This window comes from Sarcina ventriculi, assembly GCF_900456775.1.
GTDB classification, from domain to species: domain Bacteria; phylum Bacillota; class Clostridia; order Clostridiales; family Clostridiaceae; genus Sarcina; species Sarcina ventriculi.
Genome location: NZ_UAUL01000011.1, coordinates 115,344 through 173,014, shown reverse-complemented (window position 1 = coordinate 173,014; position 57,671 = coordinate 115,344). Strand labels below are relative to the sequence as shown.

At 25.4% G+C, this 57,671-nt stretch carries 58 protein-coding genes (2 of these 58 cut by a window edge); 28 read left to right on the top strand and 30 right to left on the bottom strand.

Annotated features, from left to right (window positions below; genetic code table 11):
• The 5 genes from DR020_RS11140 to DR020_RS11120 form a co-directional block, all read left to right on the top strand.
• On the top strand, nt 1-63 hold the final stretch of the coding sequence (locus tag DR020_RS11140) for a hypothetical protein (protein ID WP_112365984.1). 372 nt of this gene lie to the left of the window's left edge; the window shows 63 of its 435 coding nt (coding positions 373-435); its start codon lies beyond the left edge, outside the window; the stop codon is at nt 61-63.
• A 255-nt stretch (nt 64-318) separates the two neighbouring features.
• Complete coding sequence (locus DR020_RS11135) at nt 319-1,659, top strand: AAA family ATPase (protein ID WP_112365983.1); 1,341 nt, start codon at nt 319-321, stop codon at nt 1,657-1,659.
• 7 nt (nt 1,660-1,666) lie between these two features.
• Nucleotides 1,667-3,043 (top strand): LlaJI family restriction endonuclease, encoded by a 1,377-nt coding sequence (locus DR020_RS11130; RefSeq protein WP_112365982.1) that lies wholly within the window; start codon nt 1,667-1,669, stop codon nt 3,041-3,043.
• 160 nt (nt 3,044-3,203) lie between these two features.
• Complete coding sequence (locus tag DR020_RS11125) at nt 3,204-5,024, top strand: AIPR family protein (RefSeq protein ID WP_112365981.1); 1,821 nt, start codon at nt 3,204-3,206, stop codon at nt 5,022-5,024.
• Nucleotides 5,025-5,670: 646 nt separating this feature from the next.
• Nucleotides 5,671-6,870, top strand: coding sequence for a macrolide family glycosyltransferase (locus DR020_RS11120; RefSeq protein WP_112365980.1), 1,200 nt, complete (start codon nt 5,671-5,673; stop codon nt 6,868-6,870).
• Nucleotides 6,871-6,952: 82 nt separating this feature from the next.
• Here the strand turns inward: DR020_RS11120 and DR020_RS11115 are convergent, their stop codons facing one another.
• Both DR020_RS11115 and DR020_RS11110 read right to left on the bottom strand, forming a co-directional pair.
• Complete coding sequence (locus DR020_RS11115) at nt 6,953-7,192, bottom strand: hypothetical protein (protein ID WP_112365979.1); 240 nt, start codon at nt 7,190-7,192, stop codon at nt 6,953-6,955.
• A gap of 73 nt (nt 7,193-7,265) precedes the next feature.
• Nucleotides 7,266-7,574 carry an ArsR/SmtB family transcription factor gene (locus tag DR020_RS11110; RefSeq protein ID WP_055257437.1) on the bottom strand — a complete coding sequence of 103 codons (309 nt, stop codon included), beginning with the start codon at nt 7,572-7,574 and terminating at the stop codon, nt 7,266-7,268.
• Between the two features lie 245 nt (nt 7,575-7,819).
• On the opposite strand from DR020_RS11110, the gene DR020_RS11105 reads away from it, so the two are divergent.
• From DR020_RS11105 to DR020_RS11080, 6 genes are all read left to right on the top strand, one after another.
• Nucleotides 7,820-8,704, top strand: coding sequence for a radical SAM protein (locus DR020_RS11105; RefSeq protein WP_112365978.1), 885 nt, complete (start codon nt 7,820-7,822; stop codon nt 8,702-8,704).
• A 59-nt stretch (nt 8,705-8,763) separates the two neighbouring features.
• Complete coding sequence (locus DR020_RS11100; RefSeq protein ID WP_055257439.1) at nt 8,764-9,306, top strand: flavodoxin family protein; 543 nt, start codon at nt 8,764-8,766, stop codon at nt 9,304-9,306.
• Nucleotides 9,307-9,534: 228 nt separating this feature from the next.
• On the top strand, nt 9,535-10,794 hold the full coding sequence (locus DR020_RS11095) for an NRAMP family divalent metal transporter (protein ID WP_055257440.1): 1,260 nt from the start codon (nt 9,535-9,537) through the stop codon (nt 10,792-10,794).
• 320 nt (nt 10,795-11,114) lie between these two features.
• Nucleotides 11,115-12,773, top strand: a complete 1,659-nt coding sequence (locus DR020_RS11090) for an alpha-keto acid decarboxylase family protein (protein ID WP_055257441.1) — start codon at nt 11,115-11,117, stop codon at nt 12,771-12,773.
• Between the two features lie 219 nt (nt 12,774-12,992).
• Nucleotides 12,993-15,332: a GumC domain-containing protein gene (locus DR020_RS11085; protein WP_112365977.1), complete on the top strand. Its 2,340-nt coding sequence runs from the start codon at nt 12,993-12,995 to the stop codon at nt 15,330-15,332.
• 28 nt (nt 15,333-15,360) lie between these two features.
• The gene (locus tag DR020_RS11080) at nt 15,361-16,221 is read left to right on the top strand and encodes an alpha/beta hydrolase fold domain-containing protein (protein ID WP_082663359.1); all 861 of its coding nucleotides are present in this window, start codon (nt 15,361-15,363) and stop codon (nt 16,219-16,221) included.
• 98 nt (nt 16,222-16,319) lie between these two features.
• Here the strand turns inward: DR020_RS11080 and DR020_RS11075 are convergent, their stop codons facing one another.
• Nucleotides 16,320-16,658: a phage holin family protein gene (locus DR020_RS11075; protein WP_055257444.1), complete on the bottom strand. Its 339-nt coding sequence runs from the start codon at nt 16,656-16,658 to the stop codon at nt 16,320-16,322.
• Nucleotides 16,659-16,846: 188 nt separating this feature from the next.
• Between DR020_RS11075 and DR020_RS11070 the strand changes: the two genes are divergently transcribed.
• On the top strand, nt 16,847-17,098 hold the full coding sequence (locus DR020_RS11070; protein ID WP_055257445.1) for a hypothetical protein: 252 nt from the start codon (nt 16,847-16,849) through the stop codon (nt 17,096-17,098).
• 113 nt (nt 17,099-17,211) lie between these two features.
• On the opposite strand, the gene DR020_RS11065 is transcribed toward DR020_RS11070, so the two are convergent.
• Nucleotides 17,212-18,972: a 1-deoxy-D-xylulose-5-phosphate synthase gene (locus DR020_RS11065; RefSeq protein ID WP_112365976.1), complete on the bottom strand. Its 1,761-nt coding sequence runs from the start codon at nt 18,970-18,972 to the stop codon at nt 17,212-17,214.
• Between the two features lie 286 nt (nt 18,973-19,258).
• Between DR020_RS11065 and DR020_RS11060 the strand changes: the two genes are divergently transcribed.
• On the top strand, nt 19,259-19,957 hold the full coding sequence (locus DR020_RS11060; protein WP_058991730.1) for a hypothetical protein: 699 nt from the start codon (nt 19,259-19,261) through the stop codon (nt 19,955-19,957).
• 63 nt (nt 19,958-20,020) lie between these two features.
• Here DR020_RS11060 and DR020_RS11055 read toward each other — a convergent pair whose 3' ends face one another.
• The 5 genes from DR020_RS11055 to DR020_RS11035 form a co-directional block, all read right to left on the bottom strand.
• On the bottom strand, nt 20,021-20,296 hold the full coding sequence (locus DR020_RS11055; RefSeq protein ID WP_055257448.1) for a hypothetical protein: 276 nt from the start codon (nt 20,294-20,296) through the stop codon (nt 20,021-20,023).
• A 66-nt stretch (nt 20,297-20,362) separates the two neighbouring features.
• Complete coding sequence (locus DR020_RS11050) at nt 20,363-21,223, bottom strand: hypothetical protein (protein WP_112365975.1); 861 nt, start codon at nt 21,221-21,223, stop codon at nt 20,363-20,365.
• A 1-nt stretch (nt 21,224) separates the two neighbouring features.
• Nucleotides 21,225-23,435 (bottom strand): heavy metal translocating P-type ATPase, encoded by a 2,211-nt coding sequence (locus DR020_RS11045; RefSeq protein ID WP_112365974.1) that lies wholly within the window; start codon nt 23,433-23,435, stop codon nt 21,225-21,227.
• 24 nt (nt 23,436-23,459) lie between these two features.
• Nucleotides 23,460-23,837, bottom strand: a complete 378-nt coding sequence (locus DR020_RS11040; RefSeq protein WP_055257451.1) for an HMA2 domain-containing protein — start codon at nt 23,835-23,837, stop codon at nt 23,460-23,462.
• A 15-nt stretch (nt 23,838-23,852) separates the two neighbouring features.
• Entirely contained in the window at nt 23,853-24,419 is a 567-nt protein-coding gene (locus DR020_RS11035; RefSeq protein WP_112365973.1) for an HMA2 domain-containing protein, read from the bottom strand.
• Nucleotides 24,420-24,784: 365 nt separating this feature from the next.
• Between DR020_RS11035 and DR020_RS11030 the strand changes: the two genes are divergently transcribed.
• Nucleotides 24,785-25,495, top strand: a complete 711-nt coding sequence (locus tag DR020_RS11030; RefSeq protein WP_112365972.1) for a carbonic anhydrase — start codon at nt 24,785-24,787, stop codon at nt 25,493-25,495.
• 81 nt (nt 25,496-25,576) lie between these two features.
• Here DR020_RS11030 and DR020_RS11025 read toward each other — a convergent pair whose 3' ends face one another.
• Together DR020_RS11025 and DR020_RS11020 are read right to left on the bottom strand one after the other, a co-directional pair.
• A complete protein-coding gene (locus DR020_RS11025; RefSeq protein WP_112365971.1) occupies nt 25,577-26,269 on the bottom strand; it encodes a Crp/Fnr family transcriptional regulator in 693 nt (230 codons plus the stop codon).
• 40 nt (nt 26,270-26,309) lie between these two features.
• Nucleotides 26,310-26,642, bottom strand: coding sequence for a hypothetical protein (locus DR020_RS11020; protein WP_058991722.1), 333 nt, complete (start codon nt 26,640-26,642; stop codon nt 26,310-26,312).
• 402 nt (nt 26,643-27,044) lie between these two features.
• On the opposite strand from DR020_RS11020, the gene DR020_RS12285 reads away from it, so the two are divergent.
• From DR020_RS12285 to gloA, 3 genes are all read left to right on the top strand, one after another.
• Complete coding sequence (locus DR020_RS12285; RefSeq protein ID WP_156304284.1) at nt 27,045-27,221, top strand: hypothetical protein; 177 nt, start codon at nt 27,045-27,047, stop codon at nt 27,219-27,221.
• 44 nt (nt 27,222-27,265) lie between these two features.
• On the top strand, nt 27,266-32,005 hold the full coding sequence (locus DR020_RS11015; RefSeq protein ID WP_112365970.1) for a hypothetical protein: 4,740 nt from the start codon (nt 27,266-27,268) through the stop codon (nt 32,003-32,005).
• Between the two features lie 112 nt (nt 32,006-32,117).
• Entirely contained in the window at nt 32,118-32,498 is a 381-nt protein-coding gene (gloA, locus tag DR020_RS11010; RefSeq protein WP_055257457.1) for a lactoylglutathione lyase, read from the top strand.
• Nucleotides 32,499-32,587: 89 nt separating this feature from the next.
• On the opposite strand, the gene DR020_RS11005 is transcribed toward gloA, so the two are convergent.
• Nucleotides 32,588-33,376, bottom strand: coding sequence for an HAD family hydrolase (locus tag DR020_RS11005; RefSeq protein ID WP_112365969.1), 789 nt, complete (start codon nt 33,374-33,376; stop codon nt 32,588-32,590).
• A 193-nt stretch (nt 33,377-33,569) separates the two neighbouring features.
• Here DR020_RS11005 and DR020_RS11000 point away from each other — a divergent pair, with 193 nt between their 5' ends.
• Nucleotides 33,570-34,661 carry an ATP-binding protein gene (locus tag DR020_RS11000; RefSeq protein ID WP_160110474.1) on the top strand — a complete coding sequence of 364 codons (1,092 nt, stop codon included), beginning with the start codon at nt 33,570-33,572 and terminating at the stop codon, nt 34,659-34,661.
• 65 nt (nt 34,662-34,726) lie between these two features.
• Here DR020_RS11000 and DR020_RS10995 read toward each other — a convergent pair whose 3' ends face one another.
• The gene (locus DR020_RS10995) at nt 34,727-35,707 is read right to left on the bottom strand and encodes a tyrosine recombinase XerC (protein ID WP_408069139.1); all 981 of its coding nucleotides are present in this window, start codon (nt 35,705-35,707) and stop codon (nt 34,727-34,729) included.
• 535 nt (nt 35,708-36,242) lie between these two features.
• Between DR020_RS10995 and DR020_RS10990 the strand changes: the two genes are divergently transcribed.
• Nucleotides 36,243-37,130 carry an alpha/beta hydrolase gene (locus DR020_RS10990; RefSeq protein WP_112365966.1) on the top strand — a complete coding sequence of 296 codons (888 nt, stop codon included), beginning with the start codon at nt 36,243-36,245 and terminating at the stop codon, nt 37,128-37,130.
• A 45-nt stretch (nt 37,131-37,175) separates the two neighbouring features.
• On the opposite strand, the gene DR020_RS10985 is transcribed toward DR020_RS10990, so the two are convergent.
• Nucleotides 37,176-37,718, bottom strand: coding sequence for a hypothetical protein (locus DR020_RS10985; RefSeq protein ID WP_055257461.1), 543 nt, complete (start codon nt 37,716-37,718; stop codon nt 37,176-37,178).
• A 166-nt stretch (nt 37,719-37,884) separates the two neighbouring features.
• On the opposite strand from DR020_RS10985, the gene DR020_RS10980 reads away from it, so the two are divergent.
• Nucleotides 37,885-38,085 (top strand): hypothetical protein, encoded by a 201-nt coding sequence (locus DR020_RS10980; RefSeq protein WP_112365965.1) that lies wholly within the window; start codon nt 37,885-37,887, stop codon nt 38,083-38,085.
• A gap of 214 nt (nt 38,086-38,299) precedes the next feature.
• Here DR020_RS10980 and DR020_RS10975 read toward each other — a convergent pair whose 3' ends face one another.
• A complete protein-coding gene (locus DR020_RS10975; RefSeq protein WP_112365964.1) occupies nt 38,300-38,860 on the bottom strand; it encodes a GNAT family N-acetyltransferase in 561 nt (186 codons plus the stop codon).
• 318 nt (nt 38,861-39,178) lie between these two features.
• On the opposite strand from DR020_RS10975, the gene DR020_RS10970 reads away from it, so the two are divergent.
• Nucleotides 39,179-40,606 carry a basic amino acid/polyamine antiporter gene (locus DR020_RS10970; RefSeq protein ID WP_112365963.1) on the top strand — a complete coding sequence of 476 codons (1,428 nt, stop codon included), beginning with the start codon at nt 39,179-39,181 and terminating at the stop codon, nt 40,604-40,606.
• A 69-nt stretch (nt 40,607-40,675) separates the two neighbouring features.
• Here DR020_RS10970 and DR020_RS12645 read toward each other — a convergent pair whose 3' ends face one another.
• The 4 genes from DR020_RS12645 to DR020_RS10955 form a co-directional block, all read right to left on the bottom strand.
• Nucleotides 40,676-40,798, bottom strand: coding sequence for a hypothetical protein (locus tag DR020_RS12645; RefSeq protein WP_265327479.1), 123 nt, complete (start codon nt 40,796-40,798; stop codon nt 40,676-40,678).
• Between the two features lie 80 nt (nt 40,799-40,878).
• Nucleotides 40,879-42,285 carry an aldehyde dehydrogenase gene (locus DR020_RS10965; RefSeq protein ID WP_112365962.1) on the bottom strand — a complete coding sequence of 469 codons (1,407 nt, stop codon included), beginning with the start codon at nt 42,283-42,285 and terminating at the stop codon, nt 40,879-40,881.
• Between the two features lie 160 nt (nt 42,286-42,445).
• Entirely contained in the window at nt 42,446-42,787 is a 342-nt protein-coding gene (locus DR020_RS10960; RefSeq protein ID WP_112365961.1) for a cupin domain-containing protein, read from the bottom strand.
• 4 nt (nt 42,788-42,791) lie between these two features.
• Nucleotides 42,792-43,130, bottom strand: coding sequence for a cupin domain-containing protein (locus tag DR020_RS10955; protein WP_055257472.1), 339 nt, complete (start codon nt 43,128-43,130; stop codon nt 42,792-42,794).
• A gap of 162 nt (nt 43,131-43,292) precedes the next feature.
• Between DR020_RS10955 and DR020_RS10950 the strand changes: the two genes are divergently transcribed.
• A complete protein-coding gene (locus DR020_RS10950; protein WP_112365960.1) occupies nt 43,293-43,973 on the top strand; it encodes a Crp/Fnr family transcriptional regulator in 681 nt (226 codons plus the stop codon).
• Nucleotides 43,974-44,030: 57 nt separating this feature from the next.
• Here DR020_RS10950 and DR020_RS10945 read toward each other — a convergent pair whose 3' ends face one another.
• Both DR020_RS10945 and DR020_RS10940 read right to left on the bottom strand, forming a co-directional pair.
• Entirely contained in the window at nt 44,031-44,627 is a 597-nt protein-coding gene (locus DR020_RS10945; RefSeq protein WP_112365959.1) for a sugar O-acetyltransferase, read from the bottom strand.
• A 136-nt stretch (nt 44,628-44,763) separates the two neighbouring features.
• On the bottom strand, nt 44,764-45,096 hold the full coding sequence (locus DR020_RS10940) for a hypothetical protein (protein ID WP_112365958.1): 333 nt from the start codon (nt 45,094-45,096) through the stop codon (nt 44,764-44,766).
• Between the two features lie 237 nt (nt 45,097-45,333).
• Between DR020_RS10940 and DR020_RS10935 the strand changes: the two genes are divergently transcribed.
• From DR020_RS10935 to DR020_RS10925, 3 genes are all read left to right on the top strand, one after another.
• The gene (locus tag DR020_RS10935) at nt 45,334-46,080 is read left to right on the top strand and encodes an alpha/beta family hydrolase (protein WP_055257477.1); all 747 of its coding nucleotides are present in this window, start codon (nt 45,334-45,336) and stop codon (nt 46,078-46,080) included.
• Nucleotides 46,081-46,164: 84 nt separating this feature from the next.
• Nucleotides 46,165-46,446 (top strand): ATP cone domain-containing protein, encoded by a 282-nt coding sequence (locus DR020_RS10930; protein WP_112365957.1) that lies wholly within the window; start codon nt 46,165-46,167, stop codon nt 46,444-46,446.
• Nucleotides 46,447-46,544: 98 nt separating this feature from the next.
• Nucleotides 46,545-47,030, top strand: coding sequence for an HD domain-containing protein (locus DR020_RS10925; RefSeq protein WP_055257481.1), 486 nt, complete (start codon nt 46,545-46,547; stop codon nt 47,028-47,030).
• Nucleotides 47,031-47,133: 103 nt separating this feature from the next.
• On the opposite strand, the gene DR020_RS10920 is transcribed toward DR020_RS10925, so the two are convergent.
• Nucleotides 47,134-49,194: a DUF262 domain-containing protein gene (locus DR020_RS10920; protein ID WP_058991698.1), complete on the bottom strand. Its 2,061-nt coding sequence runs from the start codon at nt 49,192-49,194 to the stop codon at nt 47,134-47,136.
• A 162-nt stretch (nt 49,195-49,356) separates the two neighbouring features.
• Here DR020_RS10920 and DR020_RS10915 point away from each other — a divergent pair, with 162 nt between their 5' ends.
• Nucleotides 49,357-50,109, top strand: coding sequence for an acyltransferase (locus tag DR020_RS10915; protein WP_112365956.1), 753 nt, complete (start codon nt 49,357-49,359; stop codon nt 50,107-50,109).
• Between the two features lie 49 nt (nt 50,110-50,158).
• Here the strand turns inward: DR020_RS10915 and DR020_RS10910 are convergent, their stop codons facing one another.
• Nucleotides 50,159-51,001, bottom strand: coding sequence for a hypothetical protein (locus DR020_RS10910; RefSeq protein ID WP_146739595.1), 843 nt, complete (start codon nt 50,999-51,001; stop codon nt 50,159-50,161).
• Nucleotides 51,002-51,031: 30 nt separating this feature from the next.
• Nucleotides 51,032-52,138 carry a YceG family protein gene (locus DR020_RS10905; protein WP_112365955.1) on the bottom strand — a complete coding sequence of 369 codons (1,107 nt, stop codon included), beginning with the start codon at nt 52,136-52,138 and terminating at the stop codon, nt 51,032-51,034.
• A gap of 208 nt (nt 52,139-52,346) precedes the next feature.
• Here DR020_RS10905 and DR020_RS10900 point away from each other — a divergent pair, with 208 nt between their 5' ends.
• Nucleotides 52,347-52,634: an ATP cone domain-containing protein gene (locus DR020_RS10900; protein ID WP_112365954.1), complete on the top strand. Its 288-nt coding sequence runs from the start codon at nt 52,347-52,349 to the stop codon at nt 52,632-52,634.
• 193 nt (nt 52,635-52,827) lie between these two features.
• Nucleotides 52,828-53,343: an SRPBCC family protein gene (locus tag DR020_RS10895; RefSeq protein ID WP_235865696.1), complete on the top strand. Its 516-nt coding sequence runs from the start codon at nt 52,828-52,830 to the stop codon at nt 53,341-53,343.
• 28 nt (nt 53,344-53,371) lie between these two features.
• Here the strand turns inward: DR020_RS10895 and DR020_RS10890 are convergent, their stop codons facing one another.
• The 6 genes from DR020_RS10890 to hfq form a co-directional block, all read right to left on the bottom strand.
• Complete coding sequence (locus tag DR020_RS10890; RefSeq protein WP_055257495.1) at nt 53,372-53,761, bottom strand: hypothetical protein; 390 nt, start codon at nt 53,759-53,761, stop codon at nt 53,372-53,374.
• A 20-nt stretch (nt 53,762-53,781) separates the two neighbouring features.
• Complete coding sequence (gene lexA / locus DR020_RS10885; RefSeq protein ID WP_235865695.1) at nt 53,782-54,408, bottom strand: transcriptional repressor LexA; 627 nt, start codon at nt 54,406-54,408, stop codon at nt 53,782-53,784.
• Nucleotides 54,409-54,466: 58 nt separating this feature from the next.
• Nucleotides 54,467-55,357 carry a hypothetical protein gene (locus DR020_RS10880; protein WP_112365952.1) on the bottom strand — a complete coding sequence of 297 codons (891 nt, stop codon included), beginning with the start codon at nt 55,355-55,357 and terminating at the stop codon, nt 54,467-54,469.
• Between the two features lie 168 nt (nt 55,358-55,525).
• Nucleotides 55,526-56,080, bottom strand: a complete 555-nt coding sequence (locus DR020_RS10875) for a nitroreductase family protein (RefSeq protein WP_055257500.1) — start codon at nt 56,078-56,080, stop codon at nt 55,526-55,528.
• 81 nt (nt 56,081-56,161) lie between these two features.
• On the bottom strand, nt 56,162-57,442 hold the full coding sequence (locus DR020_RS10870; protein ID WP_112365951.1) for a methionine gamma-lyase family protein: 1,281 nt from the start codon (nt 57,440-57,442) through the stop codon (nt 56,162-56,164).
• A gap of 103 nt (nt 57,443-57,545) precedes the next feature.
• Nucleotides 57,546-57,671, bottom strand: partial view of an RNA chaperone Hfq gene (hfq, locus tag DR020_RS10865; protein ID WP_055257504.1) — the 3' portion only. Its footprint extends 105 nt past the window's final position; only the last 126 of its 231 coding nucleotides appear in the window; the start codon falls outside the window, past its right edge; the stop codon is at nt 57,546-57,548.

Sequence of the window (57,671 nt, the reverse complement as noted above, 5' to 3'; positions counted from 1 at the left end):
AGTTATTCACATACTATTACATCTAGACGGAATAACGCTGGAGATCAACTTCAAATATCTTAAAAAAATAATGATGATATTAATTTTATAAAATTTAGAAAACTAATTCATGAAAATGACTTTTTAATTGTATTAAAAATAAAAGAAACATTTTATTACCAATTTTACGGAGTAAGGTTAAAAGATTCAACATGTAGTATCGGAGAATTATCGATATTAAATAATAAATTTAAAAAAATTGATAGTATTACTTTTTTAGATATTAAATCTATCTTACAGGTAGAAAAGTATGATAAATTTAAAGAGTATAAAATAAAAATGTTTAAAAAGTGGATGAAGGATAATGGGTTAAAAATAAAATCAATAAATAATTATATTAGTGCAATAAAAAATGCGTATAAAGACTTTAAAGTAGATATATTTGATCTTGATTATGGTAAGTTTGATCTTTTTTATAACCAAGTAAAAAATAATAGTGAGTATAATGATATTATTAAAAAGAATAATAACTATTTAAGTTCTGCATTAAAAAATTATTATAAATTTACTAAGTTATTGGATAATCACCAAAACATAAAACAACCTTATAATAGAATAATTTTTGGAGCACCAGGAACAGGTAAAAGTTATAAATTAAATAAAGATATTGAAGAAAATCAATTAAAGGATTCATTTGAGAGAGTAACATTTCATTCAAATTATACATTTTCTCAGTTTGTTGGTTCTTACAAACCTGTAAGTAGAATTAAAGAAGGTTCAGATGAAAAAGAGATAAGATACGAATTTGTTCCTGGGCCATTTCTTAGAGTTTTAGTTGATTCTTTAAATGATGAATCAAATGGAACACCACATGTTTTAATTATAGAAGAAATAAATAGAGCTAATCCTGCAGTGGTTTTTGGAGATGTATTTCAATTACTAGATAGAGATGAAACTGGAAAAAGTGTCTATAGTATAAATATTTCTGAAGAAATAAAGGAATACTTAGAAAGCCAACAAATAAGCATACAACAGTTATATATTCCGAGTAACATGTATATTTGGGCAACAATGAATAGTGCTGATCAAGGTGTTTATCCTATGGATTCAGCATTTAAAAGAAGATGGTCTTTTGAATATATAGATATTGATGAAAATCAAGAAAATATAGCAGACAAAAAAATAAAATTAAAAAGTTCAAAAGACGATTATAAAACTTATAGATGGAATGAATTACGAATAGAAATTAATAAAGTTTTAAAAAAAGCAAAAGTAAATGAGGACAAACTACTAGGACCATTTTTCTTAAGTAAAACGGAATTATCCAAAACAGGAGAAGAATTTGATAATATATTTAAAAGTAAAGTTTTGATGTACTTATATGAGGATATATTAAAGCATAAAAAAATAGATTTATTTGTAAAAGAAATTAAAGTATCAGATGAAGAGATATTACAAGTAAATACTCTATCTGATATAATGAAGGCTTATGATAATGGGAAAGTATTTAATTTTTCAATAAAGGAGATAGATAATACGACATTAAACACAAATAAAAATAATTTAATTAATTATAATAATAAAGAAGAAACTGTAATAAATAATGAATATGAATATGAAGAGGGAAAAGAAAATTTTGATAAAGTAGCAGAAGAACAGGCTTCTTTTAATTTGGAGTAATTAAGTTATGATAATATTAAAGGAATTGAAGTTCTACTCAAAGGAGCAATTGGCAATTGAATTTGATACTGACCCTAAAATTCTAGATAATATACTGCATGTATTAGTTCAAAGGGGTATCGTAAAATATAATACAAAAAGTAACATACAATTTTCCTATGTAGGGATAATTATCGTTGAAAATAAATCTATATTTTTTTTACCTAAATATTTTAATTCTTCAGATGAACTAGAGCACAAATTAGTTCTAAAAAATATATTAGTCTTATTGAATGAATTTACTCAAAGAGAAAAACTAGAATCAAATAATATAGAAGATCTAGACTTTGATATAGAAAATTTAAATAATAATATAATATCAATAATTACTTTTTTGTTAGATGATTATATAGAAAATGGTATATATCAAAATGAAATAGATTCTTATGAATTGAATGGTGCTGGTGATATAAATTGGTGTAAAACAATGGATGAGATAGATCCGATTGTAATAAATAATCAATGGTTTTATTCTGATTTAATAACTAATAAAAGTTTAATCGATAGTGATAGATTTATTACTATGTTACATGTAAAAGTAATAAATGAATGCTTAGATTTTCTCAATAAAACTGGTCTAAATGACTTTTTAGATTATAATGTAGATATTTTTGAGAATGCTCTTGATGATCTACAAGACATTTATAATATAGAAAATGAAATATATAAAGAATTAAGTATTCAATTTAATGATAGAAAAAGAAGAGTTTTATTTGCTATTAAATTTTATTTGGAAAAAAAATCAAGTAATGATGGTGAATATATTACATTATATGGAACTAGAAATTTTAAATGGATATGGGAAAAAATATGTGGATATGTATTTGATAATGAGTTTATCAATGTAGGAAATAAAAGCAAATATGAGTTTTATGGAATTGAAGCTCCTATTTGGAATATTGGAAATAATACTTGCTCAAATCGTAAAGTAAAAAATGAAATAGAATTGAAGAAAAATAGGCTTACTCCTGATATTTTAAAAGTGTTCTCTAAAGATAATAAAAAGTATTTGCTTATACTAGATGCTAAATATTATAATATGACATTCAAAAATGAAAAATTGCAAGGAAACCCTGGGATTGAAGATATAACTAAACAGTATTTATATCATTCAGCCTTAAAAAAATATATTAATAATAGAATAGACGAAGTTATAAATGCATTTCTTTTTCCTACTCAAGAAAATACTCATATACAAGGTGAGGTATATTTGGATTTTATGAAGTCTCAATATTCTAATGAAAATATCAAGTTAGTTCAACTTAATGTTAATAATATAATAGAAATGTATTGTAGTAATAAAAAATATAATATTAAAAAATTTATAGAAATGGTGAAAGGCTAAATAAAATATTTAAAGACCTAAATAAATTTTAATACTTTTTATATTAAAAAATACCTATTAAACCATTAAAAACATAATAAATGAATTTTATTGAATCTAATTCTAAGACTAGAGTATAATTATATAAATAAACAATATAATTAAAAATATTTAAAAGAGGGTGACTAAAATTAATTTACAAGAATTTAAAGAATCAGTAATTGAAGAAATTAAGGAATCAGCTGAGTTAAATAAAAATAATATTAGTAATGAATTTATAAAATATTTTACAAATAATTTAAAAGAATTAGAAGAATTTGATGATTTTACAGAATGCTATTTTGAAATGATAGGATTACGTAAAAAGCATATCAAAATAGATGGTTATAATTTTGATTCTGTTGATAAAAGTTGTATGCTATTAATTAGTGATTTTAATCTTGAAGATGATACTATGCTTAATAATAAGCAAATAAGTAATCTTTATTCAAAAGTTAAAGCATTTATAGAACATTCTGTAACTAATCGTATAAGTGAAGAAGAGGAAAAAAATAGAGAAGGCTATGAATTTGCCGAACTAATTAAAGAAAAAATATCTCAAATAACAAAATTTAAAGTCTATATTATTTCCAATAAAGATATAAGTGAAAGAGTTAAAAGTATAAAAAAAGAAGATATTTATGGAGTTCCTGTGGAATTAAATGTATGGGATATTCCAAGATTGTATAACCTTGTAAAGGCAAATATGGCAAAAGAAAATATAGAGATAGACTTTAATGATTTTGAAATTAAAGGATTAAATTCAATATTAGCTGTAGATTGTGAAAATCAAAATTATAAATCTTATCTTACAGTAATTCCAGGAGACATATTAGCTAAAATATATATAGAGTATGGTGCAAGATTATTAGAAGGAAATGTTAGATCGTTTTTAAGTGTAAGAGGAAAAGTAAATAAAGAAATTAGAAAAACTATAATATCTAAGCCTGAAATGTTTTTTGCATATAATAATGGAATTGCAGCTACTGCAACATCTATAGAAACTGATATTGATAAGAATGGATTAATAATAAAGAAGCTTACTAATTTGCAAATAATAAATGGTGGACAAACCACAGCCTCTATAGCAAATGTTGTATTACAAGATGATAGAGATGTTTCTAATATAATGGTTCCTATGAAGTTATCGATAGTTGATAATGAGAAAGCTGAAGAAATAATTCTTACTATTTCAAGATGCGCAAACAATCAAAATAAGGTTGATGAAGCTGATTTTTTTGCAAATCATCCTTATCATATAAAAATAGAAGAATTATCAAGAAAAATATATGCACCTGCGGTGAAAGGAAATCAATTTGAAACAATTTGGTTCTACGAGCGAGCTAGAGGGCAACATACTCAAGAGCAAATGAAACTAAATAGAACTGAAAGAAAAAAATATTTGTTAAAAAACCCAAAATCTCAACTAATAAAAAAAGTTGATTGGGCTAAATATATTAATACTTACAAAGGCTATCCCCATATAGTAAGTAAAGGGTCACAGGCTAATATGAGATATTTCGCAAATGAGATAGGTAATGAATGGAAAGAAAATAGTGAAAAATTTGATGTATCATACTACAAAAAAATAATTTCATTGGCAATAATTTTTAAGGATACAGAAAAAATAGTATCTAATCAAGACTGGTATAAACTAATAAAATCATATAGAGCTAATATTGTTACCTATAGTTTAGCTATTATATTTCATCATATTAAAGAAAACTTAAATAGATATGATTTGGACTTCAAAAAAATATGGAATAATCAAGAGATCTATAAAGAACTTGAAGATCAGATAATAGTCACAACAAGAGAAGTTTATGATTTTATAACAAGAGAAGATAGAGATACTTTAAATGTAACAGAATGGTGTAAAAAGGATATGTGTTGGGAAAGGGCTAAAAAAGAACATTGGACTATAAATAATAGTTTTGTACAAACTCTAATTAGCAACAATTAAATAAGTTTTATTTTAAGAGTATTTTAATCCTTATAAATACAAATAAAATTAATAACAAAAATGTTAGGGGATAAATTATGTGAAAATTAATATGACATGATTACAGAAAAGAGGCAAAAAAATTAGTATAAAAATAATAATATAAAATAAGTATTTAATACTTAAAAAAGAAGAAGAATATTAGATTAACAATATTCTTCTTCTTTTTATTTTTTTACTATAATGAATTTATGATAGAATTAAAATATGATTTCTAGTAATTATAATATCTATTATTTCCAACACGATAGTATATATTGATGTAGCAATTATAAAATAAGGCTAATAATACATATGAAAATAAGCTAACTTATAAGTTGAAAACAAAGGAAGGAAAAACATAATATGAAAGAAAAATTAACTTTAAAATTATTAAAAGAAAGATATGCAGTAATAAGATTAGAAAAAGATGAATCTATTCCAACTTGGGTATTTGTAGGAAAATTTAATTAAAGAAAATAACATAAAAAAAGTTATTAATACATTAATGAGTAATGATATAAAGTATCTAATAGTTAAAATTTTATCTATCTTCGCCTCACTTGTTCTTTATTATTATGGAATATATAATTAGGACATACTAATATATATTTAAAGGAGGAATTTTATGTCAAAAGGATTATTTATATCTCTACCAGCTCATGGTCATATTAATCCTACTATTGGTTTAGTTAGTGAACTAGCTAAAAAAGGAGATGAAATAGTTTATATTACTGCTGAAGAGTTTAGAGATAAATTTGAAAAAGTTGGAGCTAGATTTGTTGGTTATAACTTTGAAGGTGGTTCTGCAAGTTTAAATATAAAAGAAATTGCTAAAAATGCATCAGATTCAAGTGATTTAGTAAATGTTGTGAAAAAAGTTATGGAACAAGCTATGATTAAATATAAGATTGCAGGAAGTAAAACAATAGAATTAGCTTTAAGATTAAATGAGGAATTTGATTATTTAGTTATAGATGATATTTTCACATTAGATATAAGTGAAGTTATAAGTAAGCTTAAAATAAAGAAAGTAATAAGTACTGTAACAATGTTTGCTTTAAATGCAAAGCTAAAAAGCAATATGTATAGTACATTCTTACCATCAATTATGAAAAATGAAAATGATGTTTGTCATGGATTTGATAAACTTGCAGGAGGAAAGAAAAAACTAGATGAACAAATAGATTTAAGATTGGTATTTACATCTGAATATTTCCAACCATGTAGTGAAGAATTTGACGATTCATTTGAATTTGTAGGACCTTCTATATTCGATAGAAACGAATTAACAGATTTTAAAATAGAAAAATCAAATGATAAGAAGTTAATACTTATATCTCTCGGAACAATGGCTAATGAAAACTTGGATTTTTATAGAAATTGCTTTGAAGCATTAGGTTCTAGAGAAGATATAGATATTATAATGTCAATAGGAAAAAGAATAAATATAAATGATTTAGGAGTAATTCCTAAAAATTTTAAATTATATAATTACATACCTCAACTTGAAGTATTAAAGCAAGTTGATTTATTTATAACACATGGTGGAATGAATAGTACAAGCGAAGGATTGTACCATAATATTCCTCTAATTATAGTTCCTCAATTTGGTGATCAAGCCACAGTAGCTAAAAGAGTTAGCACTCTTGGAGCTGGTATCGCTTTAATAGGAAGAGATAATTATACAGCAGATTCTATAAAATTAGCTGTGGATAAAATTTTATTTGATAATTTATATAAAGAAAACGCATTTAAAATAGGTAAATCATTAAGAGATGCTGGTGGCTATAAAAAAGGGGCTGAAATTATAAAGAGTATTTTATAAAATTTTTAATATATATATCTAAAACAAGGTACATTTATTTAATAAATGTACCTTTTAAAACTTATTATATAAAATAAAGGGTTTATTTTTTTGCTCTATTTTTTTTATATTCCTCATTAATAGCATCTATATCTACATCAAAGTTAGGATTTTCTATTATTGAATCTGCTAAATTACATAATTTGCTTGCTCCTGCAAAAAGCAATAATTTTTTTGCATCCATATTTGATTCTAATGGATTTGAATTAATAGCCACTTCTAATGATTTTTCTTCAACCATTTTAAGTAAATCTCTCATTTTTTTAATATCATTTATATCCATTTTTATTCACTTCTTTCTAACAAATTATACAAGCTAATCATAACATATAATTATATTTATTTAAATTAAAAGATTAAAATTCAAGTTCCATCCATTTTGCTATTTCTCGTATGGTTTTTTCATTTCTTCTAAAATAGGTATATTGCCCAATACATTTTGATTCTACAAGTTTTGCTTCTTGTAATATTGATAAAAATTCAGATATAGTAGACTGACTTAATCCTGCTGTTTTTCTTATGGAGCTTACGCATACACCACCTTGAAAATCATCATCAACTGATAAATGTTGTGGATCGAATTTATTTTTGGGATCTTTTAACCATAATAATATATTTAATCGAGTTTTATTTCCTAAAGCTTTAAAAATTTTTATTTTATCCATTTTAAATTCCTTTCAGTTCATTTAATATCTGTATATTAACATTCTCATTAAACTAATTTTACACTAAAATTTTATATAAAAAAATAATTAGTTACATAAAATACCTTGACAATTATAAAAATAAGTAATAATATTTATTAAATCGGAATTTACCGATTTAATAAATATTTTAATTTATATATAATTAATAAAATCTTAGAAAAACTAATGATTAAATAGCCTATATGTAGGAAGGAGAAATTAATATGCATTATGAAGGTCCAATTTATAGACCACCAGTTGAAGCTGATACACTTTTATTACAAGTTACTGTAGGATGTGCACATAATAAATGTAGCTATTGTGCTATGTATAAGGATGTATGTTTCAAAATGGAACAACTAGAACAAATAGAAGAGGATTTAAAAGAAGCTAAAAGTATTTATGGAAGTATTGATAGAATATTTTTAGTAAATGGAGATGCTTTTGTTTTAAAGGCTGATTATCTAAAAGCGATAGCACTTAAAATAAAAGAATATTTTCCAGAATGTAAAACAATAACAATGTATGCTTCAATACAAAATATAAAAGCTAAAACAGATGAAGAATTAAAAGAATTAAGAGGATTGTGTATAAATGATTTATATGTTGGAATAGAATCAGGAGTTGAAGAAGTTGTATCCCACATAAATAAAGGTCATAGTGTTGAAGAGGCAAAAAAACAACTAGCAAGATTAAACAAGTTTAATATAACTCATATGGCATTACTTATGTTAGGTGTAGCAGGAAAGGGAAATGGAGAAAGAAATGCTAAACAAACTGCTAAATTCTTAAATGAAACCAAGCCAGGTCTTATATGGGTTGGAACTTTAGGAGTTTTTGAGGGAACAAAAATGCATGAAGAGGTTAAGGAAGGAACATTTATAGAAGCTTCTGAAATGGAAAACTTAATGGAATTAAAAACCTTAATCAATGATATTAAATTAGAAAATGTTCCTTTCTATTGTGTACATACCACTAATGTCATACCAGTATTAGGTATGTTGCCTAGAGATAAAGAAAAAATGCTAGAAAAGATAAATTCAGGTATTAAAAGTCTTGGAGAAGAAGCTTTATCTAAAACATTTAAAAGAACTAGTGAAATGAGTTAAATTAAAAATATTTGGTTAATATAAAAGTTATTTATAATTATAAGGAGTGTATAATTTACATGAAAAAAATTATGATTTTAAATGGTAGCCCTAGAAAGAATGGAAACACATCAACATTAATAGAAAAATTCTGTGCTGGTGCTAGACAAGAAGGAAATGAATGTGAAGTATTTCACCTTGATAGTATGAATATAAATGGATGTAAGGGCTGTTTTGGCTGTGATAAAAATAGGGAGTATCCATGTGTTCAAAAAGATGATATGCAAAAAATATATTCGTCTTATAGAGAAGCAGATGTTGTAGTTTTGGCATCTCCACTTTATTATTGGCATTTAAGCGGACAGCTTATGATAGCGATAAATCGTTTATTAGCTGTTATGAGAACAAATAAAGATTATCATATAGATAAAAAAGAATCAGTTCTTTTAATGGTTGCTGAAGGGAATGAATTTGAATTATCAGTAGATTATTATAATACACTATTATCATATATTGGATGGGAAAATAAAGGTATTATATGTGTTGGTGGTGTTAAAAATCCTAAAGATATTGATAATAATAAAAAATTAAATGATGCATATAATTTAGGTACATCCATATAACATAATATAAAAAATGTGATTAATTTAAAGTTAATCACATTTTTTATTTAATTTTGTTAATAAATTATAAATAAAACCTATTAAATTGTTAATTTTTTATAAACAAATTTTATAGGTTTTAGACTAATATTATATTTACTACACTAAACAAATATGATAATATATTAGTAACATAATTGATAATAAATATCATTTAATTTTAATTATCGGTATCAATAAGGAGGAATAATGAATATAAACGTTAGTAAAGTAAATAAGCCTAGAATGGGCAGTGGAAAACGATTTTTACTCATGTTATCTGCTATGGGACCAGGAATTGTAGTAATGTTAGCGGATACAGACGCAGGGTCTATAATAACTGCAGCACAAACAGGTGCTCAATGGGGATACAAATTAATAGGGCTTATGCTTATACTCATTCCTATATTATACATAGTACAAGAACTTACAACTAGAATAGGAATTGTAACTAAAAAAGGTCATGGAGAGCTTATAGAAGAAACATTTGGTAAGGGATGGGCATGGCTTTCAGTTTGTACGTTATTCGTGTCGACAATAGGTGCTTTAATCACTGAATTTTCGGGAATAATGGGTGTTGGATTATTATTTGGAGTATCGAAATGGATTACAGTACCACTTGCGGTTGCAGCTCTTATATTATTAAGTGTTACTGGAAAATACAAAGTGGTCGAAAGAGTTGCCATTGTAGTTGGGGCTTTTGAACTTGTATTTATACCTGCTATGATATTTGCCAAACCAGATTATACATCTGTTATGATGAGTTTAGTTGGAAGCCAACCTTTAAATAGTTCAGCTTATTGGTTAATGATTTCTGCAAATGTAGGAGCAGTTATAATGCCTTGGATGGTATTTTATCAACAAGGTGCAGTAGTGGATAAAGGATTAACAGAAAAAAATCTTAAAGCAAGTAGAATAGATACCATTTTCGGTTCAATAATAACACAACTTATATGTTGTGTAGTAATTATAGCGGTTGCAGCGACAATAGGAATGAAAGACCCAAATGCATCACTTAATACAGTACAACAAATTAGTCAAGCTTTAACACCATTTTTAGGCGAAGCTACAGGAAAAATACTATTTGCAGTTGGACTTACAGGTGCAGCGCTGGTTGCAGCTATAGTTGTTACATTAGCCTCTTCATGGGGATTTGGAGAAATATTTAAAAAACCATCTAGCTTAAATTGCAAATGGAGTGAAGCACCTGCATTTTATATATTTTATAGTACGCTTTTAATAATAGCTGGAATTATAGTATTGTCAGGAATTCCATTAGTACCATTAACATTAGGTGTTGAAATTTTAAATACAGTTCTTCTTCCGATAGTTTTAGGCTTTTTGATAGCTTTGGCTTGGAAAGTTCTACCTAAAAAGCATGCTTTACATTTGTGGGAAAAAATAATTTTAATCATTATATATATCGTTATAACAGTGTTAGGAGTGCTTACCTTATATTTAACATTCTAAATATAAAGTTAATAGAAATAGACTACATTAAACTTTTATTTAAATGTAGTCTATTTTATTATTTAAAATAATCTGAATATTTTAAATAAGATGATAAGAGTGTATCTTATGAATAAACTATATTTTATGAATAAAATGATAGTATTGTAAAAAAAAGAAAATTTACGATAGACAGAGAAAATAAGATTTGTAAACGCTAAAAATTTAAAAATAACATCAGATAAATCGTTTATATTAATTTTTACTAAAAGCTATTTAAAGGTGTATTATATATACATAGTTTATCTTATAAATAAAAAATGAATTGGAGGAAATACATAATGAAAATAACAATTGCAGAATACTTATTAAAAAGATTAAAAGAAGTAAATGTAGAGCATATGTTTGGAGTTCCTGGAGATTATAACTTAGGATTTTTAGATTATGTTGAAGATTCTAAAGATATTGAATGGGTTGGAAGCTGTAATGAACTTAATGCAGGATATGCAGCAGATGGATATGCAAGACTTAGAGGATTTGGTGTAATACTTACAACTTATGGAGTTGGTTCACTTAGTGCAATAAATGCTACAACAGGTTCATTTGCAGAAAATGTTCCAGTATTACATATATCAGGTGTACCATCAGCTTTAGTTCAACAAAACAGAAAGCTAGTTCACCATTCAACTGCTAGAGGAGAATTCGACACTTTTGAAAGAATGTTTAGAGAAATAACAGAATTTCAATCAATCATAAGCGAATATAATGCAGCTGAAGAAATCGATAGAGTTATAGAATCAATATATAAATATCAATTACCAGGTTATATAGAATTACCAGTTGATATAGTTTCAAAAGAAATAGAAATCGACGAAATGAAACCGCTAAACTTAACTATGAGAAGCAACGAGAAAACTTTAGAGAAATTCGTAAATGATGTAAAAGAAATGGTTGCAAGCTCAAAAGGACAACATATTTTAGCTGATTATGAAGTATTAAGAGCTAAAGCTGAAAAAGAATTAGAAGGATTTATAAATGAAGCAAAAATCCCAGTAAACACTTTAAGTATAGGAAAGACAGCAGTATCAGAAAGCAATCCATACTTTGCTGGATTATTCTCAGGAGAAACTAGTTCAGATTTAGTTAAAGAACTTTGCAAAGCTTCTGATATAGTTTTACTATTTGGAGTTAAATTCATAGATACTACAACAGCTGGATTTAGATATATAAATAAAGATGTTAAAATGATAGAAATTGGTTTAACTGATTGTAGAATTGGAGAAACTATTTATACTGGACTTTACATTAAAGATGTTATAAAAGCTTTAACAGATGCTAAAATAAAATTCCATAACGATGTAAAAGTAGAAAGAGAAGCAGTAGAAAAATTTGTTCCAACAGATGCTAAATTAACTCAAGATAGATATTTCAAACAAATGGAAGCGTTCTTAAAACCTAATGATGTATTAGTTGGTGAAACAGGAACATCATATAGTGGAGCATGTAATATGAGATTCCCAGAAGGATCAAGCTTTGTAGGTCAAGGATCTTGGATGTCAATTGGATATGCTACTCCTGCAGTTTTAGGAACTCATTTAGCTGATAAGAGCAGAAGAAACATTCTTTTAAGTGGTGATGGTTCATTCCAATTAACAGTTCAAGAAGTTTCAACAATGATAAGACAAAAATTAAATACAGTATTATTTGTAGTTAACAATGATGGATATACAATTGAAAGATTAATCCACGGACCTGAAAGAGAATATAACCATATTCAAATGTGGCAATATGCAGAACTTGTAAAAACATTAGCTACTGAAAGAGATATACAACCAACTTGTTTCAAAGTTACAACTGAAAAAGAATTAGCAGCTGCAATGGAAGAAATAAACAAAGGAACAGAAGGTATTGCTTTTGTTGAAGTAGTAATGGATAAAATGGATGCTCCAAAATCATTAAGACAAGAAGCAAGTCTATTTAGTTCTCAAAATAACTACTAATATATATTATATATAAATAAAAATTAAAAAGATTGTAAATTAAATTTAAAGGTGACTTCTATTAATAGAGGTCATCTTTTTATGCTTATAAGTTTAATTTTATAAAATACAATTAGTAATTAAACACTTTATAAGAAAAAATTAATCTTTATTTGAAAAGTTAATTGTATAATTATAAAATAAGCTATTTTTATTTAATAATAAATGGGAGGAGTTCATATGCCTTATACATTATTAATTAACAAAGAAAAATTACGAAATTTTTTATATGAAAATAAATCTATTTTAATAAATGGTATTTTACACCTAGATTATATACCAAACAAAAAACTTATAAATGCTACAAAGATATATGAAGTAGATAATACTCATGTGATTGCTTTATATGATACAACATTTTTAAAATCTGGTAAGGATGGTTTACTAATTTGCGATAATTTTATAGGGATTAAACACACATTTTGTAGTGCAGACAAAATATCCTATGAAGATTTAATCATAGGTGGCATAGATTGTGAGAAAAAAATAATGTTAACAAACAATAAATCATTGCATTTAAGTAAAGATGAATTTATTAAATTTTTTATGATGTTAAAGACATTTTTAATATCAGAAGAAAAAACATTAAAAAATATATATGAAAACTATGTAAATAATAAGTTAAATGATATTAAATCTAAAATTAAGGAGAATATATATACAAATCTTGAGCATGATTTCTTAATTTTAAATAAGGTAATTATAAAACGATATAATATAAAAACAGATACAATGCTATATTACTTAGGTTGTTTAATCTTCCTTGAAAAATTTAATTTTCAAGAAGTTGATAAATATTTTTTAAAACTCAAAGAGTTAAATCAATTGAATGAAGATATTATGACTAAATTAAAAGAAAATATAAAAATAAGAAAATTACAATATCAATTTAATTTATTAGCAGATAAAAAAAATAAACTTATCGAAAACCATGAATATGATCAAGCAGTAATAGTTGTAAACAAACAAAAATCATTAAATATAAAGCCTATTAAAGAATTAGAGAGAGAAATATCAAGAATTAAAACATTAAAGGAAGATTACATAGTATCTCTTGAAAAGAGAGTACAAGAAACATTGTTAAACGGAGAATTTGATGAAACGTTTAACATTTTAAATACATTAAAAGAAATAAATCCAAAAAAATCTTATACTAAAGAATATATAATAACTCAAATTGAATCTCTTGATTTTTTAGGTGCTATGATAAATATACAATCTATACCCAAAAGTAATTATGATTTGGCAAATGAATTAAAAAATAAATTACAATTAAAAAAAGAAAAAGCTAGTAAAACAATTAAAGAGGCTATAGAAAGTAAAAATTATAGTTTTTTTAAAGAAAATAATAATTTAAAATATCTTAAGGATAAATGGGGCATATCTCCACTTATGCATTTTGTTATCAAGGAAGATTTAGATGGAATTAAGTTATTAAAAGATACTTTTGATATAAACGATACAAATATAGTAGGTCATACAACTTTAAATCTAGTAGCTTTATCAGACTCCTATAAATTTAAAAGTGAAGCTTTTAGAATTTTAGATAATGATTTAGATAAAATGTTTAAAATGCTTAAAACTAAAAGTACAATAGGAAAATTTAAAAAGCTTGCCTTAAATGGAGGAGAATTATTAAATAATAATGCTATAATTCGATATGATATAGAAGAGGCTACTGCCTCTTATGAACAATCAATAAATAAATCAATAAAAGATATAGAGCAAGAAATACACTCTTACTTAGATAATTTAATTTATGAAAATGAAAAGCAATTTAAAAGATTAATTATAAATTCTAAAAATTACATAGATGAAATTGATAATCTTAAAAAACTAAAAAATGATATTATAGATTCTATAAAAAGCATAGAAAATCGTAAAGAAGATGTTAAAAATTCTCTAGAAAATAGGGTAAATGAGGTCGTAAATGAAAATTTAAATGAGTATATAATGGAGGCTGTAACTTTAGAAATTGGAGAAAAAAATGAGTTTGAAAAAACTACGGATTATGAAAAACGCAAAAATTTTAAAATAGATGATATAACAAAGACATATAAAGAAAATAATTATATTAAAGAAAAAATAGCTGCTTTAAAAATTCAAATAACAGAGGAAATTGACGAAGATGTTAAAAAATTAGAATATACATTAAAAAATAAAAATGAAGAATTAATAAAATTAAAGAATAAAATTAAAGAATATTCTTTTTTGGTTGATTCTGGAGTGACTATTAACATTGATGATATATTTAATTATTATTACGAAAAGTATAAAAAGACTATTAATATAGGTGTATATAATGCTGATTTAGAAGTTTTTAATGCAAAAGTGAATAATGAAGAGGTAAAAATACCTGTTCCTTTGAGCATAGCTAAAGAGTTTAAAGAAAATTTTACAATATTGAATACCAAATATGAAAAAATTGTTTCTCAAGAAAATGAAGAATATACGGTAGAACATTTTTTTGTGTATGAATTTAAAGGAAAAAGGGTGAAAATACCTTTTCTTAAGTCATAATTTAATGAATAAATGAGGTGATTTTTTAATGAGTTTTTCGGCATGGTGTTTAAGAACCACATTCCGAATATTTGATGTAAAACATGGGGGTGGTAAATTTTTGATGAATGGTGGTGATTATAGTAATCCACCTGATAAGATGTTAAAGGGTTTACATAAAGAATGCAGACAAGTAAATGGTCAAAATGTATTTACTCTTTATAAAAATAAAGGTAACAAAAAAGCTATATTATATTTACATGGTGGCTCATATATTAATAGTTTTGCTAAAGCTCATTGGAAGTTTTTAATTAATATTGCTAATAAAACAAATAGAGATATAATAGCACCAGATTATCCTTTAGTGCCTCGTACATATAAAGAATCTTATGAAATGGTTATAGAAATTTATAATGATATGTTAAAAAAATATAATAATGATAATATTATAATTATGGGAGATTCCGCAGGAGGGGGATTTGCTCTTGGATTTTGCATGTATTTAAGAGATAACAATATACCTCTTCCACAAAAAAATATTATGATTTCCCCATATCTTGATATGGCTGAAACAAATCCTGATATTGCTGCCATGGAAAAAAACGATCCTTGGCTTAGTTATGAACTTGCTGAAGAAACAACTAAATATGCAGGAGAAGATGATTTACATACTCCATACTTATCACCTATGTATGGAGAACTAGATAATTTAAATGATATGTACATATTTTTTGGAACGTATGATATGCTATATCCAGATGGAATAAAATTTAAAAAAATGTGTGAAGAAAAACAAATAAAACTTAAATTTACTGAAAAGAAAAAGATGATGCATGTATATCCAATACTTCCAGTTAAGGAAGCAAAGGAAGCATTAAAAGATATTTTAGAAATTATTAACGAAAATTAAAAAATATTTTCTATAATATAATCAACAAATTAATAATTAAATTATAAAAAGTCTTCATTTTTAAATTTATTAAAAATGAAGACTTTAATATATTCTTATTATCTTACCAATCCATTGAATATCCAATTTAAAAAAGATAATAGAATTGAAGCTATAATAGCATTAAAAAATCCAACTAAACTAGCATTAGGTACTAGAAAAAAAGCAAGTTTTAGTATTATTGCATTAATAACTAAAGAAAATAAACCAAAAGTTAAAATAGTTATAGGGAATGAAAAAAACTTCATTATAGGTTTAACAGTAATGTTTAATGCACCTATAACTATTGACAATACAATTAATGTTCCTATCGAACCTATATACATTCCATTCATTAAATGAGAACAAATATATAAAGATAATGCACTAAAAAGTAAGCTTATAATCAATCTTTTCATAAAATCCCCCCGTATATTTCTAATGAAGTATAATTTATCATATATTAAATTTTATTTCAATAAGAATAAATAAATTTAATTTAATTTTAACCTTTTAAATAATAATATTGACATTGTTTCTATATTATATTATATTAAATTTAATGAAATTATATTTAATTTAATTTTTTTGGAAAGGACAGATAACTATGTACGATTATGTATTTGAATGGCTAAGGACAGCAACTAAAGAAGAACGACACTGTAAAGAGATGGAATCATTTGCAAAGAAACATCCAATATTATTTATGAAATTTCATAAACCAATGAGAATTATAGTTAATAATGATATTAATTCTCAAGAATACATAAAGGCTAAAGAAGATGTAACTAATTTATTTTCCAAAAATGAAAGTGCTTTCAAAGATTTTTTTGAAGCAGTAAGAAAAATGAGAGAGTAGGCAAATTTTATATACTTCTATATGAGATTTGTTCATTTTTAGAAATAAAAATATTAAAATATTTGCAAAATAAATCCTATATCTTAATTTAAGATATAGGATTTATTTTTGTATTATTTAAGAGCAGATTTTATATCATCAACAATTAATTCTTTTGTTAAGTGATAACGAGTATATAATTCTTCAACTGGTACGCTATCTGTAAATTCTTTAGTAGCACCAAAATTTAGAACTTTAACATCTTTATCTCCATAGAATCTAGCAATTTTTTCACCAAATCCACCATTTAATAATCCATCTTCAAGAGTTATAACTACTTCATGATCCTCTACAAGGCTATTTAACATATTTTTATCTAATCCTGTTATAAATCTTGGATTTATAAGTGTTGCATCTATTCCTGTTGTTTCTTTTAAATGTTTTTTAACTTCTTGTCCAAGTTTAAAGAAAGCTCCAAGTCCAATAATTGCAACTTTGTTTCCTTGAGCTACTTTTTTATAAGTGTTTAATTTGCTAAAATCAGGTTCAATTTTTTCTCCTGTTGAAACAACTTCAGCACTTGGAGTACGAACTACAACAGGTTGTTCTTGTTGATCTAATCCCCATTGAAGCATTGCAAGGTATTCTTCCTTACTAGTTGGAGCAAGATAAACTATGTTTGGTATATTAGATATTAAAGGTATATCGAATAATCCAAGGTGAGTTACATCAGCTCCTGATATTCCACCAGCATTAACAACTATAAGTGCAGGATTATTATTTATAGCAAGGTCTTGTGATAATTGGTCATATGTTCTTTGTATAAATGAACTCATAAATACAGCTACTGGTTTAGCTCCTTGAGATGCCATACCTGAAGCTAATGCTATAGCATGTTCTTCAGCTATTCCAACATCAATATATTGGCCTTTAAACTCTGGAGTTCTTAAACTATTAAGTCCCATAAATGATGGAGTTGCTGCAGTTATTCCTACAACTTTTTTATCACGTCTAGCATTTTCTTCTAAGAAATTACTTAAAATACTTATGTATGTTTCAGCTGAGAAATCTCCTAAAAGTTTTCCTGTTTCCAAGTCAAATGGCATTGTATAGTGGAAAGGTTCTTTATTTTCTACAGCTTTATCATATCCTTTTCCTTTAATAGTATACATATGAACTACTATTGGATGGTCTATATCTTTAACCTTTGAAAAAGTTTCAATTAAGGCTTCTATATCATGACCATCTACAAATACATAATCAAGACCTAAAGTTTTAAAGAAGTTATTTTCAGCTTGACCTTTAGTTTCACGAAGTAATTTTAAATTTTTATATAAACCACCGTGGTTTTCAGCAATAGACATATCATTGTCATTTACAACAATTATCATATTATTTCCTAACTCAGCAGCATTATTTAATCCTTCATAAGCTTCTCCACCACTTAAAGATCCATCACCAATAACAGCGATAACATTTCCTTTTTCACCTTTTACATCACGAGCTTTTGCAAGACCACAAGCTAAACTAACTGAAGTTGAAGTATGTCCTATTGTAAAAAAGTCGTGCTCACTTTCATGCTGAGAAGTATATCCTGTTACAGAATGATATTCTTCAGGATTTGTAAAAGCATTTTTTCTTCCTGTCAACATTTTGTGTGGATATGATTGATGAGATACATCATAAACTATTTTATCAACCGGTGAATTAAATACATAATGCATAGCTATAGTTGCTTCAACCATTCCAAGATTTGGTCCAAAATGTCCACCCTTAGTACTAACTTTTCTTAATAACGCTTCTCTTATATCTGAAGCTAATTCTTTTAATTCAGCTGTGTTAAGTTTTTTAACATCATCTGGTGTATTTATTTTATTTAAAATGTTAAAATCCATTTTTCCTCCTAAATATGTACAATTGTTTTTTTACTATATTATTTTAAAACAATTATTAAAATAGTTATTTCCGCTATATGTATCATTATATACCCTAGAGTTAACTCTAAGTCAATAGCTACTTGCTAAAAAAATACTAATATAAACAATTTAAAATAAAAAATATATAATTATATTACAAAAAATTACCACATAAAATATAAAATGTAACATTTTTCGACCATATTCAATATAATATATTAAGAAAACAAAAGAAATAAGATTAAATTTATGAGGTGTATAAATAATGAATGATGAATGTGAAAGAGATATAGTTAATGATTATTGTACAGATAATGTACAAGTAGATACAAGAGTTTTCTCTTCTGGTCAAACACAAAACGCAACTGGTGGAAATAAAGTATTAGTTAGAGTTGGTAATATAACAATTAGTCAACCTGTAAGAGATGAAATTTATATAGAAGAAGGATTTTATGATATAAAGAAAATTGAAAGAAGAGTTGTATTAGATCAAGTTTTCGTATCTGGTAACTATATATTTGGTCAAGGTTATATGTTAAAAAATATCTCTTATGCAACACCAGTAGAAGGAACAACTGCTGATTGTCCTACAGGATGTTTAGCAATGACAAATACTCTTAATGATATAACTGCAAAAGTTAAATTTGATTTTGCAAACCCAATAACTCTTGCTGGTCAAGATGTTACTGCATCTCCTAATATGGTTGAAACAGCTTATTTAAATAACTGTACAGCTGTATGTGATAGAGGATCAGTTTCTCAAGCAGATTGCCAAAGATATTATACTCAAACTGTAACTATTAACGAACCTTATCAATATGAATTAGATTCTTATACTATTAATGAAACAGTATTTATGAGCAATAGATGCGACGAAACTAGTAATTTATATGATACAATTACAGAAAAATTATTATTAAATCTTACTATATCTGTATACCAATATCAAGTAGTTGGTGCTTAACAAAATAAAAAAAGGTATGGGATTTATCTCATGCCTTTTTTTATTTTATTGCTTTATAATATTTTATTGAGCTTCTACTACTTCAGTAGATGTTCCTTGAGATTCTAATTGTCTTTCAGCTATTAAATCTTCTAAAGTTTCTTTAGTTTCCATTAATTCAGGTAAAGACATATTACTAAAGTTAGCAGATTGAGAAGGAACATTTATACCTTGTTGTCTTAAAAAATCATCTACTTTATTTTGATTTTTTTTGTATATATAATATCCTACGGCACAAACACCTACACCCACTAAAGCTCCTGTTATATGATCTCTGTTTATTTTTCCATTTAAAAACATAATATTTCCTCCTAAAAATTATTATATATTTTTTATATTAATTTAGAGATTTAACTCTAAAAAATATTATCTTAATGCATTATTAAAAAGTTTTGTACTTTTTTCACCAATCACCATTAAAGATGGGCCTTTTTCAAAACCTGATAAAATTTTATCCTGTGATTTAACTAATTCATTACTAGTTAAAACAAAATTTTTCTTCATAGTGCTTCCTTGTCCTTCAATAAACTTTTCTAAAAACATTTTTAAAGTGTTAGTCCTTTTTTTTCTATCTAAATCTGGAACAACTAATAAATCATAATAAGATTCAAGAGTTGATTGATTTTTTATCTCTCTAACATTAATCATAATTCTTCCATTTGAAGCATCAAAAAGATGTCTACCAAAGGTTGTAAGCCATGTTATAGCTGATGAACTTAGAAAGTTTCCTTTACTTATAGAGTTTATTAAATACATAACAGAAACAATTTCAGGGTCAAAATAACCTCGTTCATTTATTTCATTATAGGCATGTTCACCTATGGCACCTAAAGTAGTTCCAACAGCAGCCCAATTTAGAAAATCATGTATATTAGAATTTGTAGTTATATATTTACTAACACTACCTATAATTATTGTTGCTAAAGAGTAGTAAGTCATTGGCGGTATTTTTTTGCTAGATAATTTATGAACAAATCTTATAGGTATAAGGTCAAAGTCTTTTGAATAAGCAACTACAAACCTCATTATTAGCTCATCTATTGGAACCTTATAATCACTATAATTAAAAACTATTGATTTTGTAATTTTATTATAAACTACATCATTTATGCCATCTCTTTTTAGAAGTTCGTTAATAACTTCTTTTTCATTTCTTAAAGGATGGGACATTTTCATTCTTATTCTATCTTTTATGTTATGTGCTATAATAATTGTTGGATTATTCATATTAAACTCCTCTTTCCATGTTAAAGAACATAAGCCTTATAGAGTTTGAAACAACAAATATTGTACTAGAATTATGAAGTATAGCACCCCATAAAACAGGTAATCTTCCAATAGCACTTAACATAAGACCTAAACTATTTATTCCAATTACAAGACCAAAGTTTTGTTTAACTACTTGCATAGTATTTTTTGATAAATCCATTATTGTCGGAATCATCATTGGATTATCACCATTTATAGTAATATCTGAAGCTTCCATAGCTACATCAGTACTTCCTCCACCTAAAGCAATTCCAACATTTGCATAGGCTAGGGCAGGGGCATCATTTATACCATCACCAACCATTACAACTTTAGCTCCTTTAGATTGATACTTTAAGACTTGTTCTGCTTTATCAGATGGTAAAAGTTCAGCTTTATATCCATCAACGCCCATTTTTAACGCAACTTCTTTAGCTTGTTCCTCTAAATCACCAGTTAAAAGAACTATATCATCAACGCCTTGATATCTAAGATTATTGATTGTTTTTTTCATATTTTCTCTCATCTTATCTTTTACAGAAATTAAAGCAATTAATTTTCCTTTAAAAGCAACGTATATAATATTTCCACCAGAGCTTTGAATTTTTTCTTCCTTTTTAGATATATTCCTTAAAGATATTTTGTTTTCTTCTAAGAATAATCTACTACCAACTAAAACTGTTTCACCATCTATTGTAGTTTCTATTCCTCTTGCAATATGCGTTATTACTTCTCCGTGTAAAGGAAGCTTTATATTTTCTTCTTTAACTTTATTAATTATTGCAACGGACATAGGGTGTGATGATGTTTCTTCAGCAGCACCAGCTATTTTTAAAATATCTTCTTCAGTATAATCTTTATTTATAATCATTATATCTGTAACAGCTGGTTTTCCTTCAGTTAGAGTTCCTGTTTTATCAAGTATCATAGTGTCTGCACTAGCTAATGCCTCTAGATAATTTCCACCTTTTATCAAAACTCCATGCCTTACAGCGTTGTTTATAGCAGCAGAAAAAGCCGTAGCTGTTGATAACTTTATTCCACAAGAATAATCTATTACCATCATATTTAAAGCTCTACTCATATTTCTAGTTAATAAATAAGTTAAGCCTGCAAATAAAAAGTTTGCTGGTACTAAATAAGTGGAAAATTTATCTGCATAATCTTGAATAGGTGCTTTTTTAGAAGCTGCATCTTCAACTAAGTGAACAATTCTAGATACAACAGTATCATCACCTGCTTTTTCAGTTTTTATTGTTATGCTTCCACTTTTTATAATTGTTCCTGCAAAAACTTTTCCACCAATTCCTCGAGTTACAGGCATATATTCTCCTGTTACAGAAGATTGGTCTATTATAGCTTCACCTTGAACAACTTCACCATCTACACAAATTTTTTCACCTGTATAAGCTACAATTAAATCCTCTCTTTTTATTTTATTAACAGGCATCTTTTTAACGCTACCATTATCCAATAGCTTCCAAACCTCTTCTTCATTTACAGACAACATTTTTTTGATAGAATCTCTTGTTTTTTCCATTGTATAAATTGTCATAAGTTCTGCAATATCTGATAAAAGAGTTATTGTTAAAGCTGACTTATCATTTCCAAGTAAAAGGCTAGATACTATTGAAGTTAAAGTTAGTGTATCTGCATTAGGCTTTTTATCTCTTATAGCACCTCTAATACCATTATCTAAAAGTCCCTTATTTAAATAAAGAGAAACAAGAGCAGGTATTGTTAAAAATTTTCCAAACACTCCAAATCTGTCAACATTATAAAAGTCTTTTAAATTTAATTTTTCTTTTACTAACACATAACCTAATGTTCCTGCATTTAATACAACTCTTTTTAAAATATCTTTAGATGTTTCGGTTTTTTCATTTTTTATTATTTGTTTAGTATTCACACGTTTTTCTGCTTTAACTTGAGAAATTGCTAATGAATATTTATTTAGAACCCTATGGACTATTTCTTGTATATCATCTTTATAAGCTAAAGGATTATATTCTATTAATATAGAACCAGTTATAGGATTTAGTGATGCTAATTTTATAACATCATTTTCATTTAAAGTTTTTTCAATAATCTCTTTATAATCCCCTAAATATTTAATGCTATTTGAAAATAGTCTTAATCGTCCTTTAATACTATGTTTAACAACGGTATTAATTACTGCATTACCTTTCATAGTTGCCTCCTTGTTAAGACATTTTTAAAGTTTTTTAACAGCTTCATTTAATTGTTGATTTATAGTCTTTATAACAAAATCTAAATTACTTTCTCCGTATTTTTCAATTAACTCAAAGTTGTTAAGACCTATTTCTTTTAATTTTTCAATCCATCTTAGTATCTTTTTTTCATATGTAATATTAACATCATATATAACTAAGATACTTCCTGTTAAATTATTTATTTCAACTGAGGTTACACCGTCTAATTTTTTTAATGATTCATCTATAAACTTTTCATAAACTATATATTCTTTTGGAATAAGCTTTAAAGAACTAACCTTAAGTCTAAGTCTCCCTGGTAAGCTGTGAGAAACTTTAATTTTCATTAATTGTCCTATTATAAACTTTTTAAAATTCATACTTTTCTCCTATATTTATAATCTAGTTCCCCATCTTAATAGGGTATATCCATTAGGAAGTGACAGAGGATTTCTTCTAACTATTACAAATCCACTAACTACAAGTAAAATAGTTATTATAGATTTTATATCTAAAAGACCACTTGTCTTTTCGTAAACAGCCATATTTACAGCTTCTTTCATATTTTTAAGTTCTCTAGTCACTAATGCTTCAGGTTTTTTAGTTAAGCTTTCTTCTAAACCCAAAAGCTTTGCTATAACTCCTATTAGTACTGCTGGATCAACTGCTTTTTCATCATAAACAACTAAAAGACTGTTTGTAATTGTATTTACCTCTACAACTTTAATTGCAGAGACTCTTGATAGTTGTCCAATTAAAAGTTCCTTAGCCTCTTCATTGTTATTTAACATAGGAATATAAAATCTGATTCTTCCATTTATACTATGTTTTATTTCTAAAACACCTTTAAAGCTTGGCAAATTAGATTTATTCTTTTTAGTAAAATCATTTTTACTCATTAAATCACCAATTATTTTCCCAGCTAAACTAAGTAGTATAAAATTAACAATCTTACTATTCATAAAATCACCTCTTTTCTACATTTTTTTATTTCCTTAATTGTAATATTATATCAAATTAAATTTTATTTCAATACTAATCAATGATATTTTCTACATTTATAAATTAGATATACTATAAATAATTATATTATATAAGAATAAGAAAAGGGTGAAAAGACTAAAAAATATTATTATTTAAATTAATCAACAATTTTATAATATGTAAAATATAGAAAATAAGAGAATACGAGAGATAAATATATAAAATATATTATTTTATCCTTAATATTATTTTTTTTCATATTGAAGTTAATTATGTTAATTGATATACTGATATCATTAATATATACAAAATTTAATTCTTTATATAAATGGAGGAATTATAAATGAAAAAAACGACAATAGCATTATTTTTATCTGGAATATTAACAATAGTTGGTCTAGGTACATTTTCAATAGTAAATGCATCTAATAACAATGACATTGCTACACAGAAGGAAATAACCCTAGATGATATGGTTATTAATGATGGTGATGATGCTTTAAATAGATTAAAATTAGGAAACAAATTATATGTTAACGATACTAGCCAATCAATGGATATCTCTAGTTCAAAAAGAGCTTCTTTACAAAATAAACAAAATCCATTTGCCGTTGTTGTATCTTGTTCAGACTCAAGAGTTGTAACTAGTAATATCTTTAATACTGGACTTGGAGATATCTTCGATATAAAGCTAGCTGGAAATGTTGTTGATGATTTAGCATTAGGTTCTATCGAATATGCAGTAGAGCACTTAAACACTCCTTTATTAGTTGTGATGGGACATGAAAATTGTGGAGCAGTTACAGCGGCTTATAATAGTGTAAAAAATGGTGAAAAAGTGAGTGGAAATATAAAGGATATAGTAGAGGAAATTGAACCGGCTGTAAAAAATGCAAGCTCAATAGATGAAGCATCACATAATAATGTTTATGATGTTATACAACAAATAGAAAAAGATTCTGCAATAAAAAAATTAGTAGACGAAGGAAAGTTAAAAATTGTTGGAGCTTATTATGATTTAGATGGTGAAGTTCAATTTTTAGATAATGTATAATATTTAATTTCATTAAAATAGCCAGTATAATATTAATTTTACTGGCTTTAATTTTTTTATATTCAATTTGTAGTATATTTATTACTTTATACCTTGTATCAAACTTTCTAAATTTAATATTTTAAAATTGTTTTTATTAAAATCTATTATTTTTTCATTTCTCATTTTGCAAAGTTCTCTTGATAGAGATGGGCGTGTTATATTAAAGAAATTAGCCAATTCTTCACGATTTAAAGATGAATTTATATATAAACTTTTAGTCTTATTATATTCAGACAGTATATATTTAGAAATTTTTCCTCTTATGCTTTTTATAGATAAATATTCTACCTTTTGATTTAGTATTTTAGCTTTATTTGATATCAATTTTATAGTATTACTTATTAATTTTTTATGAAATGTACAGCTACTAGAACACGGATTTAATATAAATTGGGGATTAAAAAATAGTATACTGCAATCACTTTGTGCTGAAATGCTAGATGGCCAAGTTAAATCACCATTAAAAGCTGCAACTTCTCCAAAAGTATCACCAGATTTTAAAAGTGTCATAATACTTTTACTTCCATCTATATTTTCTCTTAAAACTGAAATTTCACCACTTATTATTAACCCTATTTCTTTTAAATTTTCTCCAGCAAAAACTATGTATTGACCATTCTTATAATGCTTTATATTACATTTAAAGCATCTTAATAATTTTCCAGTATCATTTTCGCTAATGCCATTAAATAAATTTGTATTTGCTATGTTTTTTATTATTTTTTCATCCATAAACAACCTCGTAATAATATTATAAATTTTTTATATAAAACTATTTATATAATTCAACAATTTCTCCATTTATATTTTTCCAACCAAATAAATCTTCAGTTTCCTTTTTTTTGAATACTATGTAACTGTTATTATCAGAATATTTTAATACAATAGGAATAATTTCATATTCATTTGTAAGGGTATTTGCTGAAGAATATATTTCTATATAATGCCTATTAGATTCATATATTCTAAGAGATACTTCCCCTAGTAACACTTCTAAACTATATTCTTTTGTACCTAAATATTCATTAAGTTCATTCATTAAATTTTGGGTATTAGCCCTTTCTATTACTATATCAGATTTGTATTCAAATATTTCACACTTCATTTTATGCACATCCTTTTTAAGTCTTTAACTTTAAATTAATATTTTACTATATTATAGTTTACGTTTTTTTGATATATCCCACATAATTCCTACAAAACCTATTAATAAAAATAAAAAAAGTATAACTATAACACCATCTGCTAAAAATTCCATGCTATCATCTCCAATTTATAATTTTTAAATGTTTAATTATATTATAAAATAAAAAATATATTAATGTATACTTTATTATGAATAATTCAATAAAATAACATATTATCATTTTTTTATATCTTAATTTTTACATAATAAAAAAAATTACCATCATTTTTTTACCAAGTTTGCATTAAAGGATATCATAAATGAAGAAAAGTGATATAATAACATATGCGAATGAAAAATAAATAGGAGTGTATGTATGTTATGGACGATAAATTTAAAATAGATACATCAGACATGGTAGATTTAGTTGAAGAGGAGAAAAAAGATAAAAAGTTTAAAAAAATGAACTTAATTTTAAAAATTGTAATTATTTTAGGTTTTATAATTATGATTTGCTTGTATATATTTTTATCTATGCAACCTAACGGGTTTAATTAATGTATGACAAATAATTTATAAATTACTTATTAAGGAGACAGAACATGATGAACAAAAAAGTAGCTAGTATTGCAATAAGTGCTTCATTAGTTGCAGGAGGTGTAAGTATACCAGTAACACTAGTATATGGACAGACTCTACCTAAAACGACTATAGAATACTCTGGTAAGTATGATATTACAGATGGTGAACAGGCACTAAATCAAAACACGCAAAATAAATTATTTAATATAAATGTTAAATACATATATAACAATAAAGTAGTAAAAAACGAAACACAAAAAGTAAATTATAATGGAAGTGTAAATATAAATATACCTAATGGATATAAAGAAATTAATGTAAGTGGAACGGATAATAACATACAAAGTAATGAAACAGTAGTTGTAAATATAACTCCTATAACTTATAAAATTAATTATTATATAAAATACAATGGTTCTTATTTAAAAGAAGAAAGTGTAGAGGCAACGCAAAAAGGTATTGGTAATCCTGTAAATTTGATTAAAAATAATATACCAGATGGTTATGAATTTTCTTCGGCAACAATGAATGGAAAAAGCATATCTGAAAGTGATTTACAAAACGTGTATGCTTCAACTAATAGCAGTGTTGTTATAAATGTAAATAAAAAAACATATAACTTTAAATATGCCTTTAAAGATAGCAATGGTAGCGTAATAAAAGATGGAAACTTAACCTATCAAATAGGCAATAGCATAGTTAATTTGACTAATTTTGTTCCAAAAGGATATCAAATTGTAGGAAATAATAATTTTAATAATTTTAATAATTTTAATATGTTTGGCAATAGCAGTGTAAATATAACTGTTGCTCCTATAACACATAATATTAATTGGAAATTAGTAAACTCTTTAACTCAAAAGGAAATAAGTTCTGGAACACAAAAAATAGACGAATTAAATGGAAATTTCAACGCAAGTAATCTTATTCCAAAGGGGTATATTTATGTTGCTAGCAGATTAAATGGTATATACAGTACTTTAAATCAAATTCAAAATATAAGCAATAACAAAAATTCAGATGTAATTATAGCGGTTGAAGAGGAGAGTAATGTTGGATTAGTTACTACAAAAACAAATAATTCGGCTAGAACTGCAACTATAACTTATAATGATCCTAATGCAAAAAGTATAAGTTTAGTTGTTGGAAATCAGTCTGTGAATTTAAGAAATAGTGGAAATGGAGTTTGGTCAATTACAGTACCTCTTCCTATAAAAGGTAATGAATTCTTATATAAATTTGTAGTTGATGGAAAAGATGCATTAGGACATGGGGTTCAATGTATAAATAATAATAATGTTTTTACATATACTCCATTATTAAACACTATAAATTACAATGTTACTTGCAATAATAATGAAGTTAATAAAGGGAAATTAAATGTAAATAATAGTGATAAAACTACAAATTTAACATTAGTTATACCAAATGGTTATAAATTTGTATCTGCAACTTTAAATGGACAACCTGTATCCGAAAAAGATATAACATCTATCCCTGATTCAACTAATTATGATGTACATATATGTGTAGAACCTGTTTATAATAAATTATCTTATAAAGTACAATGTGGCGATACTATTTTAGAAAATAACAGTATAGAAGTATATAATACAGATTACAAAAGTAATTTATCTAAATTAATACCAAATGGGTATAAATTTAGCTCAGCTACTGATAATGGAAAAAATATATCTGAAACTGATTTGCAAAATATAAGTAATTCAAGTGTAAATAATATTGTTATTAATGTAGACCCTATAGAATATAGCACTAATGTAAATTTTTATAACTCTGAAACAGGAACTTTATTAAAAACAGAAAAATTAAATTATACATACAACAAAAATCTAAATTTTAAGGATATAGGAAAGTTAGATGGATACACTTTTAAATATGTTGAAAATAATGGAGTTGTTTTAGGTGGAACTAATATAACTGAGTTTAGTGGTTCAAGAGTTGGAAATATAAACATTTATGAATCTCCAAATGAAAATACTTTATCTATAAAGATAGAAGATAGTAAAAAAGTATTTAGTACTAAAAGTATACAAATTGCAAATAATAATGGACATACAAACTTATCAGACATGATACCAAAGGGATATGAGATAGCTAATTTAAATATAAATGGAACATATGTAAATGTTGCTGAATTAAATTATATTCCTAATTCTACTTATGGGAATATAACTATAAAAATACAACCAAAGGAATATAAATTAATATTTATAGATTCTAGCACAGGTAATAAAGTATCTAGTGCATCAGTCTATGAAATTTCTGATAAAGGTAGCAATTTTTCTACATTAGTTCCTAGTGGATATAAAGTTGCAAGTATAGAAATAAATGGAGTTAAGAGTGATTATACTTTAAAAAATATACCAGTTGCTGCTGGAGATATTACAGCGTATGTAGAGAATCAAATGAGAACATTGAACGTAGAAATGTTAGATGGTCAAACCCCTATATATAATGCAAGTTCTCAAGTATCTAAAACAGGGTACACAAATGTCGCAAGTGAAATTCCTCAAGGATATGAACTTGTTAGTGCTACAAATAACGGAACATCAATATCTGCCAAAGATTTAAGTAAAATAAGTAATTCTAACAATAATAATATAGTGATAAATGTAAAGCCTGTTACTAGCACTTTAAAAGTTCCTGTATATAATAGTAAAAATGGTTGGTTAATAACTACAGAAACTTTAAATGTGAATGTAGATAAAAAAATAAACATAGAAGACATAGCTAAGGTTGATGGCTATAAGTTTGATTATGCAGAAGTAAGCTACGCAAGATTAGATAAGGTTAAAACAATTACTGGAGTGGGTATGAAAAATTTAAAAGTATACCTAACACCAGAAAAAGATAGTTCTACATTAATCATAAAAACAGAAAATGGTCAAGTTTTAGCTAAAGATAGTCTAACAAACTATCCGTCTAAAAAAGATTTAACTAATCTAATACCTACGGGATATACATTAAATAAGTTAGTTAATGATAGTGGTGATACTATAGAAACTGAAAACAAACAACAGTTATTTAATAATAATTTAATAGGATATCCTTCTATAAAAAATTTATATAATATAATGTCTACCGAATACATATTAGATAATATTGATAGTGAAGTAATACCTAGTAGTGCAGTAAATTTAGATCTTTCAAATAACTTTACTGCATATGTTAGCAAAACACAGTATAATGTTAAGGTTAATTTTTATGATGAAACTACAGGTAAAGTAATTGATACTAAAACTCTAACCTATACCTATGGAGAACCTGTAAATATGACAGACTTTGTAAAAACAGATGGATATAAATTTGATTATTTAAATAGTAACGGAGTACATATTTTAGATGAAAATATGGATTCATTTAATGCTACTTGGTGGATACAAAATAATAATTTAAGTGTTTATATGTTACCAAATACATTATCTAAAAATATAAAATGGGTTAACTCTCAAAATGGAACAACCATTACAACATCAACTATTACAGGTGACTGTAATGAAGAGGTAGATTTAAATAAACTTTGTCCTACTGGATACACTATAAAGAATATTAATAATTACAATAAAATACCTAGTGATGATAAAATAGAATTATCTCAAATAGATAATATGGTAATTCAAATTAAGCCTGTTAGTAAAACTTTAAAAGTTAATTATGTTTATAACACAGATAATAATAAAACAATAAGTAAGACATACACAGGCAATATAAATCAAACAGAAGATTTAACTTCTAATATACCTAATGGATATTCAATAAAAAATGCTAATATTGATGGTAAAAGTATAGACATAGATACATTAAAGAAAATAAATTTAAGTGATAATACTGTTACTATTTATTTAGAAAAGAATCCAACAACAATAAATATAAAATGTATAGACAGTAATACAAATAAAGAAATTTCAAATAATAATTTAACTACAAGTGATTCATCAGTTGATTTAACAACTTATATACCAAAAGGATATAAAGTTACTAGTGCCAAAATAGGTAATACAACAATTTTTGAATCCGCACTAAAAAATATTAATCCTGACAAAGGAAATGTTGAGATATATGTACAACCTATAGATATCACAGGTACTGTAAACGCAAAATATAGTAATGGTAAATTAAATATATCCTTTACTAATGTAACAGCTACTGAAGTAGCTTTAAATATAAATGTAAATGGTTGGTCATTATATGATATGACTAATGAAGGTAATGGTGTTTGGGAAGCTACTGTTGATATACCTAGTGGTATAGATAGTGTAGAGTATAATTTTAAAGTGGATAATGCTAGTTGGACAACTGGAAAAAGTAATTCTACACAAAACAGCTATAATACATACAAGATAACTCAAAATGACAAACAAGGCGATACTAAAGTTACAGAAATAGGAAATGGATATGTCAAGGTTGAATATACTAATGCAAATGCTAAAACAGTTAATATTCACTATTTATCTAATGACGTATGGGACACTAAACAAATGAGTTATAATAATGGAGTGTTTAGTATTGATGTTCCAGTATCTGAAAATTCAACACAGTTAGAATTTAAATTTATAATTAATGGAAGTGATTGGGTTGTAGCAAATGGTACAAATACGCAGGGTAGTGGTGTATATGAAAATAATATATTTACTTATGGAAATGCTGCATTTGCAACAACTCAAACATCTAAAACAAGTAAACCTAATAAGATAACTGAACTTGTAAAAAATATTTCAAATTGGATAAAGAGTTTGTAATACTTTTAAGTATAAAATAATATAGCATCTGATAAAAAAGTAAGTACTTGTATAAATATTACATATAAGTTAATATAAAAATAAATAATGTATTCATGGAGGAAATAGAATTATGTCAGTTAAAATGTTACACACTTGTATAAGGGTTATGAATTTAGAAAAATCATTAAAATTTTATAGAGATGCTTTAGGACTTATTGAAACTAGAAGAAAAGATTTTCCAGAATATAAGTTTACTTTAGTATATCTATCAGATAAAGTTGGCGGATATGAAATAGAATTAACTTACAACTATGATCCAGAAAAGCCATATGAACTTGGAAATGGATTTAGTCATACTGCAATTGGAGTTTCTGACCTAGAAGGAATGAGAGAAAAACATAAATCTTTAGGATATGAAGTTACAGATTTAAAAGGTCTACCAGGAGAAAAACCTAGATATTACTTTGTAACAGATCCTGATGGATATAAGGTTGAAGTTATAAGAAACTAAAATTAAAAAAATATTTTAATAGTATATTTAAACTTATATAAGATTTAAATATACTATTTTTATTTAAAATTTATTTTTCAAAAGATTTATTATTTACAAAGTAGTTTATCTTTTATTACTTCTAATACACCATTTTTATCATTAGATGGAGCTATAAATTTAGCCTCTGACTTTAATTCATCAACTGCGTTTTCCATTGCATAGGAATATTTTGCAGATTGTATCATTTCTAAATCATTAAGTCCATCACCAAATACCATTGTTTCTTCTGGACTTATATCAAAGTGATTTTGAAGTGCTTGTACACCAAATCCTTTACTTACTTCTTTATTTATTATATGTAGCCATTTAACTGTAGATACTGATATTTTAACCTTATCTGCAAATAACTCATTATAAATTTTAAATGTATTTTCCTTAGCTCCATTTGGATCAAATATAGTAAATTTAACTATCGGTTTATTTATTTCTTTTAAATCATTAACAAAAGTAATATCATCATAATATTTTTTAAGTTCTGTTATAAATTCTTCATTTACATTTTCAATATATGTCATATCTTCAGTGCATAAAAGCATATTATATGAATTTTTTCTTCCAATATCTATAAATTTATGTACAAGAGCCTTATCTAATTGGCTTTTATATAAAGTTTTTCCTTTAAGTGAACCACAACTTCCATTTTCAAAAAGCATTATTAAATCGTCTTTTATTTCTCTAAATTTAATTTCAAGGTTTTTTCTTTGCCTTCCACTAGCAACAGCAAAGAGAATATTTTTTTCTTTTAATTTATTAAATATTTCAAAAAAATCTTCATGAAGTTCTTCATTTTTATTAAGTAAAGTTCCATCCATATCTGTTACAATAAGTTTTATCATTTGTGACCTCCTAAATTATTTTTCATTTGCATTTCTAAGAAATAATTATAACATAAAAATATTTTTTCAAAAGTGATTTTAAAAGTTTATTTTACTAGTTAGATTGCTACTATCTGGTTAATAAAATAATGTAACAAGAAAAAAGTAAATTCATATAAATAATAATATATTATTTATTAGGGGAATTCGTACGGTGGAAACAAATAGGATTTTAATAGATAAGAACTTTTTAAGAAAAACACTTACAGAAAAAGAAGATGTTTTAACATCTTTGTGTCAACTAATAGATAATTCAATTCAAGCTTATGATAAACTTACATACAAAAGAGATAATATATGTAATGTAAAAATAAAGATTAACAAAAATTATATAATAGTACAAGATAATAGTGGGGGAATAGAAAAGAAAGTAACTGATGAAGAAATATTTAAAATAGGAAATACCTCTTTAGATGAATTTAGAGGGGTTGGGTTGAAAAAGGCTATTTTAAAATTAGGAAATACTGTTATTATAAATTCAAATAGAGCTGACTTTTCTTGTAAGATACAAATGTCAATTAAAAACTGGAAGGCTTATGACTGGAGCTATACAGTAGAAGAGGAGGAATATAATAATCGATTAATAAGTGGCACTAGAATAGAAATTAAAGCATTAGAAGATGTTGTAAAAAAAGAAATATGCAATGACGATTTTGAAACAAATTTGATTAAAAAACTAGGAAAAATTTATAAGCAAAGATTAAAAAATAATAAATTAAATTTAATATTAAACAATATAAATGTTAATCCTGTTGTTGTTAAGGGTAGTATATTAACTTATAAAAAAGCAAATTTTTATAATGAGGATTTAAATTTTTCACTTTATATCAAATTATACAAAGCTTTTCAAAATGAAGCAAATGGAATGGATTTATATATAAATGATGATATAGTATTTAATAGAAATAATACTAAATTAGTAAAATGGAATTATTTAAAGGAACCTGGACATAGTTATAAAAATTGTGTAGTTGAAGTTATAGTAAATAGTGAGGAACCTCGAAATAAAGTTATGACAAATATGCCTTATATACTTCAATGTGTGATAAAATTCATTAAACAAAATAATAATTATTTTGTTGCAGATAAAATATCAATTCAATTTGAAAAAGACGCGAAAAAAATAGAAGCCTTAAAAGAATATTTTGGAGATGCAACAGCGAAAGAGGTTGGAAGTAGGGCATTTGATTATTTATATGTTAAATATCTAGATTATATAAGTAATGAATATAAAAATGTAAACTAAAACTATGGATTTTTTACTACTTGTTATTAATAGTAATTTTCGTATTTAATTAAATACGAAAATTACTATTTATTTATATTTGCTAATGGATTAGATTTCACAGCATCTCTTAACCCATCATCATCTACATGCACATAAATTTGAGTTGTAGATATATTTTCATGTCCTAGTATTCCTTGTATGCTTCTAATATCAACTCCACCATGCTTATACATAAGGGTGGCTGCTGTATGCCTTAATTTATGAGGAGTATATTTTAAATTTGTAAGTCCTGAACTTTGCACATGTTTTTTGATTAACATTTCAACTGTTCTTTGATTTATTTTTCTATTTTTTGCTGATATAAACAAAAACTTTTTTTCCTCAAAAGAAACTTTAGAATCATCTCTTACACTTAAATAGTCATTTATAGCTTTTAAACACGCTTGGTTTAGATAAACTATTCTTTCTTTATTTCCTTTACCGATAATTGTTAGTGTATCATTTTTTATTTTAGTCATATCGACGCTACAAAGTTCTGATAAACGCATACCAGTATTTAAAAATAAAGTTATTATACAATAGTCTCTATAATAATTCTTGCTATTTTTATTCATATTGTTAAGAAGTTGCATACTTTCATCTAGTGATAAATGTATAGGTAAATTCTTTCTGGTTTTAGGTATTTCCAATTCTAAAGTAGGATTTTCTTTTATTATTTTAGCTTTTGTTTGTAAAAACTTAAAAAATGATTTTAAAGAAGCAACTTTTCTTGCTCTAGTTTTAGTCTGATTATTACGACTTTTTTCAACAAAAGTTAAGAAAGCATAAATATCCATAAGAGTTATAGATTTTATAAAATCATCTGATATATTATTTATAGGGATTTCATCAAACTCTAGCTTAGAATCTGTAACTAATCCTTTGTAAATAGCTAAAAATCTAAAAAATATAATTAAATCCTTTTTATATTCATGTATTGTGTTAATTGATTTACCTTTTATAGTTTCTAAATAATTTAAAAAGCTGTTTAATATTTGTGGTGAATCAGAATTTTCTATATTTATTCCAAATCTATTTAATATCTGATTGTTAGTAATTATATTATTAATATTAGATTCTCCAAGAAAAAGATTCTTCTTTTCAGAAGTCTTTTTCGCTTCAATTCCTTCTTTTATACTTCTATTTAAATCAAGTTCTTTAAGCCACCTTAAAATCATGGTTTCGGATATTCCATATATAGAGCTTAGTTGTTTTGTTGTTAAATTATGCTTTCTAATTAATATATATATATCCTTTATAATATACGAATAATTTCGATACCCTTTAGAATCAAGAATATTGAATTCTATCTGATGTATAAGTTTTTTATCCATCTCTGTAAGAGGAATATTTAAAAGTTCTAAAACTTCAGCACTATATTTAAAATCTCTGTATTTGTATTTATTGGTCATTTAATCCTCCATTTTATTTTAAGTTAACATAGCTATATTATAGCTTAATTTTATAAATAAAAAAATATTATAAAAAGAGAGTAATTTTTCTTTATTCCAAGATAAATTTGGTATAATAGAATAAAAAAATAAGAAAGGGTGATAATTAATGGATAATATATTAGAATTAGATTTAAAAAAACCATTAGTTAATTTAACAACAGATATAGTATTTTCTCAATATACAAGGGGATATGCTAATGTTTGTTTAAAGATGGATATGTTAAAATCTCAAAGTGAAAAACCTTTACCAGCATTGGTATTTATTCCTGGAGGCGGATTTGTAAGTTCTAATAAGGATGCTTATATTCAACAAAAATTAAAAATCGCAGAAAGTGGGTACATAGTTGTTAGCATAGAATATAGAACTGTTCCAGATGGAATATTTCCAGAACCTCTACAAGATGTAAAATCAGCTGTACGTTATTTAAGAGCACATGCCGAAAAATTTAACATAGATAAAGAAAATATAGCTGTAATGGGAAATTCGGCAGGAGGATATTTAGCTGCTTTAATGGGAGTTACAAATGGGCTTAAAGAATTTGATAAAGGTGATAATTTAAGTGAAAAGAGTGATATCAAAGCAACCATAGATATTTATGGACTATCAGATTTAACATCAATAGGTCATGGATTTTCTGAAATAATTCAAAAAGTTCATAAATCATCAGCCGCACCAGAAGCTCTATGGGTTCATGGTATGCCTATAAGAACTAAGCAATTAGGTCTTGGAATCAATGACGATTTAGAAAAAGCAAATAGAGCAAATCCAATAAATTATATAAGTAAAAATTCTACACCTTTTTTACTTATGCATGGTGATAAAGACAGTTTAGTATCTTCATACCAAACAAAAATTCTTCATGAAGCATTACTTAAAGAGGGGATTGAATCAACTAGATATATAGTTAAAGAAGCAGAGCACGGTGGAATATATTGGGTTCAAACAGAGATTACAGATATAATAATAGAATTTTTAAATAAACATTTAAAATAATAAAAAGAACCTCTTATCTTTATCAAGAGGTTCTTTTTATTATTTTTATATAATTTTTTCAAAAAAATCTTCAAATTCTTTAAATTCAGCTACTTTTATATTTGAAAATATTTTTAATATAAGATACATAGATTTTAGTTGATGAATTTTATCATAAAAACTAAATTTATCAGCATATTTTTCAAAAGGTAGACCAATAGGGGGAGCAGCTACTCCTATTTTATATATGTACCCATATGGATCATTTCGGTAATCATATCCATGAACTAAAATATCATAAATATCTTCTATTAAATATTCAGTCTCTTTCATATTTTTACTTAAAAAAAGTTGTTTTTCAATTAATTCAATTTTTTCATCCAGAATGTTTTTGGTTACAGAATTAAAGTTAGAACTTATTTTATACTTATGATTTATATTATTTTTTATCAATTCTAATTTCATTTTTAATTTATCACAATTTTTAGAATCGTTGTCTAAATAATATTTAATTAATTCATTTAATAAACTAAAGTGAAAAATTGGATTATCAATATCCTCTATTTTGTCAAAATTCTCTCCGATGTAATTTTCAAATAATCTTATCATAAAAACACCCCCTATTTATATTTTAAACGTTTTCCAACACAAATTCAAATAATTTTAATGAAATAGAATATTTACATCAATATTAGAATAAATTTACATATAAGATTATTGAAAACATTTACTAAATGTTATATAATAATATTATAATAAATAGGGGGGATTGGATATGGGATTTACTTTTAAAGATATAAATGGGGAAATGTATGAACTACCTTATGAAGCAAATGCAAATTACATTGAAACTTCATGTGAATACAATGAAAAAGAAGATAATTCTTTATATTATGTAATGATAGACGGTAAAGCTATAAATATAAACAAGGAAACATATACAGCTATTGAAATATATAAAAACGCATTAAAATAAAGAAAAACTCCATACTAAATTTTATATTTAATATGGAGTTTTTCTTTATTTAACCCCCAACTTCGGAAAATATACATTTTCCGAAGTTGGGGGTTGGGATTTATTTTTAAAATTTCTACACAAAAAAATTTTAAACTATCATCAAATGTATTTTTCTACTTTTTAAACCATAGTAAAAATTATTTTTTTCTATAAATCATCATTGTACTCTATTCTATTTATGATAATCTGATTTTAAAATAGAATAGACAGCTAAATCTACAAACTCTTTATTTTTTCCTCTTCTAAATTCCCTCAAAGTTCCTTCATATTTCATTTTACATTTAAGCATAACCTTACCTGAAGCTATATTATCTACATGATGTTTCGCCTCTATTCTATTAAAATTTACTTTTGAGAATAAATAATTTATTACTTCTTCCAAAGCCTCACTCATAATCCCTTTTCCCCAATATTTTCTACTTAAACAATAACCTATTTCGCAAGATAAATTTTTTTCATTAAAATTTATTACTCCTATATTTCCGATTATATTGCAAGTATCTCTTAATTCAATCCCCCAGTTATATGTACTTGGAATTTTATAATTTAAAACCCAACTATCTAACAAATCTTTAGTTACATTTAAATTAGTATGAGGATTCCAAGTTAAATATTTCGTTACTTCTTCATCATTGGTCCAGTTTTTAAATACTTCCTCTGCATCAAATGCATTAAATTTCCTGAGTAAAAGTCTATTTGTATATATTTTTTTAGTTCCCATGTGAGTTAACATTTTCATTCCCTCCTATGAAATATTTTCCTACTTATTAGTATAATACTTATATAAAATATTTTTAATGGTAAGATTATATATTTTATGAAGTATAATATATAATTATGGTTAATTTTACAAAGTATATTATTGAAACATTTGGAATTAATAAATATATAAAAAAACACTTAATTTATTTTTATACTAATATATTGCATAAAAATAAATTAAGTGTATAATTATTTTGTATTGCAAAAAAAATAATATAATTTTAAATAATATATAGATTTTTTAAGATATTTTATAAAATTAAAAATTTCAATACTAAGGAGGAAATTAATGGGGAATGAAAAAAAATTAGGTCTTATTGGTCTTATCGGTATTATAATCGGAGCAATGGTTGGCGGTGCTATATTTAGTCTACCTTCACAAGTTGTTCAAGGCGCTGGTGGATTTGCGATAATAATTGGATGGATAATAGCAGGTATTGGTGTTTTTTCATTAGCATTTGTTTATCAACTACTTTCAAACAAGAAATCAGAACTAACTGGCGGAATATATAGTTACGCTAAAGAAGGCTTTGGAAAGTATATAGGGTTTAATTCCGCATGGATTTATTTTTTAAGCTCTATATTTGGTGATGTTGCTTATGTTTCATTATTATTTGGGGCGTTATCATACTTTTTTAATATATTCAATCTGAATGGAAATAACCTTCCATCAGTAATTTGCGGTTCTATAATTATATGGATTATAAATATGTTAATATTAAAAGGAATTAAACAAGCGGTATTTGTAAATACAGTAGTTACAATTGCCAAATTAATCCCAATCATAGTATTTATAGTTGTTGCAATAATTTTATTCCACGCTAACAATTTTTCTTTTGAATTTTTTGGGAGTCCAAGTTTAGGTAGCATATTTACTCAAGTAAAAAGTACAATGCTTGCAACACTTTGGTCTTTTGTTGGTATTGAAGGAGCTGTAGTTGTATCTGGAAGAGCTAAAAAATTATCTGATGTTGGTAAGGCTACTATAATTGGACTTTCTGGAACAATAATTTTATACATATTAATAACACTTTTATCTTTAGGTGTTATGAACAGAATGCACTTATCTCAACTTAATAATCCATCTATGGCATATATTCTTCAATTTGCTGTAGGTAAATGGGGAGCTATTATAATAAATGTAGGACTTGTAATATCTTTAATTGGTGCACTTTTAGGTTGGACTGTAATAACAGCAGAACTTCCATATGTTGCAGCTAAAGATGGAGTTATGCCTAAGTTTTTAGCTAAAGAAAATAAATTCAATGCACCCTCTTCATCATTATGGTTTACAAGTATAATAACTCAAATACTTATATTATATTCCTATTTTTCTAATAGTGGATATGAAATACTTTATTCCATAGCATCAACTGCTATATTAATTCCTTATTTTTTAAGTGCATTATTTTCTTTAAAAACAACTATAAAGGGAGACATATATATAAAAAGCTCCAAAGGAAAAATTAAAGATATGATTGCATCTATAATGGCGGTAATATATACTATATGGCTCTTATATGCAGCAGGCCCTAAATACATATTATTAAATTGTATTCTTTTTGCAATAGGTCTTATACTATTTATATGGGCTAAAAAAGAATCTAATGAAAAGATATTTAATGCTTGGTACGAAATTTTAATAGCAATTATAATCATAATAGGTGCAGTTATAGCAATATATCTTATGGCTACTGGAGTTATATCAGCAACTTAATAGATTTATTAAATAATTTAAAGACATAAAAAAGAAACTGTAACTTTACAATACAGTTTCTTTTTTATGTTATTTCTTTACTATAGAATTTGCTTTACTTATCTTAAAGCCTACTATAACTAAACCTATAATACCTGTTATAGCAATTGATGATATTCCACTTGTAATAGCACACACTTGAGTTTTAGTCATAAATATTCCCCCCACTTTTGATATACAAGTTTAAGTTTTTATATTTTGTTATTTAAGGTATATTATATCATAAAAACAATTTACTTCATAAAAAATTTTTTGACTAAAACTAACCTGTTTTTATATGGCGGAAATACTAATTTAAGTTCAATTTTTGTACTCTTTTTAACAATAGCCTTTTCATATGTAAAACAATCAAAACTACTTTTTCCATGATATCGCCCCATACCTGATGTCCCTACTCCACCAAAAGGCAAGGATTTAGATGCAACATGAGATATCGTATCATTTATACACCCTCCTCCAAATGAAAACTTTTTTATTATATATTCTCCAAAAGACATGTTTTCAGTAAATACATAGAGTGCTAATGGATTTTTATGCGCTTTCAAATAAAGACTTATATCATTTATATCATTATAAGGTATAACTGGCAAGATAGGACCAAATACCTCTTCCTTCATAGATTCATTTTCTAAATTAATATCTTTTAAAATAGTTGGGGCAATATATTTATCTTCCATATCAAAATTTCCACCAAAATATATATGATTTTTATCTCTCTCAAGTATATGTTTAAGTCTATTCATATGTTTGCCATTTACAATTCGCCCAAACTCACTATTTGATTTAATATCATTTCCGAAAAAATTCACAGTAGCCCTTTTTAATTCTTCAAGCAATTTATCATAAATACTTACGTGAGCTAATACATAATCAGGTGCTACACAAGTTTGTCCAGCATTAGTTAACTTTCCCCACATTATACGTTTCGCAGCTAAACTAAGCTTTGCACTTTCATGAACAATAACTGGAGATTTTCCACCAAGTTCCAAAGTTACAGGAATGAGATTCTGGCTAGCCTTTTGCATAACTATTTTCCCAACCCCGACACTTCCAGTAAAAAATATATAATCAAATTTCATATCTAAAAGAACGCTGTTAACTTTATAATCTCCAGTAACAACTGTAACATATTCTTCTTTAAAGGCTTTATTTATAATTTTTTTAATCACACATTCAACATTTGGTGTAAATTCAGAAGGTTTTAAAACAGCAGTATTTCCACCAGCTATAGCCCCTAGAAGAGGTTCAAATAAAAGTTGAAAAGGATAATTATATGGACCTATAATTAAAACCTTACCATAAGGACTTTTATAAATTAATGATTTTCCAATCCATTGAGCTACCTCACTTTTAACTTTTTTAATTTTATTCCATTTTCTTATATTTTTAATTGCATATGAAATTGAACTATAAATAAATCCAACCTCTGTTGAATATGCTTCAAAGCTACATTTACCCAAATCCTTTTTCAAAGCAGTCATAATATCACTTTCATAATACTTTATAGCTTCTTTTAAAGATTTTAAAGCTTCAATCCTCTTATTTATAGAAATTAACCCTTTTTCTAAAAATTGATCTTGTTTATATAAAATACATTGAATATTCTTATAAAGTTGCTTATATTCATCTGAAAAATACATTTTATTACTCCTTAATAAAAATAAGTTTATATTTCAATTATAAAATATGAAAGAAAAAATTTATATAAAAATTCACAAAAAAGCTTAATTAAATAAATTAAAAAGACTACTAAAAATTCAATTTTAGCAGTCTTTTACACAATAATGTATTATATAAATTTTATTTTTCATTTTTAACCAATATATTAAAGATTTTTGTATCTGTTAAAGCTTCTAAACCATAATCAACATTTGCTTCTAAAGCTATAATTCGACCTTTCTCTAAAACAGTTTCATCATTTTTATTATATACAACCTTTATAGATCCTTCTATACAAACAAACAATGTTTCCATTTCATAATGTTCTTTATCTATACTTTCTCCTTTGGCAAAAGAAAAAAATCTTATCTCCATGTTATTATCATCTATTAGCGCTTTACTAGCTATTTTACTTCCACTATGCTTTATCATATCAGCCATATTAATAGCTTCAAATGGAGTTATGTTTCTTAAATATTTCAAAATATTAACCCTCCTTAACCACTACTAAAAGCATTTTCATATCTTCTTTAGCTGTAACTTGATGTTGAATATTAGCAGGCATAACAACCATTTGTCCTTTATGAGCCTCCATCACTTCATCACCAATTTTTACTGTTGCCACACCTTCATGTATATATATTAAAGCATCTCCTTTAGCTGCATGAGGTCCAACACCCTCTCCTTTTCCAAAAGCTAGTGCAGTTAAACCAACACCTTTTTGTTGTGCCATTGTTACAGTCTCTACTTGCCCTTCATTACAACTTACTAAGCTATCAAAATCTACTGCCTTTGCTATATCTATATTTTTTATTAATTCTTTCATATCTATCTCCCCTTCTTAAAACATTTTAATTTTCTATATTATTTTAATTATTTACAACAACATTTATTTATGTAAGTATAACCTTTTATTTATTGGTGTATGTAAATTATAATATAATTATAAAAATAATTATGTCTATTATTAGACACTTTGGAGGATTTTATGAATAATCTATGCTTAAAATTAAAAAAATCTTACCTTTTTAAAGATATAGATTTAGAAATTTTAGAAAAAATATTAAAAACATTAAAATATAAAATAGTATATTTAGAGAAAAAAGAAATTTTGTTTGATGCATTTACTAATATAAACTACATAGCTTTATTATTAGATGGAAAAATCTCAATTGAAAAACTATTACCATCTGGTAAATCAGTTATTATCCAAACTAAAAATCCTGGAGAAATTTTTGGTGAAGTTGCAGCCTTTTCTAACACAACTCAATATCCGTGCAATACAATAGCCAAGGAAAAATCAACTATAATATTATGGACAAGAGATTCATTCTTTCAACTTATTAAATCTAATGAAAATATTTTAAAAAATTTTTTAACATTAATTTCAAATAAAGCTTATTTTTTAAATTTAAAGGTTGAATGTCTTTCGTTTTCTTTAGCTAAAGAAAGGGTTGCATATTCTCTTATAAATGAATTTGAAATTAATAAAAATTCTTTAATAGTTTTACCATTTTCAAAAAGTACCTGGGCAGATAACTTAAACATTTCAAGGGCTTCTTTATATAAGGAATTAGAAGTGTTATTAAAAGATAGTATTATAGAAATAATAGACTCTAAAACAATAAAAATAATAGATTTTAATAAATTATATGAGATTATTAGATGATTTCATTTGTATTTTAATAAAGAGCAATTTAATTTCTTAGATTGCTCTTTATCTATGTTAATAGATGATTTCAAGAGGATTAATCTTATCTTTTTCTGTAATTTTTCTGATAACCCTGCAAGGATTTCCAACAGCTATAACATTTTCTGGTATATCTTTAATGACAACGCTACCAGCGCCTATTACACTACCTCTTCCAATTGTTACTCCACCACAAACCACAGTATTTGCTCCAATCCAAACATCATCTTCTAAAGTTATTGGTTTAGATGTACATACTGCATCTTTAGTTCTTTGTTTAGGATCTATCGCATGACCAGAACATGCTAAACAAACTCCAGGCGCAATAAAAGCATTTGCTCCGATATGTACAGGTGATGTATCTAATATAGTACAATTATAATTTATAAGAGTAAACCCGTGTGTATGAATATTAAATCCATAATCACAACGAAAAGTTGGCTCAATAGCTGTTGATGGATGACAAGTCCCAAATAACTCCTTTAAAATTTTACTACGTTTTTCATCTTCATCTGGTGAAGTTTGATTAAACTCCCAACAAAGATTTTTTGCTCTTTTTTGCACATCTAAAAATTCATCAGAATGTTTATACGCAAAACTTTTATCTGTTTTCATCATTTCTAATATGTTCATTTAATCCTCCATTTTATCTTATGTATTATTTTTTTATTTTATTATATCATATATTTTTATTATATAAGATTTAATTTAAAAAAGAGTACTCAAATATGAGTGCTCTTTTACTTTTATCACCAATAAATATTAAATATTATTTTTGCATAGAACATTTAGTATTTTCTATTTCTTTTAAATATTCAGTACACACATTAACAGCCTCATCTAATGTATTATGAAGTATAATATCTCGAGCTTTAATATACTTTTGAAGAAAAATATTTTCTTCCCCTATTCCTTCCATAGCACTTGTTTCTTTAATTATATTGCTCATTCTACTATATATATCCTCACATGCATAAGCTATATCATCACCAAATAGATATTTATCTATTCTATTTAAATCTGTTAAAGCTTTTTGATAAGACCTACTCAATATATCCAATAATTTAATCTCATTACTAATCTTTACTTCTGTTGTTCCCATTATAAACTCCTCCTATTTATTAAATAATCAATAGATAAAAAATTTATTTTAGTTAATTTATAGAATTAGTACTATTATTTTATTTTAAACCTAAATTTTAATCAATTCAAGCTTATAAATATTTTTTTATTTTCAAATCATAATATACGCTTTATTTAAATAAACTATTCGGTTTATAATTAATAGTACAAGCATATAATTAAAAATATGTAACTATACTGTAAAGGAGGATATTAAATGATTTATATTATTCCTATATTTATATGTGTAATTTTTATATTATCTATAATGTTTTTTATTTGGGCTAATAGTACATATAAACCTACAATACTTGCAACTATATCTATGTTGAGTGATAATTTAGTAACCATAACTAAAGATAAATATATTGTGTTTACTCCAAATAATATAACCCCTTCAAATGGTTTTATATTCTATCCTGGAGCTAAAATAAAACCAGAAGCCTATGCCCCTTTATGTAGAAAAATATGCATGGAAGGTTTTTTAGTTGTAATTGCTCCTATGACTTTAAATTTAGCGATATTTTCTCCAAATAAAGCTAAAGATATTATAAACAGATTTGACAATATAAATACATGGGCTATTGGTGGACACTCACTTGGTGGAGCTATGGCTAGCAATTATGCTTTAAAAGATTCCAAAATTAATAGCGTTGTATTTTATGCATCGTATCCAGCTAAAAATAAATTTAAAGATTATAATAAAGATGTTTTAAGTATATACGGAGATTTAGATGGCGTTGCAAAGCTAGAAAATATTAAAGGTCCAAATCTGCCTAAAAATTCTACGTTTATTGAAATTAAAGGTGGAAATCATGCTCAATTTGGAAGCTATGGAGAGCAATCAGGTGATAACAAAGCGACAATAAGTGATGAAAAACAGATAAATTTAGCTTCTAAATGTACTATAAATTTTCTAAACAATATTAATAACCCTATTGAAATGCAATATAAATTAAGTTGATTTTTTTATTAAAAAGCTAAATATACTATTTCGAAAATTACTTAAAAATCATATGATATAGTAAATGATTAAAGAGGAAATATTATGAAAGTTATAAAAAGAAATGGTTCTATATATGAGCTTAATGTAGATAAATTAAAAACAAGTATATTAAATTCAGCTAGTGATATAAATATTTTATTAACACAATCAGATATAAAACTGATAGTTAATCAAGCATTTCATATACTAAATACTATTGATAAAAATAATAAATCACGTATTACATCAACTTATGAGCTTAGAGGCATAATTCATTATGTTTTAGTTAAACATGGATTTAAAAATGTAGCTAGTTCTTATATGGATATTGGTTTTAGAAAATAATTATTAGTAAGTAGTATTTAAAAGAAATCTTTTATTGCTATGAAATTATAACAATGTTATAATAACACTAATTTTTTATGCAATCGAAAGGAGTTATTATGACAGTTTCAGAAATAGTAAAAAAAATGATTGATTATTCTAAAGGAAATTTACATGATATAAATCATTTTATGAAAGTATACGCTTATGCTAAAGTTATTGGTGAATGTGAAAATTTAGATAAAGAAACTCAAACTATATTAGAAGTCTCAGCAATAGTTCATGATATCGCTTGCCCTCTTTGCCGTGAAAAATATGGAAACACAAATGGCAAATATCAAGAAATTGAGGGCGAGATTTTAACAGCAGAATTTTTAAAAGATACAGGATATTCTGATGAGTTTATTAATCATGTAATTTTTTTAGTTGGTCATCATCATACCTTTAAAGATATTAAAGACATAGCACACCAAATTTTAATTGAAGCTGACTATATAGTTAATGCTGAAGAGAGTAAATATTCAAAATCGAATATTGAAAACACAATGAATAATATTTTTAAGACAACAACAGGTACTTCATTATTAAAATCTATTTATGGATAATAAAATAAAAAAACTCAGATTATTTATCTGAGTTTTTTATTTTATTAAATTTTAACTTAGCAAAGTATACAATTTAAGATCAACATTCATACGGATACTAAATTTATTTAATATAAAATATTAATTCATTATAATCTATTGAATATTCATCAAATATTGATCTTAAAGTCTCTAATTTCGATTCTGTACTTAAATTTTTTTCTATATATAAATTATGATCAATTTTTAATGGATTTCTAAGCATATTTATTTCTGTAGAAAAACGCTTCTTTAAATGTTCCTTTTCAAAGTTTTTCTTTGTTAACCTTTTAAAAGGTATTGGATCTATACTATATAATTTAAAGCAAATTTTTTCATATAATCCTGTCCAATCTTTTACATTCACATTTTCATCCCTAAATATATATCTTGAAGCTTTAGAGTTTGTAAAATCATCAGTATCACCTAATGTAAATAAATTTTCAATATTTTCATTTACAGTATATTTAATTTCGGGATATTTCCATATATTTTTAGCTATAGTATATAATCTTAAAGCTCTTTTTTTTATATTTTCTTCATTCCAACAATCTATTTCGCTTAAATATTTATTTAATTTTAATCTACTTTCTTTAAATCCTTTTTCCATATCTCTTTTCTCAATAAAAGTTTTATTACTTAAAGAAGAATTGTATCCTGTTAACGTTAAATTTCCAATTGTATTTATATATTTATCATATATTTCAATGTGTCTATCTCCTAATTCCTTTTTCCACACTGTTGTTAATTTTTGAGGCATAATATGCTCAATACTTAGTTTATTATCATTAATTAAATTTTCTATATCAACTTTTTCATTATTGTTGTAATTCTCCAATCTCTCTAATAAATAAAGCTTATTTTTACTTTTCCAATTATAAATATTTTCTTGAATAAAATATTTTTTAAATTCACTATCATTAGGAAACCTTTGAGATGATTTTTTAATACTTAATATATATTTTAGAATTTCTAAATAATTCTCTTTATAATTATCCATTTTTTTTATTTCTTTACACATATTCATAAAAACTTTATTCAGAGCATTTGTAGGAACTTTACATAGTATTCTTCTGAATATATAGGTTTCTATAACACTAAAAATTTCAATGATATCTGTCTTATTTATAAGATTTTCATGATAGTCATCTAATACTTCTAAAAAGAAAGGATATGCTACTGTTACCTCTAGTTTATTTATTCTTTTTAAGCTTTCATCTACTTCCTTTATTCCAAAACTATTTTTAATTATTTGCTTATAATATACTGAGAATTTAAGCATATCTTTCAAACAGTCTTCTATTTTAATATTTCCATTTTGGATATATCTTTTAAAGTTTATATATATTTTATTGATATTGGTTATCTTATTTTCTTTCATTGTTAAATAATCTCTTATAAATTGAGTTACTTTAAAATTTGTATTATTTTCTATTTTATTCCAATAAATATTATATAATTTATCTTGCCTTTCTGAAGATTCATTCATTAAAATAAAATTTCTAACTTTATCTGCATCTGTTAAATCTAATCCTGTAGAGTTCAAGCTTTCAAATATTAATTGAGGATCATCTTCACCATTTTTCAATTCTATTTCTACAATCATTAGTCTTTCTATAGCTGAGTATAAATCATCTATGCTTATTTCCTCATTAAGAATTCTATCATAAAAATACTTATAATTTGCAGTTATATTTGAATCATCTATCAAGTCTTGATTTAAAAATATTCTTTCTAAAGCCTTCCTATCATCCTTAATAGGTTTTAATTTATTTTTATTTTCTAATGAAGAATATTGATTTATTAAATATTGATTTAATATTTTTTCCTTAATGATAACTCCAGATTTTAATTTATTTTCACTTAAAATATTGTATATAGCTAATAACAACAAGTTTATAGTAGTTATTCTTTGTTGTCCATCAATTATAAGATATTCTCTTCCTTTTGCAATATCATTGTATATTGAAACTATTGAACCAAAAAAATGATTTTTATAACCATTATTAATCATTTCAATTAAATCATTATATAACTGACAACATTGTTCTTTTTTCCAGTTATAATTTCTTTGATATACAGGAATTACAAAATTAGTATCCGAAGATTCTAAAAACCTAATTAAATATTTTTCATTGGCCTTCATTGATATGCCCCCCTTAATTTTAATTACTATGCTTTATTAAATATAATTTTACCATAAATAACATTAATAACATTAATAAAACTATATTTTTTACTTGCCTTAGAGTTAACACTAAGGTTTATAATGTTATTCGAAAACATATGTAACTTAGGAGGAAAAACTATGAGTAAAGGAAATATAACAGGAGAAAATAATAAAATAATTTTTACATTTTCTAATGGAGATGAAATAAATTATTTAGAATTAAACGATAATAAAATAAATGAATCTAATATTAATATACTAGGTAATAATAATAAAATAATGTTATTTGCCAAGTCAGAAGAGGATATTTTAAATATTTTATCAAATAAAGGATTATCTATATCAATTGTAGGTGATAATAATCTAGTTAAAATGGGTGACGTTACTTTTGGGTTTAATGAAGCTTTAGGTATAAATGGTTTATCCTTATCAATAGGTGGACCAGCAACTAACTGGATAGATCCAAACGCATTAAGATATGCAAATAACTGTAAAGTTATATTAGGAAATAATATTTTAATTAATGGTGTTCGCATGTATCTTCAAGATAGCTCCTCTTCTATTACAGTTGGAGATAACTGCATGTTTAGTTGGGGAATTGATGTGTGGTGCACTGACGCTCATACCATTACAGACTTAGATGGTAATCCTCTTAATTATGGTAAGAGTATTGAAATTGGAAATCACGTATGGATTGGAAAAGATGTTAAGATTGGAAAAAATACAAAAATATCAGATGACAGCATTGTTGGTTGGAACAGCTTAGTAACTAGAAAATTTGATGAATCTAATATTATTATTGCAGGTAATCCAGCTAAAATAATTAAGAAAAACATTAATTGGAATGCTAGATGTTTAAACTGTTATGAAGATTATATGAATTTAAAATAACTAAAAAATGAAAAGGGGTTTAATCTCCTTCTCATTTTTGTTTTTATTCCTATACCATATAATAAAATAATAATATTATTACAATTATTGCTATGGCTATAAAACCTACTGATATAACTCCATCTAATTTTTTAGGTTTTGGTACTATATTTTTCTTCATATCCATTTCATATTTATACTGTTGTGGATCTATCGTATTTTCTAGTGATTCTTGTGGCATTTTTTTAGAGTTAAATAAATTTTCTTGTTCACCATTTTTTTGTCCATGGCTTACTTTATACCTTTTTATATATCTTACATATCTAGATGGATCATTTTTTATTAAATTTTCATTTAACATAAATTCTAAATAATTCTCTAATGTCATTGAATCATAATTAGTTTTATCTCTTGAATCATCAGAACCAAATAATATTCCATCTAAATATTTTAAACACATTTTCGTTTTAAACCATACCTCATGTGAATATCTATCTTCTTTCTTATGTTTACATAATAATCTAGTGTAATTATCTAAATAATCTACCAAAGAATCTTTATCTAAAGGAGGAAATGCAGTTCTCATATATTCCATTCCTCTTATTAAATTATTTTCATATAACAGTTTAGGCTTTACTGAATCTTGATATATATCATCTGTAACATTTATTCCTTTAGCTAAATTATACTCATATATAACATTTCTTAACTCATTTATAACATTAGAATAAATTTCTATACATTCTCTTTTTTCTTGTTCTGTGCTATATTTCTTTACATCTTTTTTTAACAAATTTTCTAATAAAGTTATTTTAATTCCTAGTTTCTCAATCGCCTCTTCATCGCTATTTAGTAAATTAACTACAAAAGCTTTATCTAAATATCTATATATTGTTTCTCCATTTCCCATCACAAGATTCCTCTCCCTCCTAAATAACTTAGACTACGAAAATAATTTCTTTTCCATCTTTTTAAATATTGCATCTGATTTTTTTAATAATTTTTTATAATCTTCAATAGATGAATCATATTTAAAATTTGTTAATCCAGCTACGATATCCTCATCTACTAAAGCCCTACCTCTTAATAATTCTCCTAATTTTTCTATATAATTTTTATTAACTTTATTATTTATTTGTGGCAATTTTAATTCTGAATATATATTTTCTGATAATACATCCATAGATCCATCATTTGCAGATGGAATAAACACTATTACATCAAATCCTATATTATGTAGGTAGCCTAAAAGTAATGATTCATCTTTTTTTATAATTTCTTGATTTTCTTTAAACATTATTATTTTGGGTGGTATATTTGAAATTGTATAATTATTTATTTTATCTACTATACTTTGCTTTAATTTTCCTATTGATTTATATAACTCTATATATTCATATTTGTCTATATCTTTAACAATATCTTTACTCATGATATATCTGTTTAATTCTTCTACAAGGTATTTTCTAACTATTTTTGTGAATTTTCCTAAATTATCTATTATCCCATATTCTTTAACAAGTTCATCACTAGGATTTAATATTTCATCAATATCAAACTCCCTAGTTTCTTCATTAAATGGAACATAACCTTGCGTATGTAAACTTAAAATTTTCATTAAGTTTTCATTAAGTTTTTCTTTATCTAAGCTTTTACCATTTAATTTATCTGCTATATCAATTCCATCTAATAAACTTAAAGTAGTTTCGGCTTCATCTTCAAAAAGTTCTTTTATATTTTGTATATACACGCTATTAGAAGATGTTTTACAAAAATCTAACAATTTAGCATATCTATAAGGTTCCATATGAACACCCTTTATTATTTCAAAAAACAATGGAATTTGCATATACTCTTTTTCACCATCATAACAAGGTCTAACTATTATAGCTTCATTTAATGCAGCTGTTATATCTTCTTCTATACACTCTAATGTAACTAGCTGTTTTTTCATATCTCTAAAATATCCTCTCTTGTAACCTAAACCTTCAGGTAAGACACATCCTTCTAAATCTTCTTGGATTTTTTTTGTTTGTGTTTTCATTTTCATCTTAAAATTCCACCTTTCTTTTTTGAAAATAAAAATTTATATAAATCGTGTGTTTTATTTCTAAAATCTTACTTTTTATTCTATTATAATATAATATCATTTTTTATCAGCCTTGTTAACTAAGAAATCAATTACAAGATTTTATTGTATGAATTTTATTTTCATGCTATAATATGTAATAATTTCAATTAACAAGGGGGACAATATAATGAAAGTAAGAAAAAGAAATGGTTTTATATATGATTTTGAAGTTAATAAAATAAAAACAAGCATCTTAAATTCAGCATTAAATGCTAATATTTCCTTAACAGATTCAGATATTAAATCTTTAATTAATGAAATACTATATATAATAAATAATATTCATAAAAATAATCCAAGTCGTGTAACATCTGCTTATGAACTTAAAGGAATAGTTTATTGTGCTTTAGTTAACGAAGGTTTTAAAGATATAGCTACATCTTATATGGATACTAATTTTAGAAAATACTCTTAACCAAATTAAGAGAAGGAAGTCATAGAAATTCTATGGCTTTTTTTATTCTCTAAAATTTATACTATCATTTTAGATAGTATATTACAAAAAAGTACGTTCTTGCTTTTAAGAAAATTACTGATAAAATAATATTATAATTAATTAACTTTTACATAGTATTAAAAATAATTTTGAATTAAAGGAGTAATAAAACATGATGAATGAAATTTTATGGCCAAAAAAATACTTACCAGGAACAACAGATAATTTCGTATCAAACGAAAAAATTGTTAAAGATATGACTGCTGAAGAGGTATGGAAATATTTAAATAACACATCTATGTGGTCTAAATATTACAACAACTCTTCTGATATTCATTTTTATAATATATCAGGTCCAAATTTAGCTACTAATGCTAGGTTTAGGTTTAATACGTTTGGATTTAGAGTGGAAGCTGAAGTATTAGAATACATTCCACCTATAAATGGAAATCCAGCTAGAGTAGCATGGCATGGTTGGTCTGGAGAAACTGAAGACACCAAATTAGATGTATACCATGCTTGGCTTATTGAAAATATTTCTGAAGGAAGAGTTCGTATATTAACTCAAGAATCTCAAATTGGAAAACCTGCAAAAGAATTAGCTCAAACAAAACCTAATCCAATGATAAATGGACATCAAGATTGGTTGGATGGATTAGTTAACGCAACTAAAACTAATTTAAAATAAAAAAATAAGCTATGAATTAATTCATAGCTTATTTTTTCTTTATCCTTCTAACTCCAGGATAAATTTCATCTGTCATTTCTTCTAAAATTAAATCATCATTTAAATCCATATCTTCAATATACTCAATATGCTCAAATGCATCTTCATATTCACTATCTAACTCTTTTAATTTTAATTCCCAGTCTATATCATCTAAAGATTCAACCTCATCATTGTCGTAAGATAATTCATCTTCTTCTATTATTGGTTCTTCTGATTCTAAATTATCATTCAATTCATATTTTTCTTCTACAATTTTTGATATTTCTTGAAGATTTATAGCTTTTGTATCTACACCTTCAAGTTCTAAACATTTACCACAATTATCACAAATTTTATCTAGTCCAATATCACAAAAATCATCATTAAAATTTTCCATCTTTTCACCTCTTATTTAAATTAAAACGTCCTAAATATGCCAACTAAAACTCCTAAAATAGAACAATCTTTAACTATTATAGGTTCCATTGAATTATTTTCTGGTTGAAGTCTTATATGATTCTTCTCTTTATAAAAAGTTTTAAGCGTAGCTTCATCATTTATAAGCGCCACAACAATTTTTCCATTATCTGCAAAATTACATTGCTCAATTATTGCTAAATCTCCATCATTTATTCCAGCATTTATCATACTGTGTCCTTGAACCTTTAATGCAAAAAGATTATTATCATGTTTTATGGAATTTAGTGAAATCTCAAAGGAGCCATCTATATTTTCAGTAGCCAAGATAGGCATACCTGCTGTTATATTTCCTACTATAGGTATTTTTAAAGTATTTATTGCATTATTATTTAATGATATTTCATTAATAACAATAGCTCTAGGTTTTGTTGAATCTCTATATATAAGACCCTTTTTTTCTAAACGCTTCAAATGCCCATGAACTGTGGATGTTGATTTTAAAGAAACTGCTTTACAGATTTCTCTCACAGATGGTGGGTATCCATTTGTTTTAGTAAATTCTAAAAGAAAATCATAAACTTCTTTTTGCTTTTCGTTAAGCTCCATCACTAATTTCACCTCCATTTTTTCCTTAATCTATAAGTATTTTAACACAGCGTAGTAAATGTGGCAAACTTACGTTCTATTTGGCAAGATTTTTAAGTTGTAATTCTAAAATACGCTTTTCTTCCTCTAAGATTTTTAAATTTAAAGCAAATGATTTTTTCTCAAGTTCTAATTCTTTATTAAAAGACTCTGTTAATTTTTTAGTTTCCTTTTCTATAATCTTATTATATTTCTTTTCTAAAATTTCTATCTCGTTAGAATGCTCATTTTTAATAGCTGAAGCAAGCTCTTTATAAGCTAAAACCTCTTTTTTTAGTTCATCTACTCTATTTTTTAAAAATTCAACTTCTCTATTTATGATTTCAATTTCTAAAGCTTTGTTCTTACTTTCATTAATTTTTCTGTTTAATTCTTCTTTTAAGGAATAATTTTCTTTCTTTAAATCTTCATTTTCAATTTTAAATTTTTTATATTCCTTAAGTTTTTCTATTTCACGTCTATTACTTTCTAATGTATCATGATTCCTAGCCACTAATTGGGAAAGAGTTGATTTATCTTTTTCTAACTCCCCCTTAAAAAAAGTTAATTCTTTATTAGAAGTTTCAAGAAATTTTGTTTTTTCCAAAAGTTGTTTTTCTCTATTTTGAAGTCCCTCTATAGTTTTATTCTTTATATTAAGCTGCTTTATGTATTCATCCTTAAATCTAACTTCAGCATCTTTACTCATTTGAAGAGAAGTCAAAAACAATTGATTTATTTTATTTAAATAATCTTGAAATGATTCAATCTCAAGCTTTCTTTCAACTAAAGAAGCCTTTGAATTTTCAAGTTCGTAAAGATTTATAAGTGCTTCTAAACACTGTCCTTGACCTTTAAACTCACTAGAAGCTATATTTTTAAATTTTTCAAAAGTTTCTTCATCAACTCTAAAAGATTTTATTTTAAGTTCTTTATTTTTACTCTCCATACTTCTCCTATATGTATTACTTTATGTAATACCAAGTTTGTAATACTTATAAATAAAAGTATACATTATAATTTGTTATATTACAACATCTAATTTTATTTATACAATTTATAATAAAAAAATCGAATACTAAGTTAATCTTAATATCCGATATTGTTTAATTATATTTTATCTATCTACAAAACGCATTATTTCATCTATATCTTTTCTTGGTGTTGGAGATGGATGTCCATCTTCATATCCATATACAATAAGTGCAGCTACTGTTTCTTCTTGAGGTAAATTTATAATTTTAGAAATTGATTTTTCATCAATAACACCCATAATACACGTTCCTATACCTTTTGCATGAGCTGCTAAACAAAATGTTTGACATGCTATACCAGCATCAAACACTTCCCAAACATTTGCTTTTGATGTTGCATAATCATCCTTTTCCAAATCTAATTTTCCACTCTTGCCTTTAACAAAACTAAGAATTGCAACACCCTTGGCATTTTTTAAAGTATCAATATTATAAACAAATCCATTAACACCTTCAGTTGCAAGCTTTTTAATAATTTCTTCATCATCAACTAACGTATATCTTGCTATTTGATAATTTACCCATGATGGTGCCCATCTGCTAATATCTACAATTTCCCTCATAATTTCTCTATCTACTTTTTTATCTTTGAATTTACGAATACTTCTTCTTTCTTTAATCATTTCAATTGCGTCCATTTTTTAACCTCTTTTCTTTCAGCTTTTATATTTATTTTTAGCTATTTCATTATTCATATATTTTATACTGTTGTAAAAATATTATTTATATATGTTATTTAAAGCAACTAAAACTCCTATTTTTGCATGATCAAAAGTAAGTCCCCCTTGAAGATATGCAATATAAGGTGGTCTAATTGGGGCATCAGCTGAAAGTTCTATTGAAGAACCTTGAATAAATGCACCTGCTGCCATTATTACCTTATCATTATATCCTGGCATATCCCATGGTTCACACTCAACGAATGAATCTATTGGAGAGGCTTTTTGTATACCCTTACAAAATTTTATAAGTTTCTCCTCATCATTAAATTTAATAGCTTGGATTATATCACTTCTCTTTTCATTATATTTAGGTAATACTTCAAATCCTAAAAGTTCCATAACTCTCGCACAAAATACTGCACCTTTAACAGCCTCAATAGCTATGTGAGGAGCTAAGAATAATCCTTGAAACATTTGTCTCATAACTCCAAATGTTGAACCACATTCTCCACCTATTCCTGGTATAGTTAATCTATATGATGCTTGATCTACATACTTAGCTTTTCCAACTATATATCCACCAGTTGGAGCAATACCTCCACCTATATTTTTAATTAAAGAACCTGCCATAAGGTCAGCACCTACATCTGTTGGCTCTTTAGTATCTATAAGTTCACCATAGCAGTTATCAACAAAAACTATGACATCATCTCTTATGGATTTTACCTCTTTTATAGCTTCTCCAAGTTCATCAACTAAAAATGAATTTCTCCAACCATATCCTGTTGATCTTTGCATATGAACAAGTTTTATAGATTTATCTTCTTTAAGAATCTCTTTAACTTTTTCAATATCTATTTTTCCATTAAGTAAGTCTACTTGCTTATAATTGACTCCATATTCCCTTAAAGAACCTATACTTTCATCACAGTTTATTCCTATTATATTGTGAAGTGTATCATAAGGAGTTCCTGTTATAGTTAACATTGTATCATTAGGTCTTAGATTTCCCATAAGAGCTGCCCCAATTGCATGAGTACCATTTACAAAGTGAGGTCTAACTAAAGCTTTTTCACAATTAAACACTTTTGCGTAAACTAAGTCTAAAGAATCACGTCCTATATCTCCATATCCATAGCCAGATGAGTTTGTAAAATGACTATCTGATATCCTTTCTTCTTGGAAAGCTCTTAAAATTTTAACTTGATTAAATTCACGTATCTTATCATACATCTTAAATTCTTCTTCTACATCTTTAATAGCTTTTTCATAAATATTTAAAGTTTCATCACTAAATCTATAAGTTTTTTTTAAAAGTTCTATAGTTTCTTTTAGCATATTTTTTTTTAATCCTCCGAGTAGTTTTATTATTCTTATATTATCATAGGCAAAAAAATTAGGCAAATTATAAAAATAATTTGCCTATTACTGTTATTAACTATTATTGTTCATTATTAAATAGTATTTGTTTAGCTGGTGATATAGTGCTTATTGCATGTTTATAAACTAATTGTTGTCTTCCTTCACTATCTAAAACAACCGTAAAACTATCAAATCCCTTTACATA

What these genes read in the sequence shown, in the direction of transcription:
- DR020_RS11135 (WP_112365983.1), top strand. Translation starts at nt 319, where the DNA reads ATGTTTAAAAAGTGGATGAAGGATAATGGGTTAAAAATAAAATCAATA.
- DR020_RS11130 (WP_112365982.1), top strand. Translation starts at nt 1,667, where the DNA reads ATGATAATATTAAAGGAATTGAAGTTCTACTCAAAGGAGCAATTGGCA.
- DR020_RS11120 (WP_112365980.1), top strand. Translation starts at nt 5,671, where the DNA reads ATGTCAAAAGGATTATTTATATCTCTACCAGCTCATGGTCATATTAAT.
- DR020_RS11115 (WP_112365979.1), bottom strand. Translation starts at nt 7,192, where the DNA reads ATGGATATAAATGATATTAAAAAAATGAGAGATTTACTTAAAATGGTT.
- DR020_RS11110 (WP_055257437.1), bottom strand. Translation starts at nt 7,574, where the DNA reads ATGGATAAAATAAAAATTTTTAAAGCTTTAGGAAATAAAACTCGATTA.
- DR020_RS11105 (WP_112365978.1), top strand. Translation starts at nt 7,820, where the DNA reads ATGCATTATGAAGGTCCAATTTATAGACCACCAGTTGAAGCTGATACA.
- DR020_RS11100 (WP_055257439.1), top strand. Translation starts at nt 8,764, where the DNA reads ATGAAAAAAATTATGATTTTAAATGGTAGCCCTAGAAAGAATGGAAAC.
- DR020_RS11095 (WP_055257440.1), top strand. Translation starts at nt 9,535, where the DNA reads ATGAATATAAACGTTAGTAAAGTAAATAAGCCTAGAATGGGCAGTGGA.
- DR020_RS11090 (WP_055257441.1), top strand. Translation starts at nt 11,115, where the DNA reads ATGAAAATAACAATTGCAGAATACTTATTAAAAAGATTAAAAGAAGTA.
- DR020_RS11085 (WP_112365977.1), top strand. Translation starts at nt 12,993, where the DNA reads ATGCCTTATACATTATTAATTAACAAAGAAAAATTACGAAATTTTTTA.
- DR020_RS11080 (WP_082663359.1), top strand. Translation starts at nt 15,361, where the DNA reads ATGAGTTTTTCGGCATGGTGTTTAAGAACCACATTCCGAATATTTGAT.
- DR020_RS11075 (WP_055257444.1), bottom strand. Translation starts at nt 16,658, where the DNA reads ATGAAAAGATTGATTATAAGCTTACTTTTTAGTGCATTATCTTTATAT.
- DR020_RS11070 (WP_055257445.1), top strand. Translation starts at nt 16,847, where the DNA reads ATGTACGATTATGTATTTGAATGGCTAAGGACAGCAACTAAAGAAGAA.
- DR020_RS11065 (WP_112365976.1), bottom strand. Translation starts at nt 18,972, where the DNA reads ATGGATTTTAACATTTTAAATAAAATAAATACACCAGATGATGTTAAA.
- DR020_RS11060 (WP_058991730.1), top strand. Translation starts at nt 19,259, where the DNA reads ATGAATGATGAATGTGAAAGAGATATAGTTAATGATTATTGTACAGAT.
- DR020_RS11055 (WP_055257448.1), bottom strand. Translation starts at nt 20,296, where the DNA reads ATGTTTTTAAATGGAAAAATAAACAGAGATCATATAACAGGAGCTTTA.
- DR020_RS11050 (WP_112365975.1), bottom strand. Translation starts at nt 21,223, where the DNA reads ATGAATAATCCAACAATTATTATAGCACATAACATAAAAGATAGAATA.
- DR020_RS11045 (WP_112365974.1), bottom strand. Translation starts at nt 23,435, where the DNA reads ATGAAAGGTAATGCAGTAATTAATACCGTTGTTAAACATAGTATTAAA.
- DR020_RS11040 (WP_055257451.1), bottom strand. Translation starts at nt 23,837, where the DNA reads ATGAATTTTAAAAAGTTTATAATAGGACAATTAATGAAAATTAAAGTT.
- DR020_RS11035 (WP_112365973.1), bottom strand. Translation starts at nt 24,419, where the DNA reads ATGAATAGTAAGATTGTTAATTTTATACTACTTAGTTTAGCTGGGAAA.
- DR020_RS11030 (WP_112365972.1), top strand. Translation starts at nt 24,785, where the DNA reads ATGAAAAAAACGACAATAGCATTATTTTTATCTGGAATATTAACAATA.
- DR020_RS11025 (WP_112365971.1), bottom strand. Translation starts at nt 26,269, where the DNA reads ATGGATGAAAAAATAATAAAAAACATAGCAAATACAAATTTATTTAAT.
- DR020_RS11020 (WP_058991722.1), bottom strand. Translation starts at nt 26,642, where the DNA reads ATGAAGTGTGAAATATTTGAATACAAATCTGATATAGTAATAGAAAGG.
- DR020_RS12285 (WP_156304284.1), top strand. Translation starts at nt 27,045, where the DNA reads ATGGACGATAAATTTAAAATAGATACATCAGACATGGTAGATTTAGTT.
- DR020_RS11015 (WP_112365970.1), top strand. Translation starts at nt 27,266, where the DNA reads ATGATGAACAAAAAAGTAGCTAGTATTGCAATAAGTGCTTCATTAGTT.
- gloA (WP_055257457.1), top strand. Translation starts at nt 32,118, where the DNA reads ATGTCAGTTAAAATGTTACACACTTGTATAAGGGTTATGAATTTAGAA.
- DR020_RS11005 (WP_112365969.1), bottom strand. Translation starts at nt 33,376, where the DNA reads ATGATAAAACTTATTGTAACAGATATGGATGGAACTTTACTTAATAAA.
- DR020_RS10990 (WP_112365966.1), top strand. Translation starts at nt 36,243, where the DNA reads ATGGATAATATATTAGAATTAGATTTAAAAAAACCATTAGTTAATTTA.
- DR020_RS10985 (WP_055257461.1), bottom strand. Translation starts at nt 37,718, where the DNA reads ATGATAAGATTATTTGAAAATTACATCGGAGAGAATTTTGACAAAATA.
- DR020_RS10980 (WP_112365965.1), top strand. Translation starts at nt 37,885, where the DNA reads ATGGGATTTACTTTTAAAGATATAAATGGGGAAATGTATGAACTACCT.
- DR020_RS10975 (WP_112365964.1), bottom strand. Translation starts at nt 38,860, where the DNA reads ATGTTAACTCACATGGGAACTAAAAAAATATATACAAATAGACTTTTA.
- DR020_RS10970 (WP_112365963.1), top strand. Translation starts at nt 39,179, where the DNA reads ATGGGGAATGAAAAAAAATTAGGTCTTATTGGTCTTATCGGTATTATA.
- DR020_RS12645 (WP_265327479.1), bottom strand. Translation starts at nt 40,798, where the DNA reads ATGACTAAAACTCAAGTGTGTGCTATTACAAGTGGAATATCATCAATT.
- DR020_RS10965 (WP_112365962.1), bottom strand. Translation starts at nt 42,285, where the DNA reads ATGTATTTTTCAGATGAATATAAGCAACTTTATAAGAATATTCAATGT.
- DR020_RS10955 (WP_055257472.1), bottom strand. Translation starts at nt 43,130, where the DNA reads ATGAAAGAATTAATAAAAAATATAGATATAGCAAAGGCAGTAGATTTT.
- DR020_RS10950 (WP_112365960.1), top strand. Translation starts at nt 43,293, where the DNA reads ATGAATAATCTATGCTTAAAATTAAAAAAATCTTACCTTTTTAAAGAT.
- DR020_RS10945 (WP_112365959.1), bottom strand. Translation starts at nt 44,627, where the DNA reads ATGAACATATTAGAAATGATGAAAACAGATAAAAGTTTTGCGTATAAA.
- DR020_RS10940 (WP_112365958.1), bottom strand. Translation starts at nt 45,096, where the DNA reads ATGGGAACAACAGAAGTAAAGATTAGTAATGAGATTAAATTATTGGAT.
- DR020_RS10935 (WP_055257477.1), top strand. Translation starts at nt 45,334, where the DNA reads ATGATTTATATTATTCCTATATTTATATGTGTAATTTTTATATTATCT.
- DR020_RS10930 (WP_112365957.1), top strand. Translation starts at nt 46,165, where the DNA reads ATGAAAGTTATAAAAAGAAATGGTTCTATATATGAGCTTAATGTAGAT.
- DR020_RS10925 (WP_055257481.1), top strand. Translation starts at nt 46,545, where the DNA reads ATGACAGTTTCAGAAATAGTAAAAAAAATGATTGATTATTCTAAAGGA.
- DR020_RS10920 (WP_058991698.1), bottom strand. Translation starts at nt 49,194, where the DNA reads ATGAAGGCCAATGAAAAATATTTAATTAGGTTTTTAGAATCTTCGGAT.
- DR020_RS10915 (WP_112365956.1), top strand. Translation starts at nt 49,357, where the DNA reads ATGAGTAAAGGAAATATAACAGGAGAAAATAATAAAATAATTTTTACA.
- DR020_RS10905 (WP_112365955.1), bottom strand. Translation starts at nt 52,138, where the DNA reads ATGAAAATGAAAACACAAACAAAAAAAATCCAAGAAGATTTAGAAGGA.
- DR020_RS10900 (WP_112365954.1), top strand. Translation starts at nt 52,347, where the DNA reads ATGAAAGTAAGAAAAAGAAATGGTTTTATATATGATTTTGAAGTTAAT.
- DR020_RS10895 (WP_235865696.1), top strand. Translation starts at nt 52,828, where the DNA reads ATGATGAATGAAATTTTATGGCCAAAAAAATACTTACCAGGAACAACA.
- DR020_RS10890 (WP_055257495.1), bottom strand. Translation starts at nt 53,761, where the DNA reads ATGGAAAATTTTAATGATGATTTTTGTGATATTGGACTAGATAAAATT.
- lexA (WP_235865695.1), bottom strand. Translation starts at nt 54,408, where the DNA reads ATGGAGGTGAAATTAGTGATGGAGCTTAACGAAAAGCAAAAAGAAGTT.
- DR020_RS10880 (WP_112365952.1), bottom strand. Translation starts at nt 55,357, where the DNA reads ATGGAGAGTAAAAATAAAGAACTTAAAATAAAATCTTTTAGAGTTGAT.
- DR020_RS10875 (WP_055257500.1), bottom strand. Translation starts at nt 56,080, where the DNA reads ATGGACGCAATTGAAATGATTAAAGAAAGAAGAAGTATTCGTAAATTC.
- DR020_RS10870 (WP_112365951.1), bottom strand. Translation starts at nt 57,442, where the DNA reads ATGCTAAAAGAAACTATAGAACTTTTAAAAAAAACTTATAGATTTAGT.